Below are 57,671 nucleotides of genomic sequence, written 5' to 3'. Positions count from 1 at the left end.
GGGGCGGCGCAACCACTGGACATCGCACGGCAGGAGCGCTCACCGGAAGGGCAGCTGCGCAACGTCGAGGCCCTTCGCCACCTCCGGACCCAGTTGCGGCGCATGCCGCCCGCCGTCCCCGCGCGCGCCGAGCCGGCGACACCGCGGTACGTGGGCGCGGACCTGGCTTCGGACGTCCTCCCCGTGGCGGTGCGGAAAGCGGCCCGCCGGTGCCGCACCACGACGTCAGTGGTGTTGTTGGCGATCACGACCGCGCTCCTCGGCCGGGTGTGCCCCGGACCCCGGTACCGCTTGGACGTCATGCAGGGCAACAGAGTGACGCCCGAGCTGATGGGCAGCGTCACCACCCTCAACCAGGTCGTGCGCACGGCGGTCGACCTCGACGGCGACTCGTTCACGGCCCTCCTGCGCCGCGCCGAGCTGACCATGCGCGAGGCCCGCGCCGTATCCCACTACGACACCCGCGCCGAGCAGGAGGTGCTACGCACGTGGGGCGGCGTCCTGGAACCGGGCCTCCAGTTCAACGACATGTGGTCCCTGCTCCCCAAACCGCGCACGACCCCGGCCGCCCCCGACCCGGCCGCCACGGAGCTCACGTGGGCCGGCACGTCCGAAGCAGAGGACATGGCGCTGTACTTGGACATCAAGGGCACGCCCGAGCGCATGGTCCTCGGTCTCATGGCTGACACGGCGCTGCTGACGCGGGGGGAGATCGGCGCTTTCCTGCGGGCCTACGAGCAACTGGCGACGGCCCTCGCCGAGCACGACATCACGCTGGAGTCCGTGGCGGAGGCGTTCGAGCACGGCCATCCCACCTCGGTCCCGACGCGCGAGGCGCTCGCATGAGTCCCTGACGGCGGCAGGAAGTGACGTTGCGGATTTCGCCGCCGTCCACACTCGTGAACGTCGACAGTCGTCCCGACCCGCCGGCCGATCGCCCTCCGCCCGCCTTGTCACGTCGGCCCACACGTCACCGTCACCTGCGAGCCAACCGCGACTTGCCCGACAGGTTCCAGGTCGGTCACCAAGCACCGAGTGGTGTCCCGTGGCGCACCACCCTGCTGGGTGCGCGTCTCCACCTGCATGCCGTACTCGAGCAGCTGACCCGCGACCTCGTCCAGCGGGCGGTCGACGTAGGCGGCCTTGTCGATCGTGATCGTCGTCGCGCCGGGAAGCCGACCGGTCGTCTGGACCGGCCGGGAACTCGTGGTCGTTCCCGGCCGGCTAGTCGGACTGGTCCCACTCGTCCCACTGGTCGCATCTGTCTCCGTGCCACCCGCGACACTGCGCACCAGGGTGACGGCCCCGATCGCCAGAGCGATCAGCACGAGAACCCCACTCATCGCGAACACGGCTTTCCGGCGCGGCGCTCGAGCCGGCACGGCCAGGGTGGCCACCAAGAGGGCCGCGATGGCCACGATCACCGCCGCCCAATCCCCCGGTGTCACCCGACCTCCGGCTGGCGCACTCGTCCCCGACCGCTCCGGGGCCGGGCGGTCATCGGGTATCTCGGCACGTGGCCGTTCAGCGTTACGGTCGGTCGAGGTCTGGCCGGCCGGGATGCCGGGGTTCGTCGTCGAACGCACCCGGCATCGCGGCGGGCACGGAGTCGTCGCGGAACGTACTGCGCCGCCGTCGCCCGGAAGATCAGCGACAACCCGCCGCGTTCACCGACAGTCGCGTGTCGCCGACCGCGGCGCCACGTCGCAGGTGTTCAAACGACACTTTTCGCCGCTCTGGGCTGCGTGGGCAACAGAAAGGACCGACACAGCTCCATTTGCGCGTAGCGCGCATCCGCCCTGCGATGTCACCGAGGTCGACATCTCCAAGCTCGCTGCGCGGGATGTCCCGCCGATATCGAAGCGCTTCGATGTTCAGTCAGGACGCCGGCCTTGTCAAGGGTCCGCCCGACTCCGATTGAGACGCTTGAAGCTCCCGTGATCACGTTGTCGAATCGCGGATCGAACTCCTGTCGCAGGCCTTGTGCAACCCGCTGAGGGGCCCTAATCTCCGGCATCGAAGCGCTTCGATTACTCGTTCGACCGCTGGGGAAGCGCAGGATCACGAAGGGGTGCCGCCGTCATGCCGACCTCACGCTCCGGGCCGGGCCGGAGCACATCCCTCGGCTCCACCGCGGTCGGCGGGCGAAGCCGTGGGCAGGAGGGAACGCGATCGCGTTGGCGGCGATCGGGATGCCACGAGCCCTACCTCGGGGACGACTTCTGATCAGCAGCTCCCTCCACAGCAAGGCCCACCCATCGCAAAGGAGAACGTCATGCGACGACGCACGTTCACCGCCTCCCTCGGCGCGGCCGTGGTCGCGGTCGCGGTCGGTGCCTTGCCCGGACCTGCCGTCGCCAAGCCCGGTCGGCCGCCCAAGGGCGCCTACACCTGGGGGAACGCCGTCGTCAACGGCGGTGGTTTCGTGCCCGGCATCATCTTCAACGAGACCGAGCCGGACCTGATCTACGCCCGCACCGATGTCGGCGGCTGCTACCGGTGGCAGAAGGACTCCCGGACCTGGAAACAGCTGCTCGACTGGGTCGGCCGCGACAAGTGGGGCTACTACTACGTGGTCTCGATGGCCACCGACCCGGTCGAGACCAACCGCGTCTACGCCGCGGTCGGCGCCTACACCACCGACTGGGACCCGAACAACGGCGCGGTCCTGTACTCCGACGACTACGGCGAGACCTGGGGTGTCGCCGAGCTGCCGTTCAAGCAGGGTGGCAACATGCCCGGCCGCGGCATGGGCGAGCGCCTGGCCGTCAACCCGAACAACAACGCCGAGATCTACCTGGGCACGCCCGGCGGGAACGGGCTGTGGCGCTCGACCGACTACGGCCGCACCTGGGCCGCGGTCGCGAACTTCCCCAACCCCGGGAACTTCGTCGTCGATCCCACCAACGACTACCTCGCCGACAACCAGGGCGTGATCTGGGTCGACTTCGACCAGGTCGGCGGCAGGATCTACGTGGGCGTGGCCGACCCGGACGACCCGCTGTACGTGTCCGAGGACGGCGGCGCGACGTGGAAGCCCGTCCCCGGAGCGGCTGCGGCGCTCGGCGGGGTCGACGGCAACCGCACCATCCCCAAGCAGTCCGCGGTGGACAACGCCAACGGCTACCTGTACATCATCACCAGCTACGACCCCGGCCCGTACAACGGCGCGCCCGCTTCGGGCAACGGCGGCAAGATCCAGCGGTTGGCGACCCGGACCGGCGAGTGGACCGACGTCACCCCTACCTACAACCCGAGGGGCGTGATCCCCGGCTTCGGCGCGGTGACCGTCGACCGCCGGAACCCGGGCACGCTCATGGCGTCCACGTGCAACAACTGGTACCCCGACGAGATCCTCTACCGTTCCACCGACTCCGGGCGGACCTGGCAGCTCAGCTGGGACTACGCCGAGGGCACCGACCGCACCGACCGCTTCGTCATGGACAGCACCGACGCCCCGTGGCTGTCGTGGAACGGCACCGACCAGGGGCCGGCGTACGCGGTCAAGCACGGGTGGATGATCGAGGCCCTGGCGATCGACCCGCACGACTCCGACCGCGTCATGTGGGGCACAGGCGCCATGATCTGGGGCACCGAGCAGCTGACGCGGTGGGATTCCCAAGGCGAGCTGATCGGCCGGAACGACGCCGGTGAGCGGATCGCCCTGCCCGTCGAGCGGTTCACGGTCGGCGTGCGGGCCCACGGCGTCGAAGAGACCTGGGTGCGCGACATCGCCGCCCTCGGCGGCACGCTCGTCTCCGCGATGGGCGACGTCAGCGGCTTCGTCCACACCGACCTCGACCGGGCCGTGCCGATGATCCGCTCCGGCTGGGCCGGCAGCAGTCTCGACTACGCCCAGTACAAGTCGGACGTCATCGTCGGCAGCGGTGAGGTCAACGCGGACGTGGACCCGCACGTCATCGTCTCCACCGACCGCGGGAAGACCTGGCAGTCCGCCGCGCGCCTCGAAGGCGTCCCGGGCGGCGGCTCCGGCGTCGTGGCGATCACCGCCGACGCCGCCGTGGTCCTGTGGTCTCCCGGCAACACCGCCACCACCCCGGTCCGCAGCACCGACCTGGGCAAGACCTGGAACCCGGTCCGAGGACTCCCGGCAGGGGCCAGGATCCGGTCCGACCGCGTCAACCCGTCGCTCGTGTACGCCTTCTCCGGCGGCAAGTTCTACCGCAGCACCGACGCGGGCGTGACGTTCACCGACACCGGAGCGACCGGCCTGCCCGCTGAGGGCGTCGACGACTTCCGGGTCGTCCCCGGCCGCAAGGGCCACATCTGGCTCGCCGGCCGCAGCGACAAAGCGGGGGTCCCGACCGGCTTGTGGCGCTCCAAAGACGGCGGCGCGACGTGGAAGCGCATCCGCGCGATCGACTTGGCTATCGGTGTCGGCTTCGGCAAGGCCGCCACGCGGTCCGGCTACCCGGCGATCTACACCTCGGCCACGGTCGCGGGTCAGGACGGCATCTTCCGCTCCACCGACGCCGGCATCACCTGGACCCGCATCAACGACGACCAACACCAGTGGGCCTTCGCCGGGGCCGCCATCACCGGCGACCCGAACATCTACGGCCGCGTCTACCTGGCCGCGCGCGGCGTGATCTACGGCGACATCGCCGACTGACGGAGGAACGAGCACATGTCCACCCTCATCGGATCGCGCCGCGGCGCGACAGCGGTCTTCGCGATCGCGCTCATGCTGGCCTCCGCGCTGACGGTGTTGCTGGCACCCGGCCAGGCCCACGCCGCCCAGCTCCGCCAGGTCACGAACTTCGGGAACAACCCCGGCGGCCTCCAGATGTACCTGTACGTGCCCGACAACGTCCCCGCGAACCCGGCGATCGTGGTCGCCAACCATTGGTGCGGCGGGTCCGCGACCGACTTCTACAACGGCGCCCAGTTCGACGAACTGGCGAACCAGTACGGCTACATCCTCATCTACCCGTCGGTAACCCGCAGCAGCAAGTGCTTCGACGTCGCCTCGCAAGCTTCGCTCAACGGCACCGGCGGCGACTCCGTCAGCATCAAGTCGATGGTCGACTACACGCTCGCCAACGTCGGCGGTGACCGGAACCGGATCTTCGCGACCGGAATCTCCTCGGGCGCGATGATGACCAACGTCCTGCTCGGGGTCTACCCCGAGGTCTTCAAGGCCGGGTCGGCCTACGCCGGCGTGCCCTACACCTGCTTCGCCACCACCAACGGCTCGGAGTGGAACACCGACTGCGCGACCGGGACCATCAACCGCACGCCACAGCAGTGGGGCGACGCGGTCCGCAACGCCAACCCCGGCTACACCGGTCCCTGGCCGCGCATGCAGATCTGGCACGGCACCGAGGACGACGCGCTCTACTACCCGAACTTCCAAGAGCAGATCGACCAGTGGACCAACGTCAACGGCACCGACCAGACGCCGGAGTTCACCGACCACCCGCAGTCGAACTGGACCCGAACCCGGTACGGCAGCACCGGCGGCCAGGCCCCGGTCGAGGCGATCAGCATGAGCGGCACCGACCACAACCTGCCGCACCAGCCCGCCGAGACCCTCCGCTTCTTCGGCCTGACCACGTCCACCGGCGGCTCCACGACGATCGTCGGCGCGGCGTCGAACCGCTGCCTGGACATCCCGAACTCCTCGACCACGAACGGGACCCAGGCGCAGCTGTGGGACTGCAACGGCGGCTCCAACCAGCGGTTCACCCGCACCTCAGCCGGTGAGCTGAAGGTCGACGGGAAGTGCCTCGACGCCCAGGGCTGGGGTTCGGCCAACGGCACCCGAGTGGTCATCTGGGACTGCTCGGGCGGTGCGAACCAGCGCTGGAACGTGAACGCGAACGGCACCATCACCAACGTCCACAACGGACTCTGCCTGGACGCGATGGGCGCCGCCACAGCCAACGGCACCCAGATCATCCTGTGGGCGTGTAGCGGCACTTCGAACCAACGATGGACGCTCGCCTAGCTCCGGTCCCGAAGCACCCGGTCCGAGGTGCCTGGACTCGTCTCCAGGCACCTCGGACCTTGTTGCCCTGGAAGGGGCTCCTCGCGGAAGCGGTGAGCGGGGATCGCCCAGGATCTGGCCGGTAGTCGCACCGCGGATCGCACGAGCGGTTCAGTGCCGAGCCGGTTTCGTGGACGCCAGGAGGTTGACGGTCGGACCGGCGCCGATGCCACGCCGGCGAGCAGCTGGAGCACCGGCCAGGGCAGGCCGGGGAACAGCCACCACCCCAGCAGGATCGCCGCCACGAGGCTGAGCGGCATCGCGATGAGCAGGACCCTGGCCGCGAGCCCCGGCGCGCTGCCCACAGCGGACCGCCGTGCCTTCGCGGGCCTTCCGACATCCCCCGATCGGGGGCGTTGTCCAGCCACTCGGCTGCGTGGTCCAGCCGGTCCACCGGTGCCGCGGGGCGTGCCGCGTGGCCGAGGATCGCCATAACCGGTCCACGGCCGTGATCACGCGCGTCCCGGATCGGGTCCCCCCGACCACGACCCCGAGAAGACGGAGCTGTTGCACCGTGCGCACCCCGATCGACCGTGCCTCCTGGAGAACCCTGGTGGGCTACCTCGGACCACAGCGGCGGACCGTCCTCTTCGGAGGGGCGCTCGTCCTGCTGGCCGGTCTCGCCGCCGCCGCCCAGCCACTGGCGGCCAAGGCGTTGGTGGACCGGCTCGGCTCGAGTGGCGGGATCACCGGTCTGCTGGCCCTGCTGGTCGGCTTGGCGCTGGTCGGCGCCGCGCTCGCGGTGGTGGGTGACTACCTGCTCGAGCGGGCCGCGGAATCAGTGGTGCTGGTCGCCCGGAAGCGATTGGCCCGGCGCCTGCTGTCGGTGCGCGTGCCGGCGGTGCAGCGCGCCGAGCCGGGTGATCTGCTGTCCCGGTTCACCGGCGACACGACCCTGCTGCGAGAGGTGTGCACGCACGCCCTCGTCGCGCTGGTCACCGGCTCGGTCACGACCGTCGTCATGGTCGTGGTGATGGGTGTGATGGATCTCCTGCTGCTGGGGGTCACGCTGGTGGTGCTGCTGGTGGTGGGGCTCCTCGCCGTGGCCGGGCTGCCGATGATCGAGAAGGCGTCCCACGCCGCCCAGACCGCCGTCGGTGAGACGAGTGCGCGGCTTGAGCGCGTGCTCGGCGCCTTCCGCACCGTGAAGGCGTCCGGGGCCGAGGGCAGGGAGGTCGCCGCGATCGAACGCGGCGTCGAGGACGCGTGGCGCGCCGGCGTCCGTTCCGCGCGGTGGGAATCGTTGGTGCACGGCGCCAACGGCCTCGCGGTCCAGGTGGCGTTCCTCGCCGTGCTCGGTGTCGGTGGCGCCCGGGTCGCGACCGGGGCGATCCCGCTGTCCACGCTGGTGGCGTTCCTGTTGTTCCTGTTCTACCTGCACGAGCCGGTCGGGCAACTGCTGGAGGCCGGCGGCAAGCTCCAGGTCGGGCTCGCCGCGGTGCGCAGGCTGGCCGAGGTGGACCGGATGCCGGTCGAGTCCGCCGGCACGGGTGGCGCCGAGGTCGACGTGCGGTGCGCGGCTCGCCTGGCCTTCTCCGACGTCCGGTTCCGGTACGGGCCGGACCGGCCGGAAGTCCTGCGCGGCGTGAGCGTCGACGTCCCGGCGGTGGGCATGACGGCCGTCGTCGGTCCGTCCGGCGCGGGCAAGTCCACGCTGTTCGCGCTGATCGAGAGGTTCCACGAACCCGACTCGGGCCGCATCCTGCTGGACGGGCGCGACCTGGCGGACTGGGACCTGGCCGAGCTGCGGGCGGGCATCGGCTACGTCGAACAGGACGCGCCGCTGCTGTCCGGGTCGTTGCGCGAGAACCTCGTCTACAGCCGCCCGCGGGCGACCGGGGAGGAGGTCCGCGACGTGGTGGCGCAGACCCGGCTGGACGAGCTCGTCGAGCGGCTGCCCGACGGCCTGGACACCCCGGTCGGGCACCGCGGCGCCTTCCTGTCCGGCGGCGAGCGGCAACGGGTCGCGCTCGCCCGCGCGCTGCTCCGCCGTCCGCGGCTGCTGCTGCTCGACGAGATCACCTCGCACCTGGACGCCGCGAACGAGATGGCGATCAGGGACGTGGTCACGACCGCGGCGAAGGCGATGACCGTGCTCGTGGTGGCGCACCGGCTGTCGACGGTGACGCGGGCGGACCGGATCGTGGTGCTGGACAACGGGACCGTGCGGGCCACCGGCACCCACGACGAACTCGTCCTGGCCGACCCGCTGTACGCCGGGTTCGCCGCCACCCAACTGCTCACCGGCGAACCCGGCGAACCCGGTGGATCCTGTGGATGAGCACACGCTCACCCGGGTGCGGTCCTGATGGAGGTGATCGGCAGGCGCAGCCGCAGCCGGAAGCCGCCCTCCGGCGTGGGACCGGTGTGCAGCGTCCCGCCGAGCAGCGCGGCCCGCTCCCGGAGTCCGACGAGTCCGTGCCGGGCGCTGGGCAGGGCCAGGTGGGGTCGGGTGGGCGGGGTGTTGGTGACGGTGACGGTCAGCTCGTCGTCGTCGTGGCCGATGTCGATGGTGGCGCTCGCGCCGGGGGCGTGCTTGCGCACGTTGGTCAGCGCTTCCTGGATGGTCCGGTAGACGGCGCGCTGCGCCGGCGGCTCCAGGTCCTCGGGGGCGCTGCCGACCAGGTGCGCGTCGATCGCGCTGTTGTCGACGAGCCGGTGCAGGTCGGTCAGCGTGGGCTGCGGGGTGAGTTCGGTCGCCGGGGTGCCGGAGGCGCGCAGCAGGTTCACCATGTGGCGCAGCTCGTCGAGGGTGTTCACCGAGAGCTGCCGCACGTTCTCGGCGGCCACCTTCGCGTCCGGGTCGGTGGTGCTGACCTTCAGGGCTCCCGCCTGCACCGCGATCAGGCTCACCTGGTGGGACACGACGTCGTGCATCTCGCGGGCGAGCTGGTTGCGTTCCCCGGCCAGGATCGCCTCGGCGTCGAGCCGGCGCTCGTGCTCCCGCGCCTGTTCGACCTCCACCAGCCGTAGCGCCAGCTCGCGCCGGGACCGCAGGAACTGGCCGAGCAGGATCGGCGCCAGCGCGGTCATCGCGGCGTAGACGACGCCGAGCAGCGTGTAGGAGTCCCAGATGGAGGGAGCGAAGTCCGACATCGGGAAGACCAGCGCGGCGGCGGCGACGAGTCCGCAGCCGACGAGCAGCCACCAGTCGCGGTAGCGGCTGGAGACCACGGAGAGGGCGACCAGCGCGGGGACGATCGTGCCGGGGAACAGCACGGCCGGCAGCGTCGCGAGGAACACCGGCAGCGGCAGGCGTTCGCGCGCGAGCAGGGCGAGCACGGCGATCGCGATCGGGACGACCACGAGCGGGTCGGCCTCGCTGATCGTGGTCAACGCCCCCTCGACCACGGCGACCGCGAGCACCGCGGCGTCGACGAGCCGGCCGGACCGCCCGGGGCTCACCCCGGTTCCCCGTTGCCGCTCAGCAGGCCGGCCCGCTGTGCGACCAGCGCCGCCTGCACCCTGCTGCCCACGCGCAGCTTGCCGAGGATGGCGCTCACGTGGTCCTTGACGGTGCCGACGCTGACGTGGATGCGTGCCCCGATCTCGGCGTTGGACAGCCCTTCGCCGATCAGCACGAGCACCTCCCGTTCGCGCTCGGTGAGCAGGTCGACCTGTTCGGCGGCCGGCGAGCCCGCCCCGGAACCGAGGTAGCCGTCGACGACGGTCCGGGTGACCTTGGGGGAGAGCACCACGCCACCGGCGGCGAGCGTGCGGACCATCTGGGCGAGCTGCTCGGGTCCGGTGTCCTTGAGGATGAACCCCGCCGCGCCGCTGCGCAGCGCCGTGGCGATGTACTCGTCGGAGTCGAACGTCGTCAGCATCGCCACCACCGGTGGCGGCTTCAGGCCCTGGAGTCGACGCAGGATCGTGAGCCCGTCCACGTCCGGCATCCGGATGTCGAGCAGCACGACGTCGGGCTTGAGGAGGCTCGCCTCGCGCACCGCCTGCGCACCGGTCGGCGTCGCGACGACCTCGATGTCCCCGGCCGCCTGGAGGATGAGGCGGAACCCCGTCCGCACCAGCTCCTCGTCGTCCACGACGACCACCCGGATCATGTCCCCGCTCCTTTGTGGATCCCGCACGCCGCCAGTGTCGCGGAGACCGGCTCCGGCTCGCCATCCGGGAGGCGGCCGGTCGCCCCCGCCGACCGGCGGGCCGGAGCCGGCCGGTCGGCGGGTGCGCCGGGTCTCACCGGACGTGCCGCGCCGGCGTGGTGGCGAGGTGGAGCAGGTGTTCCAGCGGTCCGCGGCGGAAGAAGCGGGACCAGGTCCAGGCGAAGACCGCGGCACCGAGGACGAACAGGAGCACCGGCAGCCAGGAGTCCTGGGTCTCGGTCCCGGCGGGCATCGCCACCAGGGACGACACCACGAAGTGGCCGACGTAGGCGGTCAGGGACATGGCGCCCACGGCGATGACCGGTGCGGCCAGCCGCCGCAGCCACCGCACGCGGTCGACCGCCACCGTCGCGCACACGACCACCGTGATCGCGACTCCCACGCAGCCGACGATGTCCAACGTCATCCCGCTGTGCGGCCCCGCCGTCAACAGCGCCCAAGCCGACCCGACGTCGGGTGGGGCCATGTCGCCGAAGGACCCGAAGGACTTCGGTCCCGACCCGGGGTCGTGCGCCGAGCCGGCCCGCACCTCCGCGACCGCCCGGACGCCGTCGAACAACCGGGACAAGAGCCAGGCGGCGCCGTAGGCGAACACGACGAGCGCGGGACCGACCACGGCCAGCCGCCGCCGCACGGTGGCGGAAGCCAGGTCCAGGCGGCCCAGCGCCATGCCGGCGACGACGAAGGCCATCCAGGTGATCGCCGGGTAGAAGCCGGTGAGCAGGAGGTCCAGCAGTCCCACGCCGCCGAGGCGGTCGAGCGGGTCGTAGGCCTTGAGCGCGGCGGCGACCGGCTCGGTGAACAGCGACCGCAAGAGGAACGCCAACGGCGGCATGACGACCGCGAGCACGCCCGCGACGACCGCGAGCGTGCGAGCGCGGAGCCGCACCAGCGGCAGGGCCAGCAGGAAGTACAGACCGTAGAAGGCGAGGATCACCACGCCCCCGTACACCGCCGCCATCGCCGTCCCCAGCGCCAGCAGGATCGCGGCCCGGATCGCGATCCGGGCTTTCGCCTGCCGGCCCGCCACACCGGTTTTCGGTTCCAGGCGGCCGGCGATCAGCATCAGCGAGAACCCGGCGAGGGTGGCGAACAGGGCCGACGAGCGCCCTTCCGCCAGACCCCGCACCCAGGCGCCGACACCCTCCGCGGCGGTCGCCGACGGGCCGAGGTGCACGACGTACATCCCGAACACGGCCAACGCGCGAGCCAGGTCGACCCCCACCAAGCGCCCCACCGCGGAAGCGTCCCCAACCGGCGTCCCGGACCGGGGAGTCGACGTCTCGGGCGCGGCCGAGATGTCCTGTTGCGGTCGCATCTGTTTCACGCCGCCACTGTCGCGGCGCGGTCGGGCGGTGAGCGATCCGTCAGGTTTCGGTGCGACCCCCGCCGGTCGGCGGAACTTCCACCCGCGCTTCCGGCGGTCACAGCCGCACAGTCCGCGTCGGCAGGAGGGCCTTGCCCGCCGCGGATCGCGCGCGACCAGGCCGGCTGACCGGCCCACAGCACCGATTACCGGGTCGACCTCCCGTGATACGCCACAAGGTGGAATAGGTCGCGGCTCGGCGCGACGACCTGAAGACCGTGCGTGACCCTCCTGCGCTCCTGCCGCCGCCTGTGCGAGTCGGCCGCGCACGGCGCGGGCTTCCCGGCCGATCCGGACTCCGCTCGTGCCGCCGTCGTCCGATAACCGCTGGTCACCAGGGGATGCCGGGAGCCCGGTCGTGGGCGTGGCGGTCGCGCCACCTCGCCGGGACGATTCAGGACGGCCTACGGTGAATTCGGGCGAACGCACTAGAACGATTCCCGCACCTGCCCGGCGCATTTCACATATGCGAATTCGGCGGACATTCATTTGAGACGCCGACATACAGCCTTACGACGCTTCCAAACGACTGGGAAACACACCATCCTGGTCGGACTGCACATCCTTACCGCCCTGCACGCTCCATGTCGGAAGGACCACACTGTGCACCACGAACCCCTCGACTACCTGGTGCTGGGCGGCGGACCCGCGGGCCTCCAGCTCGGGCAGTTGCTCCAAGCGGCAGGTCACCGATACCGGATTCTCGAAGGCGGACCCACGCCGGGCACCTTCTTCCGCACCTTTCCGCGCCACCGCAAGCTGATCTCCATCAACAAGGTGCACAACGGCACCTCCGATCCGGAGCTGAACCTCCGGATGGACTGGAACTCGCTGCTGTCCCCGGATCCGGAACTGCTGTTCCGCCGGTACAGCGAGCGGTACTTCCCGCACGCCGACGACATCGTGCGCTACCTGGCCGATTTCGCCGAGGCGTTCGACCTCGACATCGCCTACGACACCAGGGTCGTGCGGATCCGGCGCGCCGACGGCTTCGTCGTCACCGACCAGCACGGGCGGGAGCACCACGGCGAGCGGCTGGTCGTGGCCACCGGGGTGAGCCTGCCCAACGTCCCGGACATCCCGGGCGTCGCCGACGCCGAGCACTACTCCTCGGTGTCGGTCGACCCGCACGACTTCGTCGACCAGCGCGTCCTGATCATCGGCAAGGGCAACTCGGCACTGGAGACCGCCGACAACCTGGTCGAGACCGCGGCGGTGATCCACGTGGCGGGGCCGAGCTCCATCCGGATGGCCTGGAACACCCACTACGTCGGTCACCTGCGTGCGGTCAACAACAACTTCCTGGACACCTACCAGCTCAAGTCGCAGAACGCCCTGCTGGACGGCCACGTGCTGTCGATCGACAAGGACGAGAGCGGGTACCGCGTCCGGTTCAGCTTCTCGCGGGCCGACGAGTTCGTGAAGGAACTGCGCTACGACCGGGTCATCGTGTGCGCCGGGTTCCGGTTCGACGCCTCGCCTTTCGACCCCGAGTGCCGTCCCGAGCTCGTCATCGACGACCGGTTCGCCGCGCTCACCCCCGCCTACGAGTCGGTCAACGTGCCGGGGCTGTACTTCGCGGGCACCCTGATGCAGCAGCGCGATTTCAAGAAGTCCACCGGCGGCTTCATCCACGGCTTCCGCTACGCGGTGCGCGCGCTGAGCCGCATCCTCGACGAGCGCCACCACGACCGGCCGTGGCCGCACCTGCCGATCGCCCCGGAACCGGTCGCGCTCGCCGACGCCGTCGTGGCGCGGGTCAACCGGAGTTCGGCGCTGTGGCAGCAGTTCGGGGTCATCGGGGACCTGCTCGTCGTGCCGCCCGGCGAACCCGCGCGCTACCACGAGGAGGTCCCGGTCGACTACGCCCACACCAGCCCGCTCACCCGGCGGGGCGACTACTTCACCGTCACCCTGGAGTACGGCCCCGACCACGACAAGGTCGACCCCTTCGACATCACCGTGCGCCGGACGGCGCAGAACTCGGTCGAGGACGCCTTCGACGCCGCCTACCTGCACCCGGTGGTCCGCCACCACCGCGGCGGCGACCTGCTCGCCGTCCACCACCTGGCGGAGAACCTGGAGAACGAGTGGGACGACCCCGAGGTCCACCACGCCCCGCTCGCCGAGTTCTTCGCCCGCGTGCTGGACCGCCTGCCCAGCACCGCGGGGCGGTGACGGCCGTGGTGCTGTCCGCTCGGGACTTCGAAGCAGCCGCCCGCGCCACGCTGGACCCGGTGTACGTCGACTTCATCGCCGGCGGGGCACGGGACGAGATCACCGTGCGCGCCAACGAGGCGGCGTTCGGCAAGCTGCAACTGCTGCCCCGGGTGTTGCGCGGCAACGCCGACCGGGCGCTGGACGTCACCCTGTTCGGAGGCCGGGCGAGCATGCCGGTGCTGCTCTCGCCGACCGCGTTCCACAAACTGGTCGCCCCCGAGGGAGAACTGGCCACCGCTCGTGCCGCCGCCGCCGCGGGCGCGATCATGATCGTGAGCATGGCGTCCACCGTCGCGGTGGGTGAGATCGCCGAGGCCGCGCGGCGGGCCTGCGAGGGCGCCGACCCGCCGCCGCTGTGGTTCCAGCTCTACCTCCAACCCGACCTGGAGATCACCGAGGCGTTGGTGCGCCGGGCCACCGACGCCGGGTGCAGTGCGCTGGTGGTCACCGTGGACTCCCCGGTGCTGGGCGCCGGCGAGCGCAACCGGCGGAACGGGTTCCACGACCTGCCTCCGGGACTGCGCTGCGAGAACCTGGTCGACCTGCGCGACGGCGAGAGCGGGCACGTGCGGCAGATCGTCATGTCCGCCGAGTTGAACTGGGAGCACATCGACTGGCTGCGCGGGATCACCGAGCTGCCGATCCTGCTCAAGGGCGTGCTGCACCCCGAGGACGTCCGGCTGGCCGTGCGCCACGGCGTCGACGGGCTGGTGCTGTCCAACCACGGGGGCCGGCAACTGGACACCGTGCCGGCCACGCTGGAGCTGCTGCCGGAGATCGCCGCGGCCGTCGCCGGCCGCATCCCGATCGTGCTGGACGGCGGGGTGCGGCGCGGCACCGATGTGGTCAAGGCGCTGGCGCTGGGCGCCTCCGCCGTGGGGATCGGCCGTCCCGTGATGTGGGCGCTGGCCGACAGCGGGGAGAAGGGCGTGCGGCGCCTGCTGGAGTTGTTGCGCGAAGAGCTCGACGACACGGTGGCATTGTGCGGTGCGTCCAGTCTCGCCGACCTGACGCCGGAGCTGGTCCGGTTCCCGTCGTGGGGACCGCCGCCCGGGCTCGGCGGGGTGGTCCCGTGAGCCTCACCGGATGGCTGGTCGCCGCCGCGGCGGCGGTCCTGGTGGTCAGCCTGCCGCACTGGCTGCCGCGCGTGGTGGTCGCGCTGCGCGTGCGCATCTTCACCCGGGTCAACGGCAAGGAGGGCATCACCGCGCCCGGACCGGACGTGCCCGTCGAGGAGTTCCGGCAGGTGTACGGGCACCCGTCCGCGAACGGCCGCAGCCGGGGCGCCACCCTGTCCGACCTGTTCTGGTACTGGCTCTCGCCCGGCGCCGAGGTGCACCAGGAGCACCTGGAACCCGGTCCGCGCTACGACGACGTGGCCAGGACGACCCGGCAGGTCCTCGCCGGACTGAACCGTCCGGAGTGGACGGAGCTGGTCGCCGCCCGCACCCGGCACGTGCTCGACGAACTCGACGACCGGCCCGGCGGGTCCCGCGTGCGCAAGGTCAGGCTGCGCGACCTGATGATGCCGATCTGGGCCGAGGTCTACCACGAGGTGGTCTTCCGCGAGCCCTGCCCGCCGCACGTCCGGCGCCTGATCACGGGCAACGCCGACGACGTGGTCAGCTCCCTGAAGTGCACCAGGCTGCGGCACATGGACCGGCGCGACCGCCTCACCGCCTACCTGCGGGACCGGCTGGCCCACGACCCCCCGCCCGTGCCGTTGCCCGCCACGCTCACCGAGCGGGAACACGCCTACTACCTCCAGGGCACGTTCTTCAACACCGCCGTGGTGCAGATGTCGGAGGCGATGGCCCACCTGCTGCTGGCCGTCGCCACCCACCGGCCGGTGCGGGAACACCTCTTCGCGAACCCGGAGGACACCGAGTACCTGGAGCGCGTCGTCAACGAGACGTTGCAGCACTTCCCGCTGTTCGGCGTGGCCCACCGGATCACCACCGGGGAGATCGCCCGCGCGGGGCGGACCCCCATCCCGGCGGGCTCCGTGCTGCTGTTCAACTACCCCGAGTACCAGCGGTCGGGGGCCGTCGGCCACCGGCGGTTCGACCCGGACCGGTGGCTGTCGCCGGACACCAGACCCGCCACGTTCATCCCGTTCGGGGTGACCGCCAACCGGCCCTGCCCCGCCCGCGGCTTCGCCGTGCTGACGATGCGGGTCGCGGCGCAGGAGGTGCTTCGGCGCTACCGGCTGGAGTCCACGGCCGAGCACACCCGGTCGCTCCCCAACCGCGGCCCCTGCCTGCTGGTCCCGCGCGGCGCGGTCGCCCGGGGCCTGCGCGCGAGGCTCGCGCTGCTGCGGCTGGGCGACCTGTGGGCCGGCATCCCGCGCAGCCTGGTCCAACTCGCCCTGGGCACCTACATGGTGTGGGACGCCCGGCGGCTGGGCCTGTGCCGCAACCACTTCGCCGCGACGGGCGGCTCCGAGCCGTCCCTCGCCGGCGGCCGATGAGAGGGACCCGACGATGACTCCGGTGCAACTGGCCCCCGCGTTCTTCCTGGCCGCCGTCGTGATCCTGCTGACGTGCCGGTTGGTCGTGCTGGTGACCGGGCGCTTCGGCCAGCCGCCGGTGGTGGGCGAGATGATCGCCGGCGTGCTGCTCGGCCCGTCCCTGTTCGGGCTGCTCGCCCCGGACCTGTCCGCGGCGGTCTTCCCGCCGCAGCTCAAGCCCGTGCTGTACGTGGCGAGCCAGATCGGCCTGGTTGTCCTGATGTTCCGCGCCGGGTACGAGTTCCGGGCGCACGCCGGCCGGCAGCTGATCGGGACCGCCGCGGTGGTCTCCGCGGCCGGGGCGGTGGTGCCCCTGGTGCTGGGGGTCGGCCTGACCCTCGTGGCGCACGGCCGCGTCGACGTCTTCGTGGACGGGGTCTCGGTGTGGGTGACCGCGGCGTTCGTCGGCGTCACCCTCGCGGTCACCGCCTTCCCGATGCTGGTCCGCATCATCACCGAACGCGGGCTGGCCGGGTCCCGGTACGGATCGCTGGCCCTGGCCTCGGGAGCCGTGGACGACGCCGTCGCCTGGATACTGCTCGCCGGGGTGCTGAGCGCGGCTTCGGGCGAGCCGGGGCCGATCCTCACCGCGGTGGGCGGTTCCCTGCTGTTCGTGGCGGTGCTGGCGCTGCCGGGGCGCAGGGTCCTCGCGTGGATCGTGACGCGGCCCGGCTTCAGCGACGAGACGAGGCTGCTGCTGACCGTCGCCGTGCTGTTCTCCGGCGCGTGGTTCACCGACGTCATCGAGCTGTACGCGGTGTTCGGGGCGTTCTGCGTCGGCATGGCCATGCCCCGCCACGAGGCGTCCGAACGCGTGGTGCGCACCACCCAGGCGATGACGCAGGTGGTGCTGGTGCCGCTGTTCTTCGCCTACTCCGGCCTCAACACCCGCTTCGACGTGTTCGGCGACCCCGCGGTGATGGCGTTCGCCGCGGCGGCCGTCGTGCTCGCCGTGATCGGCAAGTTCGGCGGCTGCTGGGCGGCGGCCCGGCTGCGCCGGGAACCGGCGCCGGTGGCGGTCCGGGTCGGCACGCTCATGAACGCGCGCGGCCTCATGCAGCTCATCGCGCTCAACATAGGGTTGCAGGCGGGCATCGTCGGCCCGGAGATGTTCACCGCGTTGGTCCTGGTGGCGCTGGTGACCACGGTGATGACGGTTCCGGTGCTCGACTGGCTGGACCGCCGGGAGGCCCGCGTGGCCGGGATCGCCTCGGAGGTGGTGGTGCGAAGTGGCCCTGAGCGGCGCTGAAGCCCTTGTCGCGCAACTGGAACGGGAGGGGGTCCGGCACGTCTTCGGCGTGCCGGGCGTCCAACTCGACCACGTGTTGGACGCGCTGGCCCGGTCCGGTGGGCGCATCGAGTACATCGCCGCCCGGCACGAACAAGGGGCGGCGCACATGGCGGAGGCGTACGCCCGGACGACGGGACGCCCCGGTGTCTGCCTGGTGGTCCCCGGGCCCGGTGTGCTGAACGCGTTGCCCGCCTTGGCGACCGGGTACGCCTGCTCGTCGCCGATGGTGTGCGTCGCGGCCGACCTGCCGTCCACACTGGCCGGTCGGGGTCTGGGCATGTTGCACGAACTGCCCGACCAGGCCGGTGTGCTGGCCGCCGTCACCAAGTGGTCGGGGCGGGCCGAGGCGGCGGAGCGCGTCCAGGACGTGGTGCACGAGGCGGTGCGGCGGTCGCGGTCGGGCCGGCCGCGACCGGTGGCCGTGACGATCCCGGCGGACGTGCTGGCCGCCCGGGTCGACCCGTCCTCGGGCCCACCCACTGGGGTCCGGGACGTTCCGGGCGCGTCGGAAGTGCCGGACAGGTCCTCCGTCGAGGGGATCGCCGCTGTGCTGAGCGCTGCCCGGCGTCCCTTGATCTACGCGGGTGGCGGCGTGCAGGCGGCTCGGGCGGGCGCCGCGCTGACGGCGTTGGCCGAGCACCTGTCCGCGCCGGTGGTGATGAGCCGCAACGCGGGCGGCGTCATCCCGGCCCGCCACCCGCTGGCCTTCACCAGTCTCGCCGCGCCGAGGCTGCTGCCGAACGCGGACGCGGTCCTGGTGGTGGGCAGCCGTTTCGTCACCCCACGCGGCACCGCACCGCCCACCGCGCCGGGCGCGACCGTCGTCCTGGTCAACGCCGACCCGGCCGACCTGGGCCCGCCCCGCGCGGCCGGGCTCACCCTGTGCGCCGACGCCCGGACGGCCCTGGAGGACATCCGGGGCGCCCTGCCCGGTCGCGGCGAACCGGCGTGGGACCTCGACGAACTGGCCGAGGTGCGGGCCTGGTGCGAACGCGGGGTCCGGGCCGTCGAGCCCCAGTGGTCGTACGTGCGGGCGCTGCGCGAGGCGATTCCCGAGGACGGGATCCTGGTCAACGAGCTGACCCAGGTCGGCTACGTGGCCGCCGTCGGCTACCCGGTCCACCGGCCCGGGACCTTCCTCACCCCCGGCTACCAGGGCACTCTCGGCTACGGCTACCCGTCGGCGCTGGGGGTGAAGGTGGGCAACCCGGACCGCGAGGTCGTCTCGATCAACGGCGACGGCGGTTTCTGCTGGAACGTGCAGGAGTTGGCGACGGCGCGGAAGTACGACATCGGCGTGACCGCGGTGGTCTTCAACGACAACGCCTACGGCAATGTCAGACGCATCCAGGCGGACGAGTTCGAGGGCCGCTTCATCGGCAGCGCCCTGGCCAGCCCGGACTTCGTCCGCCTGGCGGAGGCGTTCGGGGTGCCCGCCGTGCGGGCCACGACCCCGGACGCGCTCGCGGGAGCGCTGAAGGACTCGTTCAGCGAACCAGGCCCGTCACTGATCGAGGTCCCCGTCGGTGAGATGCCCAGCGCGTGGCCACTGCTGCTGGGCGGAGCCCCGGGCTCGGTCCGCGCCTGATCGGCACGTCACGCGAGCACGGAGGTCGACCTCATGAGTTCCAGTGCGTCACCCGTTGGCCGTTGGGTCCACACGTGGGTGTCCGCACCGCAGCCCACCGAGCCGGACAACATGCCGCCCGCGCCGTTCACCCGTGGTGGCCTGGTGCTCGCCGACGCCACGTTGCGGCAGACCGTGCGCGTCACGATCGGCGGCGAACGGCTAAGGCTGCGGTTCTCCAACGCGTTCGGCGGTGCGGTGTTGCCGATCACCGCCGTGACCGTGGCCCGGCCCCTCGGGAACCGGGCCGGGGCGGGTGGGGTGGAGCCGGGATCGGTTCGGTCGGTCACCTTCTACGGGGGTGCGAGCGTGGTCGTGCCGGTTGGTGCGCAGGTCGTGTCGGACGCCTTGGACTTCCCGGTCGAGCCGGAGGCGAACCTGACCGTGACGGTGTTCCTGGCGGAGGGGCAGGCGTCCGGGTTGATCACCTCGCACCCCGGCTCGCGGACGACGTCCCACCTGGTGGCGGGTGATCACGTCGGGGCCGAGGACCTGCCCGGCGCGACGACCACCGACCACTGGTACTTCCTCAGCGGGGTCGAGGTGTGGTCCGGCCGGGGCGGCTCGGCTCTGGTCGTGTTGGGTGATTCGCTGACCGATGGGCGGGGCTCCACCACGAACGGCAACGACCGCTGGCCCGATCGCCTCTCGGCCCGCCTGCGGGCCGGTGCGGCGACCTCCTCCGTCGCCGTGCTGAACCAGGGGACGGGTGGGAACCGCGTGCTCGGCGACGGGATCGGGCCGAGCGCGTTGGCCCGGTTCGACCGGGACGTCTTGGCGCAGACCGGGGTGCGGTGGCTGGTGGTGTTCGAGGGCATCAACGACATCGGCACGGCGGAGGCCTCGGCCGTGGCGCAGAAGCAACTCGTGGACGATCTTCGCGCGGGCTACGAGCAGATCGTGGTGCGGGCACACGCGCACGGGATCAAGGTGTACGGGGCGACGTTGGCGCCGCTGGGTGGCAGCGAGGCCTACGACGACCCGGCCGGTCACCGGGAGGCGGCACGGCAGGCCGTCAACGAGTGGATCCGCGACAGCGGCGTGTTCGACGCGGTGCTCGACTTCGACGCGGCGGTGCGGGACCCGGCGCGACCGCAACGCCTGCTCGCCGCCTACGACGAGGGCGACCACCTGCACATGACCCCGGCGGGCTACCAGGCGCTCGCCGACGCCGTGCCGCTGGAGCTGTTCGACGCGAGCGGGTGAGACACCGACAAGTCGTTGCCACGCAAAAGTTTCGCAGCTGTCCACACTCGTGAACGTCGACAGTGGACGGCTGTTCTTCCTTGCCGGTGAACCGAAAGCGGCCTAGGTTCGGTCAGGTCAGGAGACCCCCGCAACGGGAGGAACCCGCCCATGATCGGCGTGCACCCCGCTTGGCTCCCCGCCTCCGCGTTCCGGGCGATCGGCTCACGCCGGGTCCGCGTCGTCGGGGACGGGCCGGTCGTGGCCACGGTCCGCGGCGAGGTCGCGACGGCGGTGGCCGAGCACGGTGGCGCGCTGGTCGACGACGGGCCGGCGGACCTGGAGCTGGTGTGCGCGCCCGACGACGGTGAGACCGACCCCGAGGCGTTCGTGGTGGGGCGGGTCGGCACGACCACGGTTGTCCGCGCGATCGACGGCGTCGGCCTGCTCTACGGCTTCCACCACGTGGTGCGGCTGGGCGAGGCGGCGTTCAGCGGTGCTGCGTTCACCGGCGCTGCGGAGCCCGAGCGGCATGCGCCACGCCAGCCGGTGCGGATGCTCGACCACTGGGACAACGTCGACGTGCACCCCGTGATGGGCCAGGTCGAACGCGGGTACGCGGGTGGTTCGATCTTCTACGCCGACGGCGCGGTCCGGGCCGACCTGTCCCGGGTCCGGGCCTACGCGCGGCTGCTCGGCTCGATCGGGATCAACCGGGTCTGCCTGAACAACGTCAACGTGCACCGCACCGAGGCCCGGCTGCTCACCGACCTGCTGCCCGACGTGGCGCGGTTGGCCGACGTGTTCCGCCCGCACGGGATCAGGGTGCACCTGTCCGTGAGCTTCGCGGCGCCTATGACGCTCGGCGGCCTGCCCACGGCCGATCCGCTCGACGCGGCGGTGCGGGAGTGGTGGGCCCGCACGTCCGCCGAGGTGTACACGGCGATCCCCGACTTCGGCGGGTACGTCGTCAAGGCCGACTCCGAGGGCAGCCCCGGCCCGTTCGCCTACGGCCGCGACCACGCGGAGGGAGCGAACGCACTGGCCCGCGCGCTGGCGCCGTTCGGCGGCACGGTGTTCTGGCGCGCGTTCGTCTACAACCACCGGCAGGACTGGCGCGACCGCAAGACCGATCGCGCCCGCGCGGCCCACGACCACTTCGCACCGTTGGACGGCTCGTTCGACCCGAACGTGGTGGTTCAGGTGAAGTCCGGCCCGGTGGACTTCCAGGTGCGCGAACCGCTGTCACCGGTGATCGCGGCCATGCCGCGCACCCGGCTCGCGGTCGAGTTCCAGGTCACGCAGGAGTACACCGGCCAGCAGAAGCACGTGTGCCACCTCGTACCCCAGTGGCACGAGATGCTCGGCTTCCGGCCTTGGGGCGAGGACGAGCCCACGGTCGCGGACATCGCCGGCGGCCGGACGGGCGCACCGGCGGGCGGCGTGGTGGCGGTCTCGAACGTGGGCGACGACCCGTTCTGGACCGGCCACCCGTTGGCCCAGGCCAACCTGTTCGGTTTCGGACGCCTGGCCTGGAACGACCGGCTCACACCGGAAGCCGTGCTGGACGAGTGGATCGGCCTGACGTTCTCGGACGACCAGGCGGTCCGCGAGGCACTGCACGACATCATGGACGGCTCGTGGCTGACCTACGAGCGGTACACGGCCCCGTTGGGCGTCGGCTGGATGGTGAACCCAGGCGACCACTACGGGCCCAACGTGGACGGCTACGAGTACTCGCAGTGGGGCACCTACCACTTCGCCGACCGCGAGGGTGTCGGCGTGGACCGCACGCGGGCCACCGGCACCGGCTTCACCGGCCAGTTCCCGCCGCCGTGGCGCGACGTGTACGAGTCGGCCGAGACGTGCCCGGACGAACTGCTGCTGTTCTTCCACCACGTGCCGTACGACCACGTCCTGCACTCGGGGACGACGGTGGTCCAACACATCTACGACACCCACTTCGCCGGGCGCGAGGAGGTGTCCCGGCTGGCCGAGACCTGGGCGCGGCTGGAGGGCCGGGTGCCGCCGGAGGTGTTCGAGCGGGTCAGCGCGTTGCTGGAGGAGCAGTCGAGGTGCGCGGCGGAGTGGCGCGACCAGGTGAACACGTACTTCTGGCGCAAGTCGGGCGTGCCGGACGCGCGGGGTCGGACGATCCACTAGCCGCTCGGCCGACCGGGCCTCCGCCGGGTCACGCGGTGAACCTCTCGGTGGCGTCGCGCAGCACCGGGTCGGCGTTGCGCAAGAGCAGGAGGGTGAAGGGGGCGGCCAGCAGGGCGAGAACCCAGTCGGAGGTGAGCACCACGAGCCCGCCGGTCGCGATGAGCAGCGACAAAGCGCCAAGAGCGCTCGCCGGCCGGGCGGCCAGGTAGTAGGAGGCCAGGCGCGCGGTGTCCCGGGTGCGTAGGGCAAGTGTGGACGACAGCACCAGTGCCTGGGTCGACCACACCAGTAGCGCCGCCGCGATGACGACGAGCACCACGCCGTACCCGGCGGGCACGCGGGCCAGTTCCAGGTTGGCCAGGCTGAAGCCGATCACGGTGAGCACCGCCAGCGTGGGCAGCCACCAGCGCAGCACGTCGAGCCAGTTGAGCCGGTAACCGCGGCGGAAGTGCGTGGCGGGGGAGAGGTCCCGGTCGTTCAGGAACACCCGCCAGGCGTAGACGGCGGCCGACAGCGCCGGGCCGACCGGGGCGAAGCACAGTCCGACCAGCGGTGCGTTCCCCGCGCCGCGGTCCAGGAACAGCAGCGCGACGAAGCCCGGGGCCGTCGTCAGCACGACCAGGGCGTCGATGACGACGAACCAGTACACGACGGACGCGACGCGCGACAGGATGCCCGCGCCGATCTCGGCGGCAGGGTCACCTCGTCGTTCGGCGGGCACAGTCACGGCCTCTCGTGCGGTGCGACGAGCCGGTCGTCGGACGCGCCGAGCAGTCGCCGGTCGTCCAGACCTTCGTGGTGCTCAACCTCCACGGGGAGGAGTTCGACGAACGTGACCTCGTGGCGCGCCAGCGCGAGGTCGAGGTCCACCCGACCGGCCACGACCGGGGCCTGCCGGTGTTCCACAGCAGGCCGGCCGCAGTCGCGCAGGACGTCGAGCAGACGCCGGTCGGGGGAGCGCGGACGGCCCAGTTCGCGCCACGCGCCGAACGCGTTGCCGTCGTGCTCGTTCACCCGTTCCCGACGAATGAACGCGCGCGGCCCGGTCAGCGGGACCGACAGCCGCACCTCGTGCCGTTCGGGCGCGTCCGGCCCGTCGGTGCCGCCCACCGGCTGCCACGTCAGCACGGTGACCCGGCCGTCGTCGGTCGCGCACACCAGGTGGTCGTGGCCGCGTGCCAGGACGGTTGGGCCCATCCGGGCCATGAACGCGTAGAGGTGGTAGGTCGGCTTCGGCACCTGCCGGTGGGTGAGCAGGCCGAAACCGCCGTGGAACAACGAGGTCGGCACGTTGTCCTCCTCGAAGACGTCGCAGAACGTCCAGTAGGAGTACGAGTCCACCAACTCCGTGCCGCCGGTGAGCACCGGGGCCAGGTAGGCGGCGTGGTAGGCCGTGTCGTGGATCGGGTTGTCGGGCCGGTAGGAGCTGTTGTACTCGGTGATGTGCACCGGCAGCCCGGCCAGCGCGGTGCCCGCCAGGTGCTTGCGCGGCGCGGCGAACTGGTCCAGCAGCGCTTCGGGCGCGTCGAGGGTCTGGTAGGTGCCGAAGGGGACGTGCTGCGCGGGGCCCGACGTGTAGGCGTGCCGGCTGACGAAGTCGATCGGCACCTCGCGGCGGGTGACGAACTCGGCGAACGGCGCCCACCACTCGTCCGAGCCGGGCGAGATCGCCGGGCCGCCCACCTGGAGCCCGGCGTCGACGTCCTTGACCGTCCGCGCGGTGAGCTCGTACAGGTCGAAGTAGGCCTGCTGGTCGGCGTCCTTCCAGAACCCGGGCAGGTTCGGCTCGTTCCACACCTCGATCGGCCAGGTGCGCACCTCGGCCGCGCCGTAGCGGTCGACGAGGTGGCGGACGACGGCGCGGACCAGCGCGGCCCACTCGTCCCGGTCCTTCGGCGGGGTGATGTTGCCCTTCCACCAGAACACCGTGTCCTCACCGGAGGCCAGCGCGGACGGCATGAACCCCAGCTCCACGAACGGCCGGATACCCAACTCCAGGAACCGGTCGAAGACCTGGTCCACGTAGGTGAACGAGTACCGGGTCACGCCGTCGCCGGACACGCGGTGCACGCCCATGTCGTCCGACAACAGGCCGTGGCCGCGGATGTGGCGGAAGCCGATGTCGCGCTGCACCACGGCCAGGGATTCCTGGTAGTCGGCGCGCAGCGCGAGGTTCATCCGGCCGGTGCCGACGCAGTGGCGCCACGACTCGGACAGGCGGCCGATCGGCTCGCCGGGGACGGTAACGCGACTCACAAACCCCTCCAGTGCCACGGTGTTCGGCCTCGACCACCGTCGCCGACCCACGGACCCGGCGACGGTGGCCGCCGCCCGCGCGAGCGGCAGCCACCGTCGAGCGCCGGTCAGCCGTTCTTCTCCTTGTAGCGCTTCTGCGCGCCGTTGACCAGGGTGACGAGGTCGTTGGAGCCCTTGGCCTCGACCTCCTTGACGTAGGCGTCCCACGTGGAGAGGTCGCGCTGGCCCAGGATGAACTGGAGCGTCGACTGCGTGACGAGGTCCTTGAGCGAGCTCTCGACCAGGGCGGCGCGCTCGCGCTCCTCCTCGTTCAGCGGCGCGGGCGGCGGCAGCGCCTCGACCTTCTTGGTGGCCATCGCCTTCTGGAAGGCGATCTCCTCCTCGGTGAACATCGACTGCAACAGCTCGGTGGCGCCGCCGTAGGAGAAGACACCGCCGTGGAAGCCGAAGTCGCGCTGGAGGTTCTTCGGCGCGCCGACGTTGAACCCGCCGAACGCGACCTCGGGCTTGAGGGCCCGCTTGCCCGCCGCGTCCTTGTCGTAGGTCGTGCCGGGCACGCCCCACTTGGTGAACTCCTGCGCCTCGTCGGAGTACCAGAGCCAGTCGATGAACTGCATCGTCGCCACGAACTTGTCGCTCTGGGCGGCCTTCGCCGACACCATCAGCCCGCTCTCCAGGCGCGTGCCGCGGATGACGTCACCCTTGGGCCCGGCGGGCACGGGGATCTTCGCGACGGTGGCACCGGGGATCTTCGCGATGTTCGGCCGGTAGTCGTTGACGATGTTCTGCGCGTTGCTGCTGATCGCGAACGACTTGCCGGCGGCGAACTTCTGGATGGCCGCGTCGTCCTTCTGCGTGAAGCTCTCCGGGTCCATCAGGCCCTCGGCGACGAGCTTGTGGAAGTACTCGACCAGCTGCTTGTACTCCGGGGTCGTGCCGGCGAACTCGTACTTCTGCTCGGACGGGTCCCAGATCGTGTTCTTGACGTAGCCCCAACCGGCCGCCGCGCCGAACGTCTGGCCGGCGTAGTTGAGGACCGACTTGGCCTCGAAGCGGTCCGACAGCGGGTAGCTGTCCGGGTTCGCGGCCTTGATCGCCTTGAGGACCGTGTACACCTCGTCCCAGGTCTTCGGCGTCGACAGGTTCAGGCGCTTGAGCTCGTCGGTGCGGAACGCCAGCGAGTACTCCGGCCAGAGCTTCTCGTGCATGCCGGGCAGCACGTAGAACTTGCCGTCCTCCTGGCGCAGCGTGTTCAGCTCGGGCTGGAGCTTCCACCGCTCGACCTTGTCCTTGAAGTGCGGCATCAGGTCGAGGTAGTCGCTCACCGGCAGGATCGCGCCGGAGGCGACGAACTGCTCCTCCTGACCCGGGTAGGTCTTGGAGATGATCGTCGGCGCGTCGCCGGAGCTGATCAGCAGGCCGCGCTTCTGCTCGTAGTCGCTGTAGGGCACGACCGTCGGCTTGATCGTGGCGTTGGTCCGCTGCGTGATCTCCTTCCACAGCAGCCAGTCGTCCTTGATCGGGTAGTGCGCCTGGTCGAGGTAGAGCAGGCTGACGTCCAGCGGCTCGGTCGCCTTGAACGGCGTGCCCACCTTGTAGTCGGCCATCGACGCCGTCTTCTTGCCGTCGAGGTTGACGCCACCCGCGTCCGGGTCCTCCTCGCTGCACGCGGCCAAGCTGACCACGAGGCTGCCGGCGACGGCAGTCAGAAGCGTTCGCTTCCATTTGGTTCGCATCGTGCTGTCTCCTCGGGTGGTGTGACGCCGTCGTCGACGCCGAGCGCGTGCGCTACTGCTTGACCGCGCCGAGCATCACGCCCGACACGAAGTAGCGCTGGATGAACGGGTAGACGACGACGATGGGCAGCACGGTCAGCACCATCGTCACCGCCTTGATGTTCGCGGAGATCGCCACCGCGTTGGACTCGACCGCGCCGACCGACGTTGCCGAGGTGGCGCCGGCGATCATGTTGCGCAGGTACACGGTGACCGGGAACAGGTCCGCGCGGTCGAGGTAGAGGAACGCCGGGAACCACGAGTTCCAGTTCGCCACCGCGTAGAACAGGATCATGGTGGCGAGCACGGCCTTCGACAGCGGCAGCACGATCCGCAGCAGGATGCCGTAGGTGTTCAGGCCGTCGATCGCGGCGGCCTCCTCCAACTCCGCGGGCAGGCTCTCGAAGAACGCCTTCATGACCAGCAGGTTGAACACGCTGATCGCGTTCGGCAGCACGACCGCCCACATCGTGTTGGTCAGGCCGAGACCGTTGACCAGCACGTAGTTCGGGATCAGGCCGCCGTTGAAGAACATCGTGAACACCGCGACGCCGATGAGCAGGCCGCGGCCCTTGAGCCGGTGCTTGGACAGCACGTACGCGTAGATCGTGGTGAGCACGATCGAGATCGCGGTGGCCGTCACGGTGTAGACGACGGTGTTGAGGTAGCTGTTCCAGAACGCCGGATCGGCCGCGACGAGCTCGTAGGTGTCGAGGTTGAACCCGCGCGGCACCAGGTTGACCTGGCCGGTGCGGATGTAGAGCTCGCTGCTGAACGACTGGGCCACGATGGTGACCAGCGGGTACAGCGTCACCGCGGCCACGCAGAGCAGCACGACCGTGTTGACGACGCGGAAGACGCGGTAGCCGCGGGAGTCGTCCAGCGAGGTGCGGCGGGCTCCCACGGGCTTGTCGAGCCGCTTCGCGATCACCTTCGGGTTGTCGGTCACCACAGGCTCGTCCCCACCACTCGGCGCGAGATCGCGTTGGCGGACAGGACCAGGGTCAGGCCGATGATCGACTCGAACAGGCCGATCGCGGCGGCGTAGCTGAAGTTGTTGGACACCAGCCCGACCCGGTAGAGGTAGGTCGACACGACGTCCGCGGTCGGGTAGGTCAGCGGGTTGTACAGCAGCAGGACCTTCTCGAAACCGACCGCCATGAACGTGCCGGTGTTGAGGATCAGCAGCGTGATCATCGTCGGGCGGATGCCGGGCAGCGTCACGTGCCAGGTCTGCTGCCAGCGGTTCGCGCCGTCGATCCGCGCGGCCTCATAGAGCTGCGAGTCGATTGTGGTCAACGCGGCCAGGTAGAGGATCGTGCCCCAGCCGACGGTCTGCCACACCTCGGAGGAGACGTAGATCGTGCGGAACCAGCCCGGCTCCTGGATGAACGGGACCGCGTCGCCGCCGAAGGCGCGGACGAGCTGGTTGACCGTGCCCTCCAGCGACACCAGCTGCATGACCATGCCGGCCACGATCACGATGGACAGGAAGTGCGGCAGGTACGACACCGTCTGCACGAACCGCTTGAAGTAGCGCGAGCGCACCTCGTTGAGCAGCAGCGCGAGCACGATCGGCAGCGGGAAGGTGAACACCAGCGTCAGCGCGCCGAGCGCCATCGTGTTGCCGAAGACTTCCCAGAAGTTCGGGTCTTTGATGAACAGCTTGACGTATCGCAGGCCGACCCACGTCTCGCCGTAGATGCTCCCGCCGGGCACGAACTTGCGGAACGCGATGACGTTGCCCAGCATCGGCGCGTACCGGAAGACGAGGAAGAACAGCAGCGGGAGGATGGCGAGCGTGTAGAGCTGCCAGTCGCGCCTGAACGCCTTGCGCCACGTGGTCCGGTACCGGCCGGCTTTCGGGGTGGTCATGCCGGCTCCCCGTGGGTGACCGACACGGCGGTGAGCCACCGGCGCGTGTGGTCCACTTCGCGCAGCGGGCCGTCGAGCCGCAGGTCCACCGCTTCGTGCACGTCCGCGCTCGACCGGGACACGCGCAGCTGCACCGCGCCGGGCTCCACCACGCGCTTGCCGTCCCGACCGGTGAACGACGTGACGTCGGCCGGCACGCGGAAAGTAACGCGGGCCGATGCGCCACCGGCCAACTCCACCCGCGCGTAGCCGATGAGCCGCACGACCGGGCGGGTCACCTGCGCGACCGGGTCGTGCAGGTACAGCTGCACCACGTCCGCGCCGGGGCGCGTGCCGGGGTTGCGCACGTCCAGTTCCAGCTCGACCTCGCCGTCCGTGGTCCACGGCTCGCCCGACACCACGCGTACCGGCGACCAGGTGAACGTGTCGTAGCCCAGGCCGTGCCCGAAGGGGAACACGTGGGTCGGGTCCACATTGGACACTTCGGAGCGCCGCCCGAGCGGTGCGGACAGGTAGGTGCCCGGCTGGCCGGACGGGTCGCCCGGGATGCCCAGCGGCAGCCGGCCCGATGGCGACACCACGCCGGTCAGCACGTCCGCCAGGGCCCGGCCGCCGAGCTGTCCGGGGAAGAAGGCCTGCACGACGGCCGCAGCACCCTCGGCCAGGTCGCCGATCGCGTACGGCCGTCCGGTGATCAGCAGCAGCACGACCGGCGTGCCGGTGGCGAGGACGGCGCGGACCAGGTCCGCCTGGGCGCCGGGCAGCCGCAGGTCGGTCGCGTCGCAGCCCTCGCCCGAGGTGCCGCGCCCGAAGAGCCCCGCCAGGTCGCCTACAGCGACGACGCACACGTCGGCGTCCCGCGCCACCGCCGCCGCGGCGGCGATGTCGTCGGCTTCGTCGTTGGCGGCCCTGTCGTCCGTGGCTCTGCCGTCCGTGACTCCGGCGCCGGGCTTCGTGGTGACCTCGCAGCCCTTCGCGTGGGTCACGGTGCCACCCACCGCGTCGCGCAACGCGGAGAGCACGGTCGGGATCTCCAGGCCCAGCCCGGCGTCCGGGTGGTGCACGCCGATGTGCGCGGGGAACGAGTAGCAGCCCAGCATCGCCATCGGGTCGTCCGCGAGGGGGCCGACCACGGCGATTCGCGTGTCGGGCCGCAGCGGCAGGACGCCGTCGTTGGCCAACAGCACTACGGATTCCCGCGCCAAGCGCAGCGCGACGTCCTGCGCATGCGGCGAGTCGAGCCGGAGCTCGGCCACGTCCTCGGGCAGGGGCGACCAGTCCGGGTCGAGCAACCCCAGTTCCACCTTCTGGCGCAGCACCCGGCGCAACGCCCGGTCGACCAGGTCCTCGTCCACGTCGCCGCGCTCGACCGCCTCGCGCAGCGGCGTGCCGTAGCAGCGCACGGTCGGCAGCTCGACGTCCACGCCGGCGGCCAGGGCCAGCGCGGCGGCGTCCGCCTCGTCCTGCGCCACCCCGTGCAGGGTCTCCAGGAACTTGACGGCGAAGTAGTCGGCGACCACCGTGCCCGTGAAGCCCCAGGTGTCGCGCAGCAGGGTGGTGAGCAGCCCGGCGTCGGCCGCGGACGGCAGGCCGTCGATCTCGGTGTAGGACTGCATGACCGACCGCACGCCGCCGTCGCGCACGGCCATCTCGAACGGCGGCAGGACCACGTCGGCGAACTCGCGCGGGCCGATGGCCACCGGGGCGAGGTTGCGCCCGGCGCGGGAGGCCGAGTAGCCCGCGAAGTGCTTGAGCGTGGCGACGACACCGGACCGCTCCAGTCCGCGCACGTACGCCGTGCCGACCGTGCCGACGAGGTACGGGTCCTCGCCGATGGTCTCCTCGGTGCGGCCCCAGCGGTAGTCGCGGGTGACGTCCAGGACCGGCGCCAACCCCTGGTGCACGCCCGCCGCCCGCATCGAACGGCCGATCAGTCCCGCCATCTCGGCCACCAGGTCGGGGTCGAACGACGCGCCCCACGCCGGCGGCGCGGGATAGGCGGTGGCACGCCAGGCGGCGAACCCGGTCAGGCACTCCTCGTGCACCAACGCCGGGATGCCGAACCGGTTGGCGTCCACCACCTGCTGCTGCGAGGCGGCCAGCGACCGCGCCCCGGCCACCGGGTCGACCGGGCGGGTGCCGAACGGCCGGGTGAGCTGGCCGAGCCCGGACGCGATGACCTCCGCCCACACCACGGGGTCACTGGCCAGGTCGTGCTGGTGCGGTGCGACGCCTTCACCGGACGGGTCCGCGCCGACCCAGACGCCGACGAGCTGGGCGAGCTTCTCGTCGAGCGTCATCGCTCCCACAAGCGCATCGACGCGTTCCGCGACGGGCAGGGAGACGTCCCGCCAGACCGGGCCGGGCCGGTCGTCGGTCGTCGGAACGGCACCGCCCCCGGGCGTCACCGGGCCGTCCGTCGTCCTGTTCCTCATCGACCAGGTACCCCCCGCTCACGTCCTCGTGAAGACCGAAACTATCGAGGAACTTTCCGACAGGTCGATCCGGTGGGGAAGACCGTAGGAGGATCTCAGGAAGACGTCAACATCCGCACTCTTCGGCGTCTTCGCAGTTCACAGGTATGAACCGAGGCCGAAGCAAACGTCAATGATTCCTGCGGGAGAGTCGTCACGCCGGCGACCGTAAAGCCGAACCTTTGCGCTCGGTCATCGAAACTTTAGTCCGCTCTACCAGGTCGAGCGAGTCGCGGAAAACGAACGCGAGCGCACTCCGGTCACGCGCGAGGCGGCCGACCTGACCTGACGACATCCCTCGTTCGAGGGCGAGGGTCAGTCTTCCGGGATATCGACCGCGGTGACGACGGCCGGCAGGTTCGGGGTGTGCGTTACGGCCAAGCGTTCCGCGGAGTGGTGGCCGGGGACGGCACCACGCCGGTCATCGGGGTGTTCGACATGCTGTCCGCCTCCGTCGCCGCGCGGCACCACGACGCGTTGTTCGTCTCCGGGTTGGGGCTCGCCGCCTCGCACTACGGGTTGCCCGACATCGGGTTCATCGCCTGGCCCGACGTGGTGGACTTCGTGCGCCGGCTGCGCCTCGCCTTCCCCGCGCACCACCTGCTGGTCGACATCGACGACGGGTACGTCGACGTCGAGGTGGCCCGGCACGTCGTCCGGGCGCTGGAGCACGTCGGGGCGTCCGGGGTGGTGCTGGAGGACCAGAGCCGGCCCCGGCGGTGCGGGCACGTGGGCGGCAAGCGGGTGCTCCCGCTGCGGGACTACCTGGACAAGCTCGACGCCGTGCTGGACACCCGGTCCGACCTGGTCGTGGTCGCCCGCACCGACGCCACCGACGAGGACGGGATGCTGGAGCGCGCGGGCGCGTTCGCGCGAGCCGGGGCGGACGCCGTGCTGGTCGACGGTGTGCCCTCGGTGGACGTGCTCGGGAAGGTGGTCGGCGCGGCGCGACCGGTCCCGGTGGTGTTCAACCAGATCGCGGGCGGGAAGTCGCCGTCGTTGTCGTTGACCGAGTTGAGCGGACTCGGCGTGGGCGTGGCGATCTACAGCACGCCCTGCCTGTTCGCCGCGCAGACCGCGATCGAGGACGCCCTCGCCCGGCTGCGCGCCGACGACGGGCGGCTGCCGGCCGACTCCATCGGGGTCGCGGACTCACAGGCGCTCCTGGAGGACAACCTGGCCCCCCGCCGCGCGGTTCCGGGACCGCGCAGCGGGGCAACCGGGTCAGGCAGCCAGGCGGTCCCACACCCGATGCCGGCCGAATAGCGCCACGAGCCGACGTCTTCGGGCACCAGCCGACCCCGGCACCACGCCCTGCCCGGATCCGGCACAGCCCAGCGCGACCACGGAGTGCCCCGTGCAGCGGAAACCTCGTCAGGTGTTTGGCCCGAGTGTGGTGGAGGTCGAGGGCAGTCGGTGGCGGGACCTGGTGTCGGTCATCGGGCGGGTGGGGTTGCCTTTGCTCCGTGGGATGCCCGTGGAGCGGCGTGCTCGGTGGGGTTGGGCGTGTCGAGTGATTCGACGTAGTGCAGTGCGATCTCGGCGGCGTGGTGCATCGCGGCGCGGGTCGGTTCGGGTGGCTTGCCGAGTTGGAGGCTGGTGACGGCGGCGGCGCTGATGGCCCCTGTCAGTGCGCCGACGATGCTTGCCGCGGTGATCTCGTCGAGGGTGTCCGGGTAGGCCTTGCGCAGTGCCGCGGCGATGCGGGTCTGGGCGGTGAACGTGGTGTGCAGTACGCGGGCCTGGACGGCGGGTGTGGTGACCAGCAGTCGGGCGCGGAGTGCCGCCAGTCCGTTCGGCAGGTCGCCGGCGGCGGTGTTGGCGATCATGCTCGTGGTCGCCTCGGCCAGGACCTCGCGCATCGGCGCGTCGGGGTGGCGTCCCTCGATGGCCTGCACGGCCAGGTCGATCCTCGTGCCGGCGTCGGCGAGCAGCACGTCCTCCTTGGTGGGGAAGTGCAGGAAGAACGTGCGCTTGCTGACGTCGGCGGCTTCGGCGATGTCGGCCACGCTCGTCTGGTCGTAGCCCTGTTCGGTGAACAGGCGGACGGCGGCGTTCACCAGCGCCTGCCGGGTGAGCTGCTTCTTGCGTTCACGACGTCCGACTTCGTCTGGCACAGGGCGAGCATAGTGCACCGCGTGACTCGATGCACCGAGTGCATGAGTATACTGAGTGCACCAATGTTCGTTGAGTGTGGAGAGGGTGTCGTGATGGACGGGTTGACCGGACGGACGGTGTTGGTGACCGGTGCAGGGCGGGGGATCGGCCGGGCGGAGGCGCTGTACCTGGCGGCCCGCGGCGCGAATGTCGTCGTGAACGACCCCGGCGTGGAGATCGACGGGCGCGGCGGGGACGCGAGTGTCGCCGCCGCCGTGGTCGACGAGATCCGCGCGCGGGGCGGGCGGGCGGTGGCCGACACCGGCAGCGTCGCCGACTGGGCCGATGCCCGGCGCATGGTCGAGCTGGCCGTCGCGGAGTTCGGCGATCTGCACGCGGTGGTCAACAACGCCACCATCGAGGTCAACAAAGGGCTCGAACGGCTGACCGAAGCGGAGTTCGACGACGTCGTGGCGGTCAAGCTGAAAGGGACCTTCGCGGTGAGCCGCTGGGCCACGGCGTACTGGCGCGGACAGGTGGACGAAGGAGTCCGCACCGACCGCGCCATCGTCAACACCGCCTCGGGCTCCGGCCTGCTCAACCCGTTGCCCACCCAGACGAACTACGCGGCGGCGAACGCCGGAGTCGCGGCCATGACCACCGTGCACGCGCTGGAGTTGCGGCGGCTGGGGGTCCGGGTGAACTGCGTCAGCCCGTCGATGGTGCGCACCCGACTGACCAACCCCGTGCCCGGCATGGACCAGACACCACCGGACGGGCAACTGGACCCGAAGGACCCCGCCGTGGTCGCCCCACTCGTCGCCTACCTGGTCAGCGAGGGGTGCGCACTGACCGGACAGGTGCTGTCGGTGCGCGGCGGCTCGATCGCGGTCAACCACGGCTGGACGCGCGGCGCACAGGTCCAGAAGGACGGCGACCTCTGGACGGTTCCCGAGCTGGCGGAAAACCTGGCCGGGCTGCCGCTGGAGGACCCGTTCGACCGGCTGGCGACCGCACTCGGCGGCGCCTTGGGCATCCAGGGTCGCGACGAATTCGAGGCGATGGTCAACGCCGAACTCGACAAGAACTGAGAACCGTCGTCGACGCCGGTGAACGCTACGGAGTCACCTTGCCCCCACCGCGCGAGCGGTGGTGGGTTCGTGCGACTTCACAATGCCCGCGATCGCCGCCGCGATGGCCGTCAGGATGGTGAAGATGGTCGCCAGCCCGATGGCGACGCTGTTGATCCTGCCGAAGCCGAACAGGAACTTGAGCTGGGCACTGAAGTCCGTGCCCCGCAGCAGCGGCGCCACGAGGTTCGCCACTATGAACAGCACGCAGAGCCCGCACAGCGTCCAGGCGCCGGAAACCCTGCGGGCGAACGTGAACCCGGCCGCAACCAACAGCGCCCCGGCGGCAAGCGAGCACACGCGGTGTGACGGCCTCGGAGAACGTGCCGAACCTGACCCCTCTCGTGCGCCGACGTGAGCACATTCGCCACGCGTTCGAGGTATTCGGGTTACGCTCGTGCGGGAGACGATCTGCGCCCGATCGTGTCGCGCTGGTTGGGTCCTCGATCGACTCCGTCGGGTCGCGTGAATTCGATGATTGCTAGACTGTACGCAGTGCCGGTGGAAAAATCCTGCGCCCGTCACCGAGTCATACGATGGAACGGTGGATCAGTTGAATCCGGTGCACGTCGAGGAATTCGATGCGATCGTCATCGGTGCGGGTATTTCCGGACTCTACCAGCTGCACCTCCTTCGGCAGTTGGGACTTTCGGTCCGGTGCTATGACGATGCGGGCGGCGTCGGCGGAACGTGGTACTGGAACCGGTACCCCGGTGCGCGTTTCGATTCCGAGAGTGAGAGCTACGGCTATTCCTGGTCGACCGAGTTGTGGCAGGAATGGGAGTGGCAGGAGCACTTCTCCGCGCAACCGGAGAACGAGCGCTACTTCAACTTCGTCGCCGACCGGTTCGACCTGCGCCGTGACATCAGGCTCGACTCCCGCGTGACCTCCGCGCGCTACGACGAGGCCGCGAACCGCTGGGAGGTCGAGCTGGCCGACGGCGGGCGCGCCCAGGCGCAGTTCCTGGTCGCGGCCGTCGGGATGCTGTCCGCGCCGTTCACGCCCGCGTACGAGGGCCTCGACGACTTCGCCGGCGAGTCGTACCACACGGCGCGGTGGCCGGTGGCCGGGGTGGATTTCACCGGGAAACGAGTCGCGGTGATCGGCACGGGAGCCTCCGGCGTGCAGATCGTCCCGGCCATCGCGCAGCAGGTCGAAAGTCTCACCGTTTTCCAGCGCACGCCCAACTACTGCCTGCCCATGCGCAACTCGCCGGTGTCCGACGCGGAGTTCGTGCGCGGGAAGATCCGGGAGCGCGTGCACGACCCGGTCACCGCGGAAAAGCTCGTGCCGAAGGACCACCCCTTCGGGTCGAAGCGCCTGCCCCTGGAAACCGACTACTACAAGACCTTCAACCGGGACAACGTGGAACTGGTCGACCTGCGGGACACCCCGATCGAACGGGTCACGCCGACGGGCATCGAGACCACTGATGCCGAATACGAGTTCGACGTCATCGTGTACGCGACCGGTTTCGACGCCGTGACGGGGGCGCTGACGAGGATCGACATCCGCGGCGTGGGCGGGCGGTCGTTGACCGACGCGAACAGCGCTCCGGCGTACCGGGCGAAGTGCGCCGAGGTCGCCGCGAACGGCTGAGGGCTTCGCACTGAGCTGACCCCGCGACGTGCTTTGTCGGGTTGGGGCCGCTGGACTTGGTGGCCGGGCGGGGGATCGCCCGGCCATCGGAGGTCTTACAGCTGCTCGATCCCCCTGATCTCGACGCGGTTGTCGTGGTAGACGGCTCCGCCGGCCATGTCGGAGTCGCGTTCGTCCACCGTGGCGTTGACCGAGGAGCCGCCGGACAGCTTCGCCCAGTGGCCTTTGGTGGTCGCGGCCACGCCCGGGCGGACGGTGTCGCTGATCGAGACCACGGCGTCGAAGCCGCCGCGGTCGTTGTGCACGTGGGCCGGCTGGCCGTCCTGGAGGCCACGGGCTGCCGCGTCGGTCGGGTGCAGGAGTACACGTGGCCCACCCGACCGGCGGCGTAGCTCCGGGTCGTTGGCGAACGTGGTGTTGAGGAAGTGGTGTGGTGCCACGGAGACCAGGCACAGCGGGAAGCGGCGGGCCAGTTCCGGGTCGGCGACCTCCAAGGCCGGGGTGAAGTCGGGCAGCAGGCCGTGTCCGGCGGCTTCGGCCCGTGCCGACGTGAACTCCAGCCGTCCCGACGGGGTGGGGAAGCCCTCGGCGTAGGGGACGAACGGCTTGGGGACGGTGAGTCGGACGTGGCCTTCGGCGCGCAGCCGTTCCAGGGTGATGCCCTCCATGCTCGGGGCGCCGGAGCCCAGTGCCTGGCGGGCCAGGTCCTCGTCGGAGTCGAACAGGGCGGGCTCGGTCATCCCCATCCGCGCCGCGAGGCGGCGGAACGTCTCCGTGGTGGACAGGCACTCGCCGGGCGGCTCGACCGCGGGTTCGTTCCACGTCACGTACAGGTGGCCGTAGGCGTCCATCAGGTCGGCGTGCTCGGTCTGCATGGTCGCGGGCAGGACGATGTCGGCGTAGTCGGCGGTGTCGGTGGGGAACTGCTCGCAGACCACGGTGAACAGGTCCTCGCGGGCCAGACCCCGGCGGATCGCGTTCTGGTCGGGGCTGCTGGCCAGCGGGTTCGCCGCGATGACGAACAGCGCCCGCACGGGCGGGTCGTCGAGGTCGAGCAGCCCTTCGCCGAGCCTGGTCATGGACAGGGTGCGGGGCTCGGTCGTGCGCAGGTCGTCGCGCAGCAACGCGGCCGTGTCGAGTTTGAAGTGGCCGGACGTGGAGTACGACAGGCCGCCGCCGAGGCGTCCCCAGTCGCCGGTCACGCCGGGGATGCAGGCCAGGGTGCGCATCGTGGTCCCGCCGCCGGCGTGCCGCTGGAGCCCTTGCGTGGCGCGGATGGCCGTGGGCCGGGTGGTCGCGATGCGTTCGCCGAGCGCGATGATGCGGTCGACCGGGAGGTCGGTGATCGCCGCGACGCGCTCGGGCGGGAACTCGGCGATCCGGTCGCGGAACTCCGGCCAGCCCAGGGTGTGCGCGGCCAGGAACGCCTCGTCGGCGCCGCCGGCCCGCACGATGACGTTGAGCAGGCCGAGGGCGAGCGCCCCGTCGGTGCCGGGCAGCGGCGCCAGGTGCTCGTCGGCCTGCGCGGCGGTGCGGGTGCGGATCGGGTCGATGGCGACGACGTGGGCGCCGTCGGCACGGGCGGTTTGGACGAACTTCCACAGGTGGTGCCCGGTGGTGAGGGTGTTGGTGCCCCACAACAGGATCAGCCGCGCGTGGGCGAAGTCCTCGGTGTCCATGCCGGCGGAGGTGCCGAGCGCGTAGGACAGGCCGAGGGTGCCGGCGGAGGAGCAGATCGTCGGGTCGTGGCGGGACGCGCCCAGCGCGCTGAAGAACCGGTGGCCGCCGAAGCCGCCGAGGCCTTGGAGGAAACCCATCGTCCCGGTGCCCCAGTAGGGCCAGATCGCCTCACCGCCGTCGGTGTCGACGATCTCGCGCAGCCGGGCGGAGATCTCGTCGAGGGCTTCGTCCCAGCTGATCCGCTCGAACCGGCCCGAACCCTTGGGCCCGGTGCGGCGCAAGGGGTGCAGGATGCGGTCGGGCGCGGTGGCGCGTTCGAGGTAGCGGTTGACCTTGGTGCACAGCGCGCCGCGGGTGAAGGGGTGGTCGGGGTCGCCGCGCAACGCGACGGCGGCGCCGTCCCGCACGGTCACCACCCAGCCGCAGGTGTCGGGGCAGTCCAGCGGACAGGCGCCGCGCACGAGTCGGTCACCCGGCTTGATCCGGTCAGCGGAGGTTCGTCCCATGCTGGGACCATAAGAGGCCTGGTGGTCAGCGCTGTGCGGAGTCCCGAAGACGGTTGTTCTCGGTGGCTGCGAGGTAGTCGGCCAGGGCTTCGCGGGAGCGGGTCAGGGTGAGGATCTGGTCGTCCAGGGCGTGGAGGCGGGTGCGGAGGCCCTCGACCAGTTCGGGGCAGGGTTTCAGGGTCGGGGTCGTGCCGGTGGTGCACGGGAGCATGAAGGCGATGACCTCGGTGGACAGGCCCGCGCCCAGCAACTTCCTGATCTGGGTGACGGTCAGGACGGCGTCCTCGTCGTACTCGCGGTAGCCGCCGGTGCTGCGGGTCGGTTGGAGCAGGCCCTGGGCCTCGTAGTAGCGCAACTGGTGCGTGCGCACCCCGGTGCGCCGGCTCAGTTCCCCGATCAGCACGTCGGCCTCCCCTTGACCTTCATACCGGTGTGAACGTTCAGGATCGTCCCGTCTGTTCCGACACACACCTTGGGGGAAACGGTGACGAGCGAAACGCCGGTGGCGGTCATCGGGCTGGGGCTGATGGGGCACGCGCTGGCGGGGGCGTTCCTGCGCGCAGGGCACCCGACGACCGTGTGGAACCGCACGGCCGCCAAGGCCGACCGGCTGGTGGCCGAGGGTGCGAAGCGTGCCGACTCGGTGCGGGACGCGGTGGTGGCCGGGTCGCTGGTCGTCGTCTGCGTCGCCGACCACGACGTGGTGCGCGGGCTGCGCGAGCAGATCGCCGACGTGCTCGACGGCAAGGTCCTGGTGAACATGACGACGGGCACATCGGGGGAGTTGCGGGAGGTGGGGGAGTGGGCGGTGTCGCGGGGCGCCGCCGCGTTGACGGGCCAGATCATGGCCATGCCGCAGGACATCGGGACGGCGGAGGCGCTGATCCTGCACAGCGGCTCGCGTCGGGCGTTCGAGCGGCACGAGGCGACCTTGCGGGGTCTCGCCGGCTCATCGGTGCACCTGGGCGAGGACCACGGCCTGTCCGCGCTGTACGCGGGGGCCGGGGTGAGCCTGATGTGGAGCGTGCTCAACGGGTTCCTGCACGGGGCGGCCGTGCTGGGCGCGGCGGGTGTGGAGGCCTCGGTGTTCGTCCCGTTCGCCCGGCAGAACCTCACCACCGCGGCGGGCTGGCTGGCCGGGTACGCCGAGCAGGTCGACCAGCGGGCCTACCCGGCCCTGGACGCGACGATCGAGTCGCACGCGGGCGCGATGGCCCTCCTGGTCCACGAGACCGAAGCCCTGGGGGTCGACGCGGCGGTGCCGAAGTTCGCCAAGGCCCTGGCCGACCGCGCCGTCGCGGCAGGCCGGGGCGGCGAGAGCTACGCCGCGCTGGTCGAACTGCTCCGCAACCCCTGACCGGCCGCCCCGCGGGCCCGGGGCGGCCGGCGGGTGTCAGCGGTACAGGGGCGTGGCAGCCGGGGTCCAGCGAGCGCCCTTCCAGGTGCCGTCGGCGGTGGTGCTGCGACCGACCACGACGCCGTGGTTGTTCAGCGCGACCGGGATGCTGTAGGCCCCGCCCAGCGAGTCGAGGTAGGTGAGTTGCCCGTCACGCCAGAGGAACGCGCGGGTCCACGAGTAGTCCGGCGACGAGGCGTGCCCGAGGATGTCGCCGCGCTCGTTGATCGCGGTCGCCACGGAGTTGCCGGGCAGGCCGAGGTCGACCTGCTTGCCGCCGGCGGGCCACAGCACCGCGCGGGACGCGCCGCCGTCCAGCACCCAGCCGACCGCGTCGCCGCGCTCGTTGAGGGACTGCTCGCCGTGGGCGAGCCGGCCGTTCTCCGACAGGACGGTCATCTCGTCGCCGTCCCAGCGCAGCGCCACCATGCCCCGGTTGGCGACGATCACGCCGGCCTCGTTGATCGCCTCCGGGTCGTACGTGCCGTAGCCCGGACCGGGGGACAGCTTCGTGCACGCGCCGCCGGCGCAGCGGACCGCGGCGAACTCCTGGAAGGAGGCGGAGGCGTAGCTCGCCGCGACGACACCGGCGTTGTTGATCGCGTACGTCGACACGTGATCACCGGTCACCGGCAGTTCCACGTGCCGCTCGCCGTCCCACACCGTGGCGCGCTGCACGCCCCGGGCCGACGTGGCGTACGACATCGGCACGCTGCCGTCGTCGTTGATCACCTGCGCCAGCGCCCACGCGGCTCCCGGCGGGGTGATGGCCTTCCGCTGACCCGCGAACCAGACCCACGGCTTCTGCGTGTCCGGCACGCCGTCGGAGGTCAAGCCGAGCACCCTGCCGCTCTGGCTGATCGCGCCGGCCAGACCGGGGCCGAGGTCGGTCGCACCGCCGCGCGGCGACCACAGCACCGCCCGCGCCAGCCCGTCGCCCTGGGCGCTGCCGATGACCTGGCCGAGGTCGTTGACCCCGGTGGGGTGGTAGCCGAAGTGGCCGGGCAGGCCCGCGACGCCCGGCAGTTCGGTGACGACGTGCGTGGCGGACGCGACCGCCGCGGGAGTGGTGGCCAGTGGCAGGGTTGTCGCGAGCGCCAACACGGCCAGCGACGCGCGTAAGTCGGGCATGATCGCTCCGTTGCGAGTATGTCCTGGAGTGGTACTGGATCGATCAACGGTAATGCTCGCGCGTGTGCGGCGGTGTCGGCCGGACAGCGCAAAGGTCCGCGGAACCCTTGCGCCGCACGGAGGTTCGAGAATCGTGGAGCCGTGGGAGCCGTACTCGGCGACCGACGGGGTGGTCAGGCGACGAACTCGGCGAGCTGCGCCTTCGTGGCCGACGCGTCCCGCAGCCATTCCAAGGTCGCGGTCCTGAGGTCGGCGATCACCTGTCGCTGCCAGTCGACCACCTCGTCCGGCGGCTCGTTCCTGGTGCACACGGTGATCGGGAGGCTCTCGCCCCGGTTGAGCGCCTTGGTCCCGGTGAGGTGCAGTGGTTCCTTCTCCGCGCCCGTGCGCTTCTCGATCTTGCCGTCGGGCAGGATGTTCAACGCCCTGGGGTGCTTGGTGCTGATGTCGACGTCGGTCCCGTTGTCGATGAGGTGCAGGTGCTCCTTGTCCCTGAAGTAGTCCGCACCCATGCCGGGGACCTGGAGGGATGCCAACCACAGGTAGATGTGGCGGTTGGTGTTCTTCTCCTTGTGGATGACCCAGTCACCCCACTCGTCACCCTCGGCCTCCCGCAGGATCGTCTTGAACAGCCATTCGCCGAACGGGAGTAACTCGCCTTCCGCGTCGCTGCTTTCCCGGTAGGAGATCTTGCCGCTGACCGCACCCATGTGGGCTCCTCCTCTGAAGTGGCTACCGGCCGTATCGGTCCCGTGTCGCCGGTGTTACCGGACCTCGGAGTGGCGGGCCGGGGTCCGGTGGCCGGGCATGGGCGTGTGCGTGGCAAGCTGCCACCCGGTTGGAGCAGCCGATGGGGGAGTTGTCATGGGTATGACGCTGTCGTTCACCAGGGTCACGCCGGAGGAGCTGGACCGGGCGTTCGAGGATCCCGACCTGGCGGAGGAGTTCGTGGAGGACGAGAGCCGGCCGTACTGCTTCCTGGAGAAGTCGTGGGCCGGAATCGGGTTCCTGATGCGCGCGGCCGGTGTGGACGTGGACCTGTACGAGGACGGCGATCCGATCGACGAGGAAGCCACGCGGTGGGGCTGGAGCGCCCCGATGGTGGCCAGGACCGCGAAGGCCCTGAGCGCCGTGCCGGTCGAGGTGCTGGTGAGCCACTACGACCCGGCCAAACTCAGCGCGGAGGGTGTCTACCCGATGCGGAACATGTGGGACGCCGACGACCTGGAGTACCTGCGGGAGAACTACGTCGACCTGGTCGAGTTCTTCCAGGAGACGGCCGCGGTGGGTGGCGCCGCGATCCGGGACTTCAGTTTCTGATCGACTTCCCACGGCGAGGGCGCGACGGCCCGAAGGCACTGTCCGGGGAGACCCCCGGACAGTGCCTCGAGGCGCTCAGTACTTGGTGTAGCTGACCGAGTCGTACCGGGCGGTCAGGGTCGTGCCGGGGTACACGAAGGGGCCGAGCCAGTTGTCGACGCCGGTGCCGGGCCACAGGTTGGCCATGATGCGCTGCGGGCGGGTGGGCAGCGGGCCGCGGGATCCGTTCTCCTGGTGGACGAGGCGGCCGTCGACGAACCAGTTGATCGTGCCCCTGTTCCACCACTCGATGGCGTAGGTGTGGTAGCCGGCGGAGGCGTCGAATCCGAGGTTGATGATCGTTTCGTGGCCGCCGACGCCGTTGGTGAAGTAGTTGGTCTGCATCTGGTAGGTGTTCTTGCCGAGGATCTCGACATCGATCTCGTCCCAGGGCTGGTTGTCGCTGGGTCCGGTGTAGGTGAAGAAGGACGTCACCGTGCCGGGGCGCTTGACGGCCATCATCCGCACCTCGAACCGGCCGTACGAGTACAGGTCGTTCGAGCGGAACTCGCCGGAGGCGTAGGGCTTGCCGGAGCAGCCGCCGGGGCACGTGGCCTTGTCCAGGTTGAGGCCCGTGACGCCGCCGCTGTTCCAGACGTGGTCCGCGCGCCAGCCGACGTTGAACATGCCGCCGTTGCTCCAGCCGTCGGCCTTGTGCCAGCGGTTGGTGTCGAACCAGTTGAAGTGGTCGACGAAGCTGCCACCGATGGCGGCGTGCGCTGCGGGGGAGAGTTGGACGGCGGCCAGGACCGTGGTCGCGGCGAGGACGAGCGTTCGGATCAGGCGCTTCATTGGCTGCTCCGGTTTCTGGAGGCGACTTGCGGCGGCGGCGCACCGGGGGCTCCCGATATGAGAGCGCTCCCACATTTGTGATCGGTGGTCCGCCCTGTCAACCCTGGGAGAACCCATCGACATCGTCTCGTAATTTGCGGGCTTCGCGGCGCTGTGTGGTCGGACAGATCCGACAAGTGGGATAGCCTTCGTGCAGATTGAGGGTGACCTATGAGTGAGCTCGACCTGGGCCCGTTGAGCCGTCGCGGCTCGGCCCTGCTCGACGACAGCACCGGTCCGGAACCACACGAACGGGCGATCGAAGTACTCGAACAGGCCGTCGCGGCGGGTGAGCACGGCGCCGCCCGGTTGTTGGCCCGCGGTTACCTGGAGCGCGGCCGGCTGATCGAGGCCCAGGAGCTGCTCGGACCCCTGGTCGCGGCCGGTCGCGAGGACCTCGCCGACGTGCTGGCCGACGTGCTGGCCGACCTCGGGATGACCGCGGACGCCGAGGCCGCGTACCTGGTGGCCGTCGCGCGGGGCGACAGCAAGGCGATGAACAACTACGCGTTGTTCCTGGCCGAGGAGGGCCGCGTCGACGAGGCGGTCGCGATGTTCGAGCGGGCCGTGGACCTGGGCGACACCCTCGCCCCGGCGAACCTCGCCCGCACCCACCTGCACGACCGGCACGACGCCGCCGCGGCCCTCGTCGTGGCCGAGCGGCACCTCGACCGGGCGAAGCCGACGACCTACTGCGCCCTGGCCGAGGTCTACGCCGAACTCGGTCGCCTCGACGACGCCGAGGAACTCCTGCGCGGGGCCGTCGACCTGGGTGCGCAGCAGGCGCACGTCGAGTACGCGAAGTTCCTGCACCGCCGCCGGGACGACCTGGTGGCCGCCGAGCGCGAGTACCGGCTGGCCGCCGACCTCGACGAGCCCGCCGCCGGCTACCACCTCGGCGCGTTCCTGCTCGACCACGGGGACGAGGACGAGGCCGCCGACGTGCTGGAGCGGGCCGCGTCGTGGGGCGACCTCGACGCCCGTCGACTGCTGGACACCGAGTTCGAACTCGTCCCGGACCCCTGAGCGCAGGTGTGCGGGGCTCGGTCCTGCGCGCCGATCAGGGCGACCGGGGGCCTCTGGCGAGGTCGGGGTGGTTGCGGACGAGGGCGGCGACGCCCGCGGCGGAGGCCAGGCCGCAGGCGGTCAGGACCGCCGCCGTCCACCCGCCGGCGTTCGAGGTCTCCCCGGCCACGCCCAGGCCGATGACGGCGCCGGTGACCGCGTTGAGCAGCGTCTGGCACGCCACCACGAGGTCGGGCGGGCCGCTCGCGTACGACAGCTGGACGAACCACGCCCCGACGAGGAAAGCCGCGACGAGACCCGCCGCCGACAGCACCGGGACACCGCCGAGACCGTCGAACCGCACCGACACCGACACGTGCCGCAGCAGGACCGCCATCAGGCCGTACGCGACACCGGCGGCGGTGGCGAGCAGGACGGATCGGTGGATCCCGTGCCGCGCCAGGCCCAGCACGCCGAGCAGCCCCACGACCAGCACGACCACGCTGCCCGCGTGCAGCGGTGCCCGGTCCGGCAGCCGAGCGTCGACCGCGATGCGCGAGACCACCGCGACGAACGACCCGACCCCGATGACGGACACGGCGACCGCGAGCCAGAACGCCCCGGTCGCGCGGTGCCTGCCGGTGTGGACGTTGATCATCGCCACGATGGGCATGGACAGCGCGGCGATCGGGGCCACCAGGGACACCGGCGCCAGGGCCAGCGCCGTCACCTGGAGCACCGCCGACCCCGCGAGCAGCAGGAAGCCGTGCCGCCACCGGGCGTTGCCGGCGAGGGCCGGCAGCTTGCCCAACGTGAGCCCGGAGGTCGACTCGGCCCGGACGCCTTGGTGCTGCCACCAGCCGCCCACCGCGCTCGCGGCCGTCGCGACCAGCGCGCACGCCACGGCGAGCGACCACATCAGACACTTCCGCACACGGTCATCGAAGGCACCTGTCCCGAGGCGACCATCCTGATCGGTACAACGACGGCGACGTCCCAATCGTTTCCGCCGACTGACGGGCCGCGTGGTACGGACGACTGCGCACAGTCACTAAGCTGGATGGGTGCGTAGCGAGGACGTGATCGCCGGCCGGTACCGGCTCGACGAGGTCGTCGGCGTGGGCGGTATGGGGCAGGTCTGGCGGGCCACCGACCTCGAGTTGCGCCGGGTCGTCGCGCTCAAGCTGGCCACGACCGGGGACGGTGAGGTGACCCGCCGCGAGGCGCGGATCGGGGCCGGGCTGCACCACGCCAACGTGATCTCCGTCTTCGACACCGTCGTCGACCGCGGCAGGCGCTGGCTGGTGATGGAGTATCTGCCCGCCCGCAGCCTCGCCGAGATCTGCCGGACCGATGGCCCGATCGACGCCGACCTCGCCACCCGGATCGGCGCGCAGATCGCCACCGCGCTGTCGGCCATGCACGCCAAGGGGATGGTGCACCGCGACATCACCCTCGCCAACGTCCTCGTCACCCCGGACGGCACGGCGAAGCTGGCCGACCTGGGCGTGGCGATGTGGGACGCGGTCACGTTGACCGGCAGCGCGAAGGACGCGGGCACCGCCGGCTACCTGGCACCCGAGGTGCTCCGGGGCCACCGCGCCACCCCGGCGGCGGACGTGTACTCGCTCGGCGTGACGCTGTCGGCCGCGTCCGAAGGGCGGATCGACAAGCGCTTGGCGGGCATCGTGGCCGCGCTGACCGAGCCCGACCCCGCCCGCCGGCCCCGCGCGGACAAGGCGGCGCGACTCCTGGGCGCTTCGCCCGGGGCGTCGAAGCGCACGCTGGTGACGGCGGGTGTGGCCGTGGCGCTGGTGGCCGTGCTCGGGGTGACGCTGTCGGGGTCCGGCGGTCCTCCGAACAGCGCGGCGTCACCCGCGACCGCGCCGCCCGGCACGCTGGTGTACGGCATCGGGGACCAGATCGGCACGGCGATGGAGTCCGAGTTCGTGCGGGAGACGCCGGTGACGATGCTGACCACCAACTACCACAAGCCGAGCGATCTGGAGAAGATGGCGTCGTGGCGGGACAAGGAAGTGCCCGACGCCTACGCGCGGGGGTACGCGCTGCACGTCGTCGTGGCGGATTGGGAGATCGACGATCCCGAGGTTCCCGTCGACACCAAGTACGGCCCCGACTGCGGACGCCCTTACCCGCTGACGCCCGCGTTCGGGGAGCACATGCGTGCGCTAGCGCGCATCTTCGCCGGTAAGGCCGACGATCCGCCCTTGTACGTCACGGTGTTCAACGAAGTCAACAAGATGGCGTGCGAGGACGGCGCGTACGCCGCCGGCCCGGCGTACTACGAAGCGTTGCAGGACAGCTATCTCGACGTCCGGCGGATCATCAAGGAGACGGCCCCGAACGCACAGGTGGCAATGGGCTGGGACGCCTACCAGGTCGAGGACGACCACCCCGAGACCGGTGGCGGCCGGTCCATGTTCTCGCACTTCGCCCGTTCGCTGCGCGCGTCGGACTACCAGGCGGTGGTGGCCAAGCAGTCGTACGGCAACGTCTACCAGGTGCGGCAGAGCATCCGGATGCTCGGCGAGTACGGCAAGGTCATGGTGGCCGGCTACAAGGGCACCTCGGGCGAGGTCCTCGACATGGACGTCCGGATGCTGCTGAGCGACGAGTCGATCGCCGAACTCAACCGCGCCGGGCTGTTCGCGTGGAACTTCAACAACCAGCGCGAGTTGGTGGGCGACAGGGGGCCGACCCTCGACTTCGTCAAGAAGACGATTCGCCGCACCGGCCGCGAGCCACGCTGAACCACAGTGTCCACAGTGGATGGCGAGCGGTTTGGTCAGTCACTGGGCATGATGGCGCGACGCTCGACCACGCTCGCGGTCGCTCCTGTGGCGTCGAGCAGACGGGCCAGGACTCGTCGGGCCGCGTCGGCGTCGTCGGCGCCCGCCAACCTCGTGAGCCTGTCGTCGAGCTGCCGTCGTATCCGGCGGCTGTCGTCGACGAGTTGCCGGCCTCGGTCGGTGAGCCGGGCGCGTCGCACCCGGCTGTCGGCGGGATCGGGCACCCTCGCGACGTAGCCGAGGCGCTCCAGTTCGAGCAGGTGCTTCGAGGCCGCCTGTTGGGTGACGTCGAGGAGGTCCGCGAGTTCGGAGACCGTGGGCGCCCCGTCGATCAGGTGCTGGACCACGTACCCGTGGGAGTTGCGCACACCGGCGTGGCCGGTCCGGTGCAGCTCCGCCAGGAACGCGCTGTTCGCCGAGCTACCCGCCAGCCAGGCGAGGGTGGCGATGTCGATGTCCGCCGGGTCGAGTCGGGCCACGGCGCCCACTATGCGATTGACAACCAAGGTTGTACAACTAACATTGTGCTTATGGCTCGTGACCCGATCACCGTGGCGACATCCCTGCTCCGGGCGCTTGAGGCGGGACAGCACGGCGAAGACCTCCGCGAGTACTTCGCCCCGTCGGCGACGACCACCGAGCACCCGAACCGGCTCAAGCCCGGAGGCGCCCGCATGACCCTGGACGAGATGCTCGCGGCTTCGGAGGTGGGTGCCGGGCTGCTGTCCGGCCAGAGGTACGACGTGCGCTCGGCCGTCGCGGCCGGGAACACTGCGATCCTCCGCCTGACCTGGAGCGGGGTGATCGCACGTGACGCGGGCACTTTCCACCGCGGTGACGAGGTCGTCGCGCACATCGCGCAGTTCGTCGAGACCTCCGGTGGCCTGATCACCTCGATCGAGACCTTCGACTGCTACGAACCATTGGGCTGGCGTTGATGCGGTGGCCGTCGGCAGCGGACGTTCCGCCTGGTCGTCCCGGTACCGTGCCGGAAGGGGTGCCGCGCAGCGCCACCAAGGTGGACTGGGCAAGGACTTCGACCGATCCCGACCACGAACGCGCGGCGGGCCGGTACGGCCTCATCGATGCCCTGTTGGCGGCGGGTGTCGATGCGGCGCACATCCTCCTGTACTACGACCGCGACACACACGCCGCGGACTGGGTCGTCAACCCGCAACGCGGTTTCAGCGTCGTGCTGACCGACGACACGGAGAGCTACGCAGGCTGGATCGAGGGACCGTGGCCGTTCGTCGCGATGTTCAGCGGCCCGGACGGCATCGTCCGCACGGAGGTCGATCTCTCCCTCGACCCTCTTCTCACCCAGGCCATCGCGTGGTGCGCCGACCACCGCGATGTCCCGGAACCGCCGCTGCCCTGAATCACCGGAATCCCTCGCCGCAGTGCCGTACCTTCAGTGGTGAGATCCGGTGCACAGCCCTGTTGGACCCGTCGCGCTCGGAGGTGTTGGGATGATCGCCGCCATCGCGGGCGTGTGCCTCGCCCTGTTCCTGACGGCCGCCACGCTCATCCGCCTGCGCGGCCGGTGGGCGGTTCCCGGGACGGTCGGCCGGGCGCTGCGCTGGACCGGGGTCGCGGCGACGGTCGGCATCGCGGTCGCGTTGCTGCCGGAGATGTCCGGCGACAGCGGGAGCGCCACGGCGTACCTGCTCGGGGTGCCGCTGGTCGCCGCGGCGGCGGTCGCGGTCGCGGACCTCGCCGGCCGTGCCGTCACGCTCGTCACGACGGTCGTGGCACTGGTGATGGCGGCCTGGGGCCTGATGCTCGGCCTCGGACCCGGTATCTACTTCGTGCTGCCCGCGCTGGTGTTCGGGATCGCGGCGCTGACCTCGATCCGACCGCGCGGCCTGACGACATCGAGCACCTGAACCCGCTGCCGCCCGGAAATCGGTCGAGCGTGGCTATACCCCGAACTTCGTCCATTGCCCCTCGGAGACCACCTCGACGGAGCCGTCGACGACCTTGATGGCCGTCTGTTCGTCGATGGCGTAGGCCGGAACACCGATGTCGGCGGCCCACCGCTCCGCGTCCGCCAGGGTGTTCGTGGGGAAAGCCTCCAGGTGTGGGAAGATGGAGAAGTCGACGACCCCCAGGGTGCGGTCGTCCGGCGCGGCCGACCACTCGACGAAGTACGTCCCGATCCGGGGTGTCATCACCATGCTCCCGGCACTCACCCCCACCCAGACCGTGTCGGGCAGCGAAGGCAGCAGCTCGGCCAGTCCGGACTCCCGCATCCAGTGGCACAGGTAGGTGGCGTCGCCGCCGTCGACCAGGAGCACGTCCGCCTCCCGGACCCAGGGAACCCACCGCTCCGCGCCGATGGTGGGCAGCGCCGTGAGCTCGAGGACACCCAGCGACGCCCAGCCCAGGCCGGAGAAGTGCTGCCACAGGGGCTCGGCGGCGACGAATCCCCGCACCGATTTCGGGCCGCACATCGGGTGACCCCACTGCGCTGTGGGGACGCAGAGGGCGTGGCACTCGGAGATCGGCTTGCCCAGGAGCTCCACGAGCGCCGAGTGGATGCTCGGGTTCGTGACACCGCCCGAGGTGAGCAGGAGCTTCATGAGGTGCCTCCGAATGCGCGCGCGGTCGCCGGCGTCCCCACTGACCGCCACCCTCCCGCCCGACCGGCTACGGGCGGAAGATGGTCAGCGTAGTCGGGCCGGTGAGGCTGGAGATCCCGGCGCCGGCGCATTGCAGGGCGTCCGGCGTCACGAGTGCGGCCACCTGTTCCGCGCTCGCGGGGGCGAACGTGCCGCTGGTGATCAGGCCCGTGTTGGTGATCACCGCCTGACCGCCGATGTCGCTGACCGTCCAGTTGTACGCGAACGTCGTAGGCGCGGCCAACGGGTTGCTCCACGTGTAGGTGCGTGACGCCGCCCCCGCGCTGAGGAGCGTCGCGCACGACACCGTGTCCGTGAACGTCTGGCCGTACGACCCACTGGGCGCGCCGAGGTTCGTGCAGGTGGGAAAGAACCCGGTGAGGTTGCCGGTCACGACCCGCGGGGTGTTGGTGATGGGCGGGTCATAGGTGACCGCCCACGTGCCAACACAGACCTGGTCCACGGTGGCGGCCTGAGCAGCACCGGTCGTGGCGAACAAGCCGCCCGCCGTGGTCAACACCAACGCCAGGAAAACACCGAACCTCCGCGACATGACACCCAGCCCTTCATCGATGGTTCCCCGACTCCCACCTTGTGTCGTATCGGATTCCACGTCCCCCCGGACACCGCTGTTCAGGGCGGCCTGCCCGCAGGCGGTGCGACAAACGCACCCCGCGCCGCGACGAGCGAATGCGGCGCGGGGTGCGCGATGGTACGACTTGTGCGTCTTACGGATCCGCTAAACCCAAGGCTCCCAAAGCACGAAGTTGTGCTGACGGGTGCTTGAGCTCGTGCCGTCGGCGTAGTGCGCTGTCACGTGCAAGACGTAGTCGCCGTAGACGGGTGGTGCGTAGGTGATCGTTGCTCGACCGTCCGGGCCGGCGGTGACGGTGTGTTCCTCGCCTGGCTGGTAGTCGATGTCGAAGCGGTAGGTGTAGCTGATCGCGCCTGGCCTTGTCGTCGCGAACGTGAAGTCGCCCGGCTCGCCTGCGGGGATCGTGTGGTAGTCCTCCGGGTATTTCTCCGACGTCACCGACGGCACGTCGAAGATGGTGAACCAGTGGGTCGAGGTGGCGGAGACCTGGCCGGTGGCGGTTCGGGTGGTGACGGTCAGGGTTTGGTCGCCGGTTCTGGTCGGTGTCCAGGTGATCGTCGCGGTGCCGTCTGGGCCGACCGGGACCGTGGTGGTCGTGTTGTCCGCTGCCGTGTAGAGGAATTCCGTGGCGCCCGGGTGGTTCGAGGTGAAGGTGAAGGTGCCTTCACGCCACGGGGAGTACGCGCCGGCCGGGAAGTCCGTCGACGTGATGGTCGGGTTGTCGTAGACGCGGAACTGGTAGGTGGAGTAGCTCGACACCACTCCGGTGGCGGTTCGGCTGGTGACCGTCAGGTACTGGTTGCCCGCGTGGGTCGGGGTCCAGCGGACCGTCGCCGTGCCGTCCGGGCCGACCGGGGCGACCGCGACCAGGTCGTCGATGCGGTACTCGAACTCCGTCGCGCCCGGCTGGTTGGACCGGAAGGTGAAAGCGCCCTCCCGCCACGGGCTGTCCGGCCACGTCGGGAAGTCGGTCGAGGTGATGTCGGGGCTGTCGTGCACCCACCAGTTCGCGCCGCCTTGCGCCGACCACGTGCCCTCCGCGTTGCGCACTCGAGCCCGCAGCACGAGGGTGCCGGTGCGGTCGATGGTGTGCTGGACCTTGGTGGGGCCGGTCGGGGCGGCCGGGACGGTGTACTTCACCGTCGGCGCGTGGTCGAACCAGTACTCGTACTCGACCGGTGATGCCATGCTGGTCGTGAAGGTGAGCGTGGACGGACGGGCCGGTGAGTTGCCCGAGATGTCGATCCACGGTGCGGCGCCGTCCACGTAGACGCTGAAGTACCTGGTCTCCGAGACACCGCCCGACGTGTCGGTGCTGCGCACCCGCAGGGCGTTCACGGAGTTCGCGTCGCTCGCCAGCGGTGCCCAGGTGAAGCCGCCGGTACCGTCACTCGCGGCGGGCACCGTCACGGGCTCGGTGTCCGGGCCGTTGTAGCGGGAGAACCAGTAGGTGTAGGACGCGACGTTCGCCTGGCGCGGCGTGAACAGGAACCGGGTCGTCGAGCCCACGACCATGCGTCCCTCGGAGGTGATCACCGGCGCGGTGTCGACCAGGAACCGGTGCTCGCGTTCCGGCGACGACGCACCCGTTGACGACGTGCTGCGCACCTTGAGGATGTTGTAACCGCCGTGGGTCGGGGCGTGCGTGATGCTCGCCTTGCGCGCGGCGTCGGCCGGCACGGTCGTCTCCGGGCCGTCGTCGAAGCGGTAGGTGTAGCTGACGACATCGGTCAGGTTCGAGGAGAAGTCGAACCGGCCGGGGACGCCCACGCCGCCGTTGGGGTTGACGTACAGGTCCGAGTAGAGGTCCGACCACACGAACGGGCGATTTTCGAAGATCTCGAACGAGTAGGTGTCGTACTGCACCCCGCGGTTGCCCGCGCGGTCCACCGCCCGTGTGGAGACGTAGTCGTAGCCCGTGCGGGCCGGGGTGTAGGTGATCGTCACCGGCTCGCCGGGCGCGGCCGGGGTGACCGTGGTCCAGTCGCTGGAGCCCTGGAACCGGTACTCGTAGGCGACGACGTCCTCCGACGGCGAGTCGAAGGTGAAGTCGCCGGGCACGCCGTACCCGCCACCCGGCTTCCACCCGCGCGGGTAGACCTGCGACGACACGACGGGCGGTTCGGGGCTGGTGCGGTCGATCGTGAAGTAGCAGGGCGCGGTCTCGGCGGAGGCTGCGGTGCCGTCCAGCGCCCGCACGGTCCACGCGTGCGTGCCGTCCACGGGGAACAGCCAGTCGTTCGCCTGCGTCAGGACCTTGCCGTTCTCGCCGGCCGGCGCCTGGACCACTTCCCGTGCGGCCGGGTCGGCGACGGGCCAGTGCGCGAACTCGGCGCTGAGCACGTCACCGGGGTCGGGGTCGCTCACCGTCGCGGAGAACAGCATGCGCTGGGCGTCGTTGAGGCGCGCGGGGTTGAGGTACGTGCCGGGCGCGGTGGTGGCACAGCCCAGGTCGGGGTAGATCTGCTGGCCGGTCGGCGTCGCGGGCGGGCGGTTGTGGGTCACGACCAGCTTCAGGTCGTTGGCGACGGCGCGCCCGTACGGCTTGGCGGCCTCGTGCTCGGCGGGCACGCGCAGTCCGATGGTGATCGCGTCGTCGCCGCGCTGCACCGCCGCGGTGATCGCGGCGGTGACGTCGGTGCCGATCGGCGCCGGGCACTGCCCCGCGACAGGACCCTCGGCGGCGAGGAGCTCCCGCTCCCGGGGCGGGCGCAGCCACGACGAGCGCGAGGTGAGTTCGTCGGTGCGCCACACCTGGACGGCGCGGACGGCGCAGTCGGCGGCGCGGGTCTCGGCGCCGGCGAGCTTGGCGGACAGGACCGAGGCGCCGTCGACGGCGGTCAGGTCGAAGCGGAAGTAGGACCGGGTGACGTGCAGTCCGCTCCCGGCTCCCACCGGCGCGTCGCCCGCCGGGTTCAGCCGGACGTGGGCGGGCGCCGCGCGGTCGATGTAACCCCACTGCGCCCGGGCGACGGTGGTGGTCGGCACGTAGTCGTCGGCCGACGCGGGTGTGGCCGTGAGCACGGCCAGGCTGGTGCTCGTCAGCGCGATCGTGCCGATCACGCGCACGGCTCTTCGCCACGTTGTCATCGTGAAACCCCCTGGGATCGCTTACCCCGTGTGGCTGAAGCATCGCAGTGGCATACGCCGACCGAGAGCCGTTCGGTGAGTATGGGCGCTTCAGTGGTCGCGACACCGCCGACCGGCCCAACGAGGATGGTGTGTTCGGCGTCTTCGTCTTTGGCCGTCAGGCGTTCGAGCGGGCTCGCGTGCGGGCGTTGCGGGACTTGAGGGCGCGGCGCTCGTCTTCGCTCAGGCCGCCCCAGACGCCGGCTTCCTGGCCGGACTCCAGTGCCCACGCGAGGCAGTCGGAGATCACCGGGCAGAGTCGGCAGATGCTCTTCGCCTCGGCGACCTGCGACAGCGCGGGACCGCTGGTGCCCACGGGGAAGAACAGCTCGGGATCTTCTTTGCGGCACGACGCGTAGTGCCTCCAGTCCATGATTCTTCCCTCCTCGCGACGCGATGATGACGGCGGCGGCAGCGGCCACCGACGGGTAGACGGCAAGGACAACGGTGCACCGGCATGCCCTGCGCAGCCAACGGAATTTCGCCAGGGCGGTCCGGTGTCCGCCAGGTCGGGCGTCGCTGGTCCCGGAGGGCGGGAGGTGGCATGGCGGAGACTGGTCACCTGCCACAGTGGACGGACAACGCACCTCGTGCGGGTGGCGGGCCTGTTCCGGCCGGACCTGCTGATCGAGGTCGATGCGGTCGCCGCGGTCGCCGCACGCTGAACGGCAACGATCACCGTCGTGGCGGATCGCCGTGCCTGGCCACCGGAGGTAGCGTGACGAAACCCTGCACCCTGGAGGCTTTCGTGTCCCGAACCGGAAGATCGTTACGCGCGATCGCCGTGGCCTTGGGCGGCTCGGCCGCCCTGCTGGCCGCCGCACCCGCCGCGTCGGCCGCGCCCGCGGTGGAAGTGCTGTGCGAAACGGGCGGCAACGCCTACATCTGCGAGGTGTACGTCTCCGGCGCCGCCGGCGCGACCACCATCCAGTGGGCCAAGAACGGCACCGCCATGCCCGCCTACGACAACATGTCCTACGTCTACCAATCGTGCCGCGGCGGCACCTACCTGACGCTGACCGCGACGGTCACCGACAGCACGGGCGCCGGTTCCGACTCGTTCTCGTTCGTCTGCTCTTCCGCCCCCTGGCCGTAAACCGGCGAACCGGTGTCGAAGACGGCCGGACCCCGGGGAACGACGACGCGCTCCCCGGGGCGTTCCGGCAACGATCAGCTACCGCCCTCCTGGACGAAACCCGACTCCGGAGCTCCCGACCGGACTTCCCGCCCCTGATCGACGGAGCCCGCCGGCGGCGCCGGCATGCTCACGCACTCCGGCGCGGCACCCTTGATCAAGGCGGCGCCCAGGGAGACGCTGGTGGACGACTGAGTCGCCGCCAGCAGCATCGTGTCGCCCTCGGGGATGTCGTCGGCGTCGAACGTCAACGCGCCGCCGCCGCTCCCGTCGGCGTCCGCGGACATCCCGCTGCCCCGGACGTCGTGGTCGACCGGCAGGTCCTTCATGTCGACGCACCCGTCGCGCACCGGGACCGCCACCGCCCGCACACCCAGCCTGCGCAGTTCCTCGTTCGCGCCGGTCACGCCGGTGATGTCGGTGATCGACACCCGCACCACGCCGTCGGCGTCCTTGCTGACCGCGTAGGCGGCGACGGACCCGCTGGTGAGCAACGTGCCGGTCAGCGCGACCACGCCCACCGCACCCAGCGCCGTGCCGCCGACGCCCAGCGTGCGGCCGACCCGCCGCCGCCCGCCGGCCACCGCGCGGTCCGGCACGGTGTCCAGCGCCGACCCGTGGCTGCGCATCAGGTCGTCGAAGAGCTGATCCTCGAACTTGGCCATCATCGTTCCATCCCTGTCGTCTTCCGCAGTTTCGCTCGGGCCCGGAACAGTCGGATGCGCACCGCGCCCGCCGAGACGCCCAAGGCCTCGGCGGCTTCCTTCGGGCGTAGGCCGTCAAGATCCACCAGCTCCACGACCTCGCGGTCGAGCCGGGGCAGTTCGGCCAGTCCGGCGAGCAGCGCGGCCCCCGCCCGCTCCGCGTCGATCCGGTCGACGAGGTCCTCCAACGCGTCCGCGTCGAGCACCCGCTGTCCGGCGACGCGCCGCGTGCTGTCACTGCGCCGGCTGTGCGTCTCGCAGTGCGCGGCGTACACCCGGCTCGCGATGCCGATCAACCACGCGCGGGCGCTGCCGCGGGCGGGGTCGAAGGTCGCGAACGAGGTGATCGCGCGGACGAAGGTGTCCGCGGTCAGGTCGGCCACCGTCTGCGGATCGGCGCTGCGCCGGGCGAAGTAGCCGGTGATCATGCCGACGTGCGCCCGGTAGACCTTCTCGAACTCGGCCGCAGCGCCCGCACGTCTCCCCGGCGGGGGGTGGTGAAGTGGCTCCAACTGGTCTGCCACCGCATCTGCCGTTGTCTCGCTCACACCACATGGTTGCGAGGTTCGGGCAAACCCGTTACTGGAGACCGAGCGGCGGGTCGGCTACCGCAGTTGGTCGTCGGTGTAGTACCCGGACTCGACCAGGACCTTGTGGTAGTTGCCCCTGTCGACGATCACCGGGTTCAACAGCATGGCCGGCACGACCTTGACGCCGTTGTCGTAGTCGTTGAGGTTGTTGACCTGCGGCGTCCGGCCCTTCAGCACGGCGTCGGCCATCTTCGCCGTGGTGACCGCCAACTCGCGGGTGTCCTTGTAGATCGTCGAGTACTGCTCTTGGGCGAGGATGGACTTGACCGACCCGAGTTCGGCGTCCTGCCCGGTCACGACCGGGAAGACGGGTCCGTAGCCGTGGCCCTTCAACGCGGCGAGGATGCCGAGGGAGATGCCGTCGTAGGGCGAGAGCACGCCGTCGACCTCGGTGCGGCGGTAGGTCGTGGCGAGGAGGTGGTCCATGCGCTTGCGGGCCGTCTCGCCGTCCCAGCGCAGTGTCGCGATGGTCTGGAAGTCGGTCTGCCCGCTGCGCACGACCAGCGTGCCGGCGTCGAGGTACGGCTTGAGCACGGACATGGCGCCGTTGAAGAAGAACGTCGCGTTGTTGTCGTCGGGCGAACCGGCGAACAACTCGATGTCGAACGGACCCTCCGACGGCCCCGGACCGCCGTCGGCGGCGCGCAGCCCGAGCCCGGTCAGCAGCGACTCCGCCTGGTTGACCCCGACCCGGAAGTTCTCGAACGTGGCGTAGTAGTCGACGTTGGGGCTGCCGCGCAGCAGCCGGTCGTAGGCGATCACCGGGATGCGGGCGTCGGCGGCACGCTGGAGTGGTTCGGTGAGCGCCGCGCCGTCCACCGGGGCGATGATCAACAGCTTGGCGCCCCCGGCGATCTGCTCCTCGATCTGCCGCACCTGGGTGGCGACGTCGTTCTCCGCGTAGCGCAGGTCGACCTGGTGCCCGTGCTCCTCCAGCGCCCGCGAGATGTTCTGGCCGTCGTGGATCCACCGCTCCGACGAGGTCGTCGGCATGGTCACGCCCACGAGCGCTTTCGCGGTTGCCCCGCTCCGCTGATCGGCAGTCGTGGCCGACGCGCCGCACGCCGTCACCAGCAACACGGCCACGGGCACCACGAACCTCGACAACCCCATCCCAGCTCCTCGCACAGATCACCGTCGGTGTTGATGCACGCCACGGTGTGCGAGGCGGACCGCGACACGATCTTGGTGTGACCCGTGCCACGAGGATGTGAACGCTAACAAGCCGGCTCGGCCAGATCAAGCCCTTCGTCGCGCCGGGCGAAGGGCGGTCCGGGTCGAGCGGTGGGGCCGGGAGTTCGCGCCGCTGTCAGGCCGCGCCGATGCGGTTGCGGTAGGACTCGAAGCGAGTGGCTAGTTCGGTTGCCCTGGGCTCGGCCTCGGACAAGGGCATCGTCTGGCAGTCGTAGCCCAACTCCGTTGTCAGGACCGACATCGAACCAGGTTCGAAACGAACTGTTCCGGAAGAGTCGATCGACGTGATGCCGTCTTCCCGTTGGCCGGATTCGTTGATTGCCACCGCCTGGGACAACGGCAGGGACCGGGGGAGTGCGGTGGTCACCCCGCCGTCGGCTGTCAGCGCCACCGGGTAGCCGCCTGCCAAGCCGTTCGGGCCGGGGGCGTGGACCAGGGCGTCTCGGTGGTCTGCCAAAGGCTCCAAGAGGCTCAGTGCCGACGCCGCGGTCATCGCTTGACCTGCCATGCCGCCGGTTCGGCGGTACTCCAAGGGGAGACGCTTGAGCAGGGACGCGATGTCCAGGCGGTCGGTTGCATCGACGCCGGACAAAGCGATGGTCAGGCTCATGCCGGCCGCACCGGGGTCGCCTGCTCGGGAGAGCCTGTGGGAGACGTAGTGGTGGGCCACCAAGCGCACGTCCACGTCGTCCACGGGAGCGCCCAGCAGGTCGGCCGCCGCCACGCGGATGCCGGGGACGTTGTTGGCCACGTTGCCGATCCCCACGTCCGGGGACAGGCCGACCGCGTGGAGGACCGGGTGCACGGCGTCCGGGTAGGCCGCGTTCACCACGACCGCACGGCTCCCGGCCATCCGCACGGCCAGCATCGCCTTGTGCACCGGAACCAGGTGCATCGGCAGCCAAGGACCGAAGTTCGCCGCGTACAACCGCTGGAAAGCGTCCGACGGCAGCGTGGTGATCACCCACCACGACTGGAAGCTCGCCGCCAGGAACAACACCTCCGGGTCGAATTCGGCGATGCACTCGGCGGTCCGCGCCACGTCGTTCAAGTCGGTCACCGCGTACGACACCTCGGCCCGGTACCCGCGTTGCAGGCTGCTGAACCGGCTGAGGTTCGCCGCTCGCAGCGTCGCCTCCTCGTCGCGGCCGACCAGGCGCACCCGCCGGTCGCGCGGGCCGTGCGCCAGTTCGTGGAACACCCGGCGGCCGAGGTCGCCGGCTCCCAGGACCATCACCTTGCCCATGTCGGGCTCCCCCCGTGCACCAGTTCCGGCAGCGACCGCA

At 70.8% G+C, this 57,671-nt stretch carries 51 protein-coding genes (2 of these 51 running past the window's edge); 23 read left to right on the top strand and 28 right to left on the bottom strand.

Annotated features, from left to right (window positions below; genetic code table 11):
• Positions 1 to 846: the 3' portion of a condensation domain-containing protein gene (locus WBN91_RS04205; protein WP_337723189.1), read on the top strand. Its footprint begins 561 nt before the window's first position; only the last 846 of its 1,407 coding nucleotides appear in the window; its start codon lies off the left edge, out of view; its stop codon occupies positions 844 to 846.
• Between the two features lie 107 nt (positions 847 to 953).
• Here the strand turns inward: WBN91_RS04205 and WBN91_RS04200 are convergent, their stop codons facing one another.
• Complete coding sequence (locus WBN91_RS04200) at positions 954 to 1,448, bottom strand: hypothetical protein (RefSeq protein ID WP_337723190.1); 495 nt, start codon at positions 1,446 to 1,448, stop codon at positions 954 to 956.
• Positions 1,449 to 2,275: 827 nt separating this feature from the next.
• Between WBN91_RS04200 and WBN91_RS04195 the strand changes: the two genes are divergently transcribed.
• The 3 genes from WBN91_RS04195 (at position 2,276) to WBN91_RS04185 (ending at position 8,291) form a co-directional block, all read left to right on the top strand.
• The gene (locus WBN91_RS04195) at positions 2,276 to 4,633 is read left to right on the top strand and encodes a WD40/YVTN/BNR-like repeat-containing protein (protein WP_337723191.1); all 2,358 of its coding nucleotides are present in this window, start codon (positions 2,276 to 2,278) and stop codon (positions 4,631 to 4,633) included.
• A gap of 15 nt (positions 4,634 to 4,648) precedes the next feature.
• Entirely contained in the window at positions 4,649 to 5,971 is a 1,323-nt protein-coding gene (locus WBN91_RS04190; protein ID WP_337723192.1) for an extracellular catalytic domain type 1 short-chain-length polyhydroxyalkanoate depolymerase, read from the top strand.
• A 553-nt stretch (positions 5,972 to 6,524) separates the two neighbouring features.
• The gene (locus WBN91_RS04185; protein ID WP_337723193.1) at positions 6,525 to 8,291 is read left to right on the top strand and encodes an ABC transporter ATP-binding protein; all 1,767 of its coding nucleotides are present in this window, start codon (positions 6,525 to 6,527) and stop codon (positions 8,289 to 8,291) included.
• 8 nt (positions 8,292 to 8,299) lie between these two features.
• Here WBN91_RS04185 and WBN91_RS04180 read toward each other — a convergent pair whose 3' ends face one another.
• The 3 genes from WBN91_RS04180 to WBN91_RS04170 all read right to left on the bottom strand — a co-directional run bounded on the left by WBN91_RS04180 (position 8,300) and on the right by WBN91_RS04170 (position 11,449).
• Positions 8,300 to 9,415 (bottom strand): sensor histidine kinase, encoded by a 1,116-nt coding sequence (locus WBN91_RS04180; RefSeq protein ID WP_337723194.1) that lies wholly within the window; start codon positions 9,413 to 9,415, stop codon positions 8,300 to 8,302.
• Entirely contained in the window at positions 9,412 to 10,071 is a 660-nt protein-coding gene (locus tag WBN91_RS04175) for a response regulator transcription factor (RefSeq protein WP_337723195.1), read from the bottom strand. Before WBN91_RS04175 ends, WBN91_RS04180 begins: the two co-directional genes overlap by 4 nt.
• A 133-nt stretch (positions 10,072 to 10,204) precedes the next feature.
• Complete coding sequence (locus WBN91_RS04170) at positions 10,205 to 11,449, bottom strand: DUF418 domain-containing protein (RefSeq protein ID WP_337723257.1); 1,245 nt, start codon at positions 11,447 to 11,449, stop codon at positions 10,205 to 10,207.
• Between the two features lie 651 nt (positions 11,450 to 12,100).
• On the opposite strand from WBN91_RS04170, the gene WBN91_RS04165 reads away from it, so the two are divergent.
• The 7 genes from WBN91_RS04165 to WBN91_RS04135 all read left to right on the top strand — a co-directional run bounded on the left by WBN91_RS04165 (position 12,101) and on the right by WBN91_RS04135 (position 22,492).
• Entirely contained in the window at positions 12,101 to 13,675 is a 1,575-nt protein-coding gene (locus WBN91_RS04165; RefSeq protein ID WP_337723196.1) for an NAD(P)-binding domain-containing protein, read from the top strand.
• Positions 13,672 to 14,793, top strand: a complete 1,122-nt coding sequence (locus WBN91_RS04160) for an alpha-hydroxy acid oxidase (RefSeq protein ID WP_337723197.1) — start codon at positions 13,672 to 13,674, stop codon at positions 14,791 to 14,793. Before WBN91_RS04165 ends, WBN91_RS04160 begins: the two co-directional genes overlap by 4 nt.
• Positions 14,790 to 16,187, top strand: a complete 1,398-nt coding sequence (locus tag WBN91_RS04155) for a cytochrome P450 (RefSeq protein ID WP_337723198.1) — start codon at positions 14,790 to 14,792, stop codon at positions 16,185 to 16,187. Before WBN91_RS04160 ends, WBN91_RS04155 begins: the two co-directional genes overlap by 4 nt.
• A 13-nt stretch (positions 16,188 to 16,200) precedes the next feature.
• Entirely contained in the window at positions 16,201 to 17,475 is a 1,275-nt protein-coding gene (locus WBN91_RS04150; RefSeq protein WP_337723199.1) for a cation:proton antiporter, read from the top strand.
• Positions 17,456 to 19,105 (top strand): thiamine pyrophosphate-dependent enzyme, encoded by a 1,650-nt coding sequence (locus WBN91_RS04145; protein ID WP_337723200.1) that lies wholly within the window; start codon positions 17,456 to 17,458, stop codon positions 19,103 to 19,105. Before WBN91_RS04150 ends, WBN91_RS04145 begins: the two co-directional genes overlap by 20 nt.
• Positions 19,106 to 19,183: 78 nt before the next feature.
• The gene (locus tag WBN91_RS04140) at positions 19,184 to 20,350 is read left to right on the top strand and encodes an SGNH/GDSL hydrolase family protein (protein ID WP_337723201.1); all 1,167 of its coding nucleotides are present in this window, start codon (positions 19,184 to 19,186) and stop codon (positions 20,348 to 20,350) included.
• Positions 20,351 to 20,500: 150 nt separating this feature from the next.
• Entirely contained in the window at positions 20,501 to 22,492 is a 1,992-nt protein-coding gene (locus WBN91_RS04135; protein ID WP_337723202.1) for an alpha-glucuronidase, read from the top strand.
• Between the two features lie 28 nt (positions 22,493 to 22,520).
• Here the strand turns inward: WBN91_RS04135 and WBN91_RS04130 are convergent, their stop codons facing one another.
• The 6 genes from WBN91_RS04130 to WBN91_RS04105 form a co-directional block, all read right to left on the bottom strand.
• Complete coding sequence (locus tag WBN91_RS04130; RefSeq protein ID WP_337723203.1) at positions 22,521 to 23,219, bottom strand: DUF624 domain-containing protein; 699 nt, start codon at positions 23,217 to 23,219, stop codon at positions 22,521 to 22,523.
• Positions 23,216 to 24,748, bottom strand: coding sequence for a GH39 family glycosyl hydrolase (locus tag WBN91_RS04125; protein WP_337723204.1), 1,533 nt, complete (start codon positions 24,746 to 24,748; stop codon positions 23,216 to 23,218). The genes WBN91_RS04130 and WBN91_RS04125 overlap by 4 nt, the downstream gene beginning before the upstream one ends.
• Before the next feature lie 107 nt (positions 24,749 to 24,855).
• Positions 24,856 to 26,484 carry an ABC transporter substrate-binding protein gene (locus tag WBN91_RS04120; protein WP_337723205.1) on the bottom strand — a complete coding sequence of 543 codons (1,629 nt, stop codon included), beginning with the start codon at positions 26,482 to 26,484 and terminating at the stop codon, positions 24,856 to 24,858.
• A gap of 52 nt (positions 26,485 to 26,536) precedes the next feature.
• Positions 26,537 to 27,472: a carbohydrate ABC transporter permease gene (locus WBN91_RS04115; protein ID WP_337723206.1), complete on the bottom strand. Its 936-nt coding sequence runs from the start codon at positions 27,470 to 27,472 to the stop codon at positions 26,537 to 26,539.
• Positions 27,469 to 28,398, bottom strand: a complete 930-nt coding sequence (locus WBN91_RS04110) for an ABC transporter permease (RefSeq protein ID WP_337723207.1) — start codon at positions 28,396 to 28,398, stop codon at positions 27,469 to 27,471. The genes WBN91_RS04115 and WBN91_RS04110 overlap by 4 nt, the downstream gene beginning before the upstream one ends.
• Entirely contained in the window at positions 28,395 to 30,833 is a 2,439-nt protein-coding gene (locus WBN91_RS04105; RefSeq protein WP_337723208.1) for a glycoside hydrolase family 3 N-terminal domain-containing protein, read from the bottom strand. Before WBN91_RS04105 ends, WBN91_RS04110 begins: the two co-directional genes overlap by 4 nt.
• Positions 30,834 to 31,238: 405 nt before the next feature.
• Here WBN91_RS04105 and WBN91_RS04100 point away from each other — a divergent pair, with 405 nt between their 5' ends.
• On the top strand, positions 31,239 to 32,138 hold the full coding sequence (locus WBN91_RS04100; protein ID WP_337723209.1) for an isocitrate lyase/PEP mutase family protein: 900 nt from the start codon (positions 31,239 to 31,241) through the stop codon (positions 32,136 to 32,138).
• A gap of 170 nt (positions 32,139 to 32,308) precedes the next feature.
• Here WBN91_RS04100 and WBN91_RS04095 read toward each other — a convergent pair whose 3' ends face one another.
• The gene (locus WBN91_RS04095) at positions 32,309 to 32,989 is read right to left on the bottom strand and encodes a TetR/AcrR family transcriptional regulator (protein WP_337723210.1); all 681 of its coding nucleotides are present in this window, start codon (positions 32,987 to 32,989) and stop codon (positions 32,309 to 32,311) included.
• 93 nt (positions 32,990 to 33,082) lie between these two features.
• Here WBN91_RS04095 and WBN91_RS04090 point away from each other — a divergent pair, with 93 nt between their 5' ends.
• Complete coding sequence (locus WBN91_RS04090) at positions 33,083 to 34,060, top strand: SDR family NAD(P)-dependent oxidoreductase (RefSeq protein WP_337723211.1); 978 nt, start codon at positions 33,083 to 33,085, stop codon at positions 34,058 to 34,060.
• 33 nt (positions 34,061 to 34,093) lie between these two features.
• Here WBN91_RS04090 and WBN91_RS04085 read toward each other — a convergent pair whose 3' ends face one another.
• On the bottom strand, positions 34,094 to 34,399 hold the full coding sequence (locus WBN91_RS04085; protein WP_337723212.1) for a hypothetical protein: 306 nt from the start codon (positions 34,397 to 34,399) through the stop codon (positions 34,094 to 34,096).
• A 244-nt stretch (positions 34,400 to 34,643) separates the two neighbouring features.
• Here WBN91_RS04085 and WBN91_RS04080 point away from each other — a divergent pair, with 244 nt between their 5' ends.
• Complete coding sequence (locus WBN91_RS04080) at positions 34,644 to 35,699, top strand: flavin-containing monooxygenase (protein WP_337729362.1); 1,056 nt, start codon at positions 34,644 to 34,646, stop codon at positions 35,697 to 35,699.
• Positions 35,700 to 35,794: 95 nt separating this feature from the next.
• Here the strand turns inward: WBN91_RS04080 and WBN91_RS04075 are convergent, their stop codons facing one another.
• Positions 35,795 to 37,885, bottom strand: coding sequence for a molybdopterin-containing oxidoreductase family protein (locus tag WBN91_RS04075; RefSeq protein ID WP_337723213.1), 2,091 nt, complete (start codon positions 37,883 to 37,885; stop codon positions 35,795 to 35,797).
• A 25-nt stretch (positions 37,886 to 37,910) separates the two neighbouring features.
• Positions 37,911 to 38,288 (bottom strand): MerR family transcriptional regulator, encoded by a 378-nt coding sequence (locus tag WBN91_RS04070; RefSeq protein ID WP_337723214.1) that lies wholly within the window; start codon positions 38,286 to 38,288, stop codon positions 37,911 to 37,913.
• An 81-nt stretch (positions 38,289 to 38,369) separates the two neighbouring features.
• Here WBN91_RS04070 and WBN91_RS04065 point away from each other — a divergent pair, with 81 nt between their 5' ends.
• Positions 38,370 to 39,242, top strand: a complete 873-nt coding sequence (locus tag WBN91_RS04065; protein WP_337723215.1) for an NAD(P)-dependent oxidoreductase — start codon at positions 38,370 to 38,372, stop codon at positions 39,240 to 39,242.
• A 36-nt stretch (positions 39,243 to 39,278) separates the two neighbouring features.
• On the opposite strand, the gene WBN91_RS04060 is transcribed toward WBN91_RS04065, so the two are convergent.
• Positions 39,279 to 40,412, bottom strand: coding sequence for a hypothetical protein (locus WBN91_RS04060; protein ID WP_337723216.1), 1,134 nt, complete (start codon positions 40,410 to 40,412; stop codon positions 39,279 to 39,281).
• A 173-nt stretch (positions 40,413 to 40,585) separates the two neighbouring features.
• On the bottom strand, positions 40,586 to 41,122 hold the full coding sequence (locus WBN91_RS04055; protein WP_337723217.1) for a hypothetical protein: 537 nt from the start codon (positions 41,120 to 41,122) through the stop codon (positions 40,586 to 40,588).
• A gap of 154 nt (positions 41,123 to 41,276) precedes the next feature.
• Between WBN91_RS04055 and WBN91_RS04050 the strand changes: the two genes are divergently transcribed.
• Positions 41,277 to 41,732, top strand: a complete 456-nt coding sequence (locus tag WBN91_RS04050) for a YfbM family protein (protein ID WP_337723218.1) — start codon at positions 41,277 to 41,279, stop codon at positions 41,730 to 41,732.
• A 75-nt stretch (positions 41,733 to 41,807) separates the two neighbouring features.
• On the opposite strand, the gene bglS is transcribed toward WBN91_RS04050, so the two are convergent.
• Entirely contained in the window at positions 41,808 to 42,563 is a 756-nt protein-coding gene (gene bglS / locus WBN91_RS04045; RefSeq protein WP_337723219.1) for a beta-glucanase, read from the bottom strand.
• 210 nt (positions 42,564 to 42,773) lie between these two features.
• On the opposite strand from bglS, the gene WBN91_RS04040 reads away from it, so the two are divergent.
• Positions 42,774 to 43,628 (top strand): hypothetical protein, encoded by an 855-nt coding sequence (locus tag WBN91_RS04040; protein ID WP_337723220.1) that lies wholly within the window; start codon positions 42,774 to 42,776, stop codon positions 43,626 to 43,628.
• A 34-nt stretch (positions 43,629 to 43,662) separates the two neighbouring features.
• Here WBN91_RS04040 and WBN91_RS04035 read toward each other — a convergent pair whose 3' ends face one another.
• On the bottom strand, positions 43,663 to 44,526 hold the full coding sequence (locus tag WBN91_RS04035; protein ID WP_337729361.1) for a hypothetical protein: 864 nt from the start codon (positions 44,524 to 44,526) through the stop codon (positions 43,663 to 43,665).
• 145 nt (positions 44,527 to 44,671) lie between these two features.
• Between WBN91_RS04035 and WBN91_RS04030 the strand changes: the two genes are divergently transcribed.
• Positions 44,672 to 46,378, top strand: a complete 1,707-nt coding sequence (locus WBN91_RS04030) for a serine/threonine-protein kinase (protein WP_337723222.1) — start codon at positions 44,672 to 44,674, stop codon at positions 46,376 to 46,378.
• 35 nt (positions 46,379 to 46,413) lie between these two features.
• On the opposite strand, the gene WBN91_RS04025 is transcribed toward WBN91_RS04030, so the two are convergent.
• Complete coding sequence (locus WBN91_RS04025) at positions 46,414 to 46,896, bottom strand: MarR family winged helix-turn-helix transcriptional regulator (protein WP_337723223.1); 483 nt, start codon at positions 46,894 to 46,896, stop codon at positions 46,414 to 46,416.
• 51 nt (positions 46,897 to 46,947) lie between these two features.
• On the opposite strand from WBN91_RS04025, the gene WBN91_RS04020 reads away from it, so the two are divergent.
• The 3 genes from WBN91_RS04020 to WBN91_RS04010 all read left to right on the top strand — a co-directional run bounded on the left by WBN91_RS04020 (position 46,948) and on the right by WBN91_RS04010 (position 48,303).
• Positions 46,948 to 47,355: a nuclear transport factor 2 family protein gene (locus tag WBN91_RS04020; protein ID WP_337723224.1), complete on the top strand. Its 408-nt coding sequence runs from the start codon at positions 46,948 to 46,950 to the stop codon at positions 47,353 to 47,355.
• 59 nt (positions 47,356 to 47,414) lie between these two features.
• The gene (locus WBN91_RS04015) at positions 47,415 to 47,795 is read left to right on the top strand and encodes a hypothetical protein (RefSeq protein ID WP_337723225.1); all 381 of its coding nucleotides are present in this window, start codon (positions 47,415 to 47,417) and stop codon (positions 47,793 to 47,795) included.
• A gap of 91 nt (positions 47,796 to 47,886) precedes the next feature.
• A complete protein-coding gene (locus WBN91_RS04010; protein WP_337723226.1) occupies positions 47,887 to 48,303 on the top strand; it encodes a hypothetical protein in 417 nt (138 codons plus the stop codon).
• Between the two features lie 33 nt (positions 48,304 to 48,336).
• On the opposite strand, the gene WBN91_RS04005 is transcribed toward WBN91_RS04010, so the two are convergent.
• The 4 genes from WBN91_RS04005 to WBN91_RS03990 all read right to left on the bottom strand — a co-directional run bounded on the left by WBN91_RS04005 (position 48,337) and on the right by WBN91_RS03990 (position 53,135).
• On the bottom strand, positions 48,337 to 48,999 hold the full coding sequence (locus WBN91_RS04005; protein WP_337723227.1) for a Type 1 glutamine amidotransferase-like domain-containing protein: 663 nt from the start codon (positions 48,997 to 48,999) through the stop codon (positions 48,337 to 48,339).
• Positions 49,000 to 49,066: 67 nt separating this feature from the next.
• Positions 49,067 to 49,591, bottom strand: a complete 525-nt coding sequence (locus tag WBN91_RS04000) for a hypothetical protein (protein WP_337723228.1) — start codon at positions 49,589 to 49,591, stop codon at positions 49,067 to 49,069.
• 186 nt (positions 49,592 to 49,777) lie between these two features.
• Positions 49,778 to 52,696, bottom strand: coding sequence for a hypothetical protein (locus tag WBN91_RS03995; RefSeq protein ID WP_337729360.1), 2,919 nt, complete (start codon positions 52,694 to 52,696; stop codon positions 49,778 to 49,780).
• 184 nt (positions 52,697 to 52,880) lie between these two features.
• Complete coding sequence (locus tag WBN91_RS03990; RefSeq protein WP_337723230.1) at positions 52,881 to 53,135, bottom strand: WhiB family transcriptional regulator; 255 nt, start codon at positions 53,133 to 53,135, stop codon at positions 52,881 to 52,883.
• A 166-nt stretch (positions 53,136 to 53,301) separates the two neighbouring features.
• On the opposite strand from WBN91_RS03990, the gene WBN91_RS03985 reads away from it, so the two are divergent.
• Together WBN91_RS03985 and WBN91_RS03980 are read left to right on the top strand one after the other, a co-directional pair.
• Positions 53,302 to 53,427 carry a hypothetical protein gene (locus WBN91_RS03985; protein WP_337723231.1) on the top strand — a complete coding sequence of 42 codons (126 nt, stop codon included), beginning with the start codon at positions 53,302 to 53,304 and terminating at the stop codon, positions 53,425 to 53,427.
• Positions 53,428 to 53,510: 83 nt separating this feature from the next.
• A complete protein-coding gene (locus tag WBN91_RS03980) occupies positions 53,511 to 53,858 on the top strand; it encodes a hypothetical protein (protein ID WP_337723232.1) in 348 nt (115 codons plus the stop codon).
• 74 nt (positions 53,859 to 53,932) lie between these two features.
• On the opposite strand, the gene WBN91_RS03975 is transcribed toward WBN91_RS03980, so the two are convergent.
• From WBN91_RS03975 to WBN91_RS03955, 5 genes are all read right to left on the bottom strand, one after another.
• A complete protein-coding gene (locus WBN91_RS03975; protein ID WP_337723233.1) occupies positions 53,933 to 54,565 on the bottom strand; it encodes a hypothetical protein in 633 nt (210 codons plus the stop codon).
• Positions 54,562 to 55,125 (bottom strand): RNA polymerase sigma factor, encoded by a 564-nt coding sequence (locus WBN91_RS03970; protein WP_337723234.1) that lies wholly within the window; start codon positions 55,123 to 55,125, stop codon positions 54,562 to 54,564. Before WBN91_RS03970 ends, WBN91_RS03975 begins: the two co-directional genes overlap by 4 nt.
• A gap of 81 nt (positions 55,126 to 55,206) precedes the next feature.
• A complete protein-coding gene (gene chvE / locus WBN91_RS03965) occupies positions 55,207 to 56,304 on the bottom strand; it encodes a multiple monosaccharide ABC transporter substrate-binding protein (protein WP_337723235.1) in 1,098 nt (365 codons plus the stop codon).
• Positions 56,305 to 56,500: 196 nt separating this feature from the next.
• On the bottom strand, positions 56,501 to 57,631 hold the full coding sequence (locus WBN91_RS03960) for a hypothetical protein (RefSeq protein WP_337723236.1): 1,131 nt from the start codon (positions 57,629 to 57,631) through the stop codon (positions 56,501 to 56,503).
• On the bottom strand, positions 57,619 to 57,671 hold the 3' end of the coding sequence (locus WBN91_RS03955) for an HAD family hydrolase (RefSeq protein ID WP_337723237.1). The gene runs 616 nt beyond the window's last position; the window shows 53 of its 669 coding nt (coding positions 617–669); its start codon lies off the right edge, out of view — the gene reads right to left on this strand; its stop codon occupies positions 57,619 to 57,621. The genes WBN91_RS03960 and WBN91_RS03955 overlap by 13 nt, the downstream gene beginning before the upstream one ends.

The organism is Saccharothrix sp. CCNWYY140 (genome assembly GCF_037401995.1).
In the GTDB taxonomy this organism is placed as follows: Bacteria; Actinomycetota; Actinomycetes; order Mycobacteriales; family Pseudonocardiaceae; genus Actinosynnema.
This window is presented reverse-complemented; position numbering and strand designations above follow the sequence as displayed.

Excerpts from the sequence above, each read along its gene's own strand:
- WBN91_RS04195 (WP_337723191.1), top strand. The coding sequence starts at position 2,276 with ATGCGACGACGCACGTTCACCGCCTCCCTCGGCGCGGCCGTGGTCGCG.
- WBN91_RS04190 (WP_337723192.1), top strand. The coding sequence starts at position 4,649 with ATGTCCACCCTCATCGGATCGCGCCGCGGCGCGACAGCGGTCTTCGCG.
- WBN91_RS04175 (WP_337723195.1), bottom strand. The coding sequence starts at position 10,071 with ATGATCCGGGTGGTCGTCGTGGACGACGAGGAGCTGGTGCGGACGGGG.
- WBN91_RS04170 (WP_337723257.1), bottom strand. The coding sequence starts at position 11,449 with ATGCGACCGCAACAGGACATCTCGGCCGCGCCCGAGACGTCGACTCCC.
- WBN91_RS04150 (WP_337723199.1), top strand. The coding sequence starts at position 16,201 with ATGACTCCGGTGCAACTGGCCCCCGCGTTCTTCCTGGCCGCCGTCGTG.
- WBN91_RS04135 (WP_337723202.1), top strand. The coding sequence starts at position 20,501 with ATGATCGGCGTGCACCCCGCTTGGCTCCCCGCCTCCGCGTTCCGGGCG.
- WBN91_RS04120 (WP_337723205.1), bottom strand. The coding sequence starts at position 26,484 with ATGCGAACCAAATGGAAGCGAACGCTTCTGACTGCCGTCGCCGGCAGC.
- WBN91_RS04110 (WP_337723207.1), bottom strand. The coding sequence starts at position 28,398 with ATGACCACCCCGAAAGCCGGCCGGTACCGGACCACGTGGCGCAAGGCG.
- WBN91_RS04105 (WP_337723208.1), bottom strand. The coding sequence starts at position 30,833 with ATGAGGAACAGGACGACGGACGGCCCGGTGACGCCCGGGGGCGGTGCC.
- WBN91_RS04090 (WP_337723211.1), top strand. The coding sequence starts at position 33,083 with ATGGACGGGTTGACCGGACGGACGGTGTTGGTGACCGGTGCAGGGCGG.
- WBN91_RS04075 (WP_337723213.1), bottom strand. The coding sequence starts at position 37,885 with ATGGGACGAACCTCCGCTGACCGGATCAAGCCGGGTGACCGACTCGTG.
- WBN91_RS04060 (WP_337723216.1), bottom strand. The coding sequence starts at position 40,412 with ATGCCCGACTTACGCGCGTCGCTGGCCGTGTTGGCGCTCGCGACAACC.
- WBN91_RS04055 (WP_337723217.1), bottom strand. The coding sequence starts at position 41,122 with ATGGGTGCGGTCAGCGGCAAGATCTCCTACCGGGAAAGCAGCGACGCG.
- WBN91_RS04050 (WP_337723218.1), top strand. The coding sequence starts at position 41,277 with ATGGGTATGACGCTGTCGTTCACCAGGGTCACGCCGGAGGAGCTGGAC.
- bglS (WP_337723219.1), bottom strand. The coding sequence starts at position 42,563 with ATGAAGCGCCTGATCCGAACGCTCGTCCTCGCCGCGACCACGGTCCTG.
- WBN91_RS04040 (WP_337723220.1), top strand. The coding sequence starts at position 42,774 with ATGAGTGAGCTCGACCTGGGCCCGTTGAGCCGTCGCGGCTCGGCCCTG.
- WBN91_RS04035 (WP_337729361.1), bottom strand. The coding sequence starts at position 44,526 with ATGTGGTCGCTCGCCGTGGCGTGCGCGCTGGTCGCGACGGCCGCGAGC.
- WBN91_RS04020 (WP_337723224.1), top strand. The coding sequence starts at position 46,948 with ATGGCTCGTGACCCGATCACCGTGGCGACATCCCTGCTCCGGGCGCTT.
- WBN91_RS04010 (WP_337723226.1), top strand. The coding sequence starts at position 47,887 with ATGATCGCCGCCATCGCGGGCGTGTGCCTCGCCCTGTTCCTGACGGCC.
- WBN91_RS04005 (WP_337723227.1), bottom strand. The coding sequence starts at position 48,999 with ATGAAGCTCCTGCTCACCTCGGGCGGTGTCACGAACCCGAGCATCCAC.
- WBN91_RS04000 (WP_337723228.1), bottom strand. The coding sequence starts at position 49,591 with ATGTCGCGGAGGTTCGGTGTTTTCCTGGCGTTGGTGTTGACCACGGCG.
- WBN91_RS03990 (WP_337723230.1), bottom strand. The coding sequence starts at position 53,135 with ATGGACTGGAGGCACTACGCGTCGTGCCGCAAAGAAGATCCCGAGCTG.
- WBN91_RS03975 (WP_337723233.1), bottom strand. The coding sequence starts at position 54,565 with ATGATGGCCAAGTTCGAGGATCAGCTCTTCGACGACCTGATGCGCAGC.
- chvE (WP_337723235.1), bottom strand. The coding sequence starts at position 56,304 with ATGGGGTTGTCGAGGTTCGTGGTGCCCGTGGCCGTGTTGCTGGTGACG.
- WBN91_RS03960 (WP_337723236.1), bottom strand. The coding sequence starts at position 57,631 with ATGGGCAAGGTGATGGTCCTGGGAGCCGGCGACCTCGGCCGCCGGGTG.